This window comes from Herbaspirillum sp. WGmk3 (genome assembly GCF_023952535.1).
GTDB lineage: Bacteria > Pseudomonadota > Gammaproteobacteria > Burkholderiales > Burkholderiaceae_D > Herbaspirillum > Herbaspirillum huttiense.
This window is the reverse complement of the sequence record NZ_JAKYWT010000001.1, coordinates 922,493-980,163: the sequence shown is the minus strand read 5'-3', so window position 1 is coordinate 980,163 and position 57,671 is coordinate 922,493. Positions and strand designations below refer to the sequence as shown.

The following is a 57,671-nucleotide window of genomic DNA, read 5'->3' as shown; positions in this document are numbered from 1 at the left end:
GCCGTGCGCCAGGCAGTGCTGCGGGGTGATGCCGGTGATCAGGCAGGACACCGGGTCGGGCAAGTAGTCCGGCGCCGGCTTGCAATACAGCATGATGGGCTCGCCGATCTCGTTGAGTTCGGCATCGGTGCGCACGGCGGCGAACTGCGAGGGACGGTCGCGGCGCGGTACTGCGCCAAAGGTTTCGTAGTCGTGCCAGAGGAAGGTGTGATTGGACATCGCGGACGGCTTCTAAGGGAATCGCGCGATTATAGAGCCTTGCGCTGCCCTTGCCGTCACGCAAAGGGCAGGCGGCGTGATGAAGCCGTTCTTTTTTGAAGGCCTGCGGCCCGGGGAGGGGCCGTGACCGGCCTGAACTCACTTCGCTGGCGCAGGCGCAGCGGCGGGGGCCAGCGGCACCATGGGGGCCGCGTCGCGCTTGAGGACCTTGCGCATCGCATCCTGCAGCGTGCCGCTGCGCATGGGGGCGTTGCCGCCGGCGTACAGGATGTTGTCGATCACCCAGCCGCGCGCATCGCGGGCCAGCGTGACCTTGTCGGTCCATTTGGCGGGCGACTGCAGCTTGGCGTCACTGAAGATCAGTTCCACGGCGCAACTGGCTTCGCGCTCCTGGGCCTCGCACTGGACCACGCGGAAGGTGGAAGCGCCATTCGGGTTGCCGGTGAAGACATCGCCCTGCACCAGCGGCGGCAGGGGATCGGCATCGGGATCGGCTGCCACTTCGGCGGCAGACTGCGTCGCACGGGCTTCGTCAGCCACCGAGACATCCTTCAACAGATCGAACAGCGGCACCGACAGGAAGCGGCGGAAGGTAATCAGTTCCTTCAGCGTCAGGGCGCCCGAGGGACGGTTCGAGGCATGGGTCTGGTAGAACTCCGTCACCAGTTCCTTGGCCTTGCCCTCTTCATTGGCCGAGCATGCTGCAAGCAACAGGCTGGCGGCGACGACGAGTGTCTTACCGATCCGCTTCAATCCGATTCTCCCTGGTCCAGCCGCGCGTGCGCACTGGCGTGTTGTTTCATGATGCCATTGTCATTTTGATATTTCCTGCCTGCCGGTGCGCAGCGGGACCCGAGGGGCGCAACACGACCAGCCTGACAGAGCGGCATCTTACGCGCTGCGGCTCAGCAGGAAGACCGGGAACACACCGCCAAAAAGCCGCCAATTCCGCAGCGCACCGGCCCCGGCGAGCCGGGCCGGCTCATTCGGCCTGCTGGATGGCGTCGGTGAGGTTGTCGCTGAGGTATTCGCGCTGGGAGGACTGGTCGTTGCCGATGAATTCGATATCGTCGATGCGCCACTGGCGCTCTTCGCGCACCAGCAGGATCTTGTCGTTCCAGGATTCATCCGCGCCATCCTTCTGGTAGCGGAAGCTGACCTGGCAGGAAGCCCGGTCGGCCTCGCTGTCGCAGGATTGCACGGCAAAGGAGGTGGCCCCTTCATACAGCGAGGTGAACAGGTCGCCCTCGATGATGGGGGCGGCCTGCGCACCGGCCACGGTGTGGTAGCGCACGTCGGCGGCTTCGGCGCGGGTCAGCAGGGCGTACAGCGCACGGCTGACCAGTGGCTCGAACTGCTTGAGTTCGTCTGCCGACGGCAGGCCGGGAGCGTGGTTCTTGAGATGGATGCGGTAGAAGTTGCCGATCACCTCGGCCTGCTGCTGTTCGTCACCACTGAAGTTGTTGCAGCCGGACAGGGCCAGCAGCAGGCCCAGCGCACAGGCGGTGGCGCGCAGAGGGCGAGCGGAGGGGGAGGCTAAACGGAGCAGTGTGGTCATTCTGGTGTTCCTGCGCGCGGTGCGGACCGGCGCTGTTGTCATGGCGGCACATCATCGTCGTGAGGCCGGCAGGGGCGGCCGGTTCGGCCAGCCCCCCGGGCCTGCCCTTTAGTCAGGGGAAGGCCGCAAACGTTCCGCTGCGCCAGGTCGGGTAGCGCGGCGGGTCTCCGTTGTTCGGCGGGCGCGGTCAGCGCACATCGGTCTTACGCGGATTCGGTCAGCAGCGCGAAGTGTTCCACCACCGGCGCACCGGCGAAGAAGGGGCCGACGATGCCGCGCCATTCGGTGAAGGCGGGCGATTCACGGAAATCCACGGTATGGTTTTCCAGGGTGGCCCAGTACACCATGAGCAGGTAGCGCTCGGGCGATTCGATGCCTTTCTGGACCTTGTGGCCGAGATAGCCGCGCGCCTTGCTGATGGTCTGCGCCAGGCCGCGCTGGATGGCTTCGTCGAATTCTGCTTGCTTGCCGGGTTGGATGCGGATGTCCGCCAGTTCCAGGATCATGTAGGTCTCCAGTGCATAGTCGAGGGGTGCCCGGCACAAACCGGGCGGCTCGATTATCACATGTTCGTCCGAAGCGGGCGTTCAACGGAATTGAACCCTGCCTGAAAAGCTTTCACTCGACCAGGATGTCGCGCTTCTCCAGTTTCTGCGCCATGTCTTCCAGCGTGATCTCGATGGCGCGCGTACTGATCATGATTTCCCACAGCGACACCAGCAGCGATGCCACCAGCAGCATCAGGCTGATGCCGAAGAACACCTCGGCCCAGCGATTGAAGTCGACGAAGATCAGGTACATCGAGACGGCGCACATGATGAAGCTGGAGACCCCCAGCGCCTGCATGTAGCGGGTCAGCACGATGCGTTTCCTGAGATTGAGGATCTGCCGGATCACCAGCCCGCGTTCATCGTTCTGGCCCTGGTTCTGCAGGTTGCGGATCAGCTGCGCCAGCACCAGGAAGCGGTTGGTATAGGCCAGCAGCAACAGCGAGGTCGCGGGAAACAGCAGGGCAGGGGTGGTGAGGTTGATCATCGACATGGCAAGCAGCAATCGGGGACGTGATTCTAACCTCTCCCGAGGCGCAAGAAACATGCCCGGGAACGGTCGCCGGCGTTTGCGCAAACGGGCGGTCTGTTTTGGGGCGCCAGCCTGGTGCAGTCGCGCTTTTTGCACCGCCGGGCAGCAGCGCGCCGGGCGGCCGAAATCTTTTACGGATTTTTTTTGCGGGGCAGCGCCGCAGCAATTGTTATTTGTGCGGTCGCTCAATACACTAGCCCCCGTTCCACATCCACGTACAAATCAAAACAAATCCACAACGAAAGGGATCTCCATGTCGGGTTCGTATTTCCCCCAATGGCGGCTGCGCCAAAGCACCAACGACGGCCAGGGGGCCGTGATCGCCGCCGATGAGCGGCTGCCTGCGCCGCAGACGCTGGCCATGGGCGTGCAGCACGTGGTGGCCATGTTCGGCTCGACCGTGCTGGCCCCGCTGCTCATGGGCTTCGATCCCAACCTGGCGATCCTGATGTCGGGCGTCGGTACCCTGCTGTTCTTCCTGCTGGTGGGCGGGCGCGTGCCGAGCTACCTGGGGTCGAGCTTTTCCTTCATCGGCCTGGTCATTGCCGTGACCGGTTATGCCGGCTCCGGCCCCAACGCCAACCTCGGCGTGGCACTGGGCGGCATCATCGCCTGTGGTGCCGTGTATGCGGTGATCGGCCTGATCGTCTCCGGCGTGGGCACGCGCTGGATCGAATCCCTGATGCCGCCGGTGGTGACCGGCGCGGTGGTGGCGGTGATCGGCCTGAACCTGGCACCGATCGCGGTCAAGGGCGTCTCCGGCAGCAGCTTCGACAGCTGGATGGCGCTGGCCACCATCTTGTGCGTGGGCTTCGTGGCGGTGTTCACGCGCGGCATGCTGCAGCGCCTGCTGATCCTGATCGGCCTGCTGCTGGCCTATGTGCTCTACGCGGTGCTGACCAATGGCATGGGCCTGGGCAAGCCGATCGACTTTTCCACCGTGGCCAATGCCGCCTGGTTCGGCCTGCCGCACTTCGCGGCTCCCGTGTTCCAGGGCAGCGCCATGGCACTGCTGGCTCCGGTCGCGATCATCCTGGTGGCCGAGAACCTGGGCCACATCAAGGCCGTCTCGGCCATGACCGGCCAGAACCTGGACCGCTACATCGGCCGCGCCTTCATCGGCGATGGCCTGGCCACCATGCTCTCGGGCAGCGTCGGCGGTACCGGCGTGACCACCTACGCCGAGAATATCGGCGTGATGGCCGTCACCAAGATCTACTCCACCCTGGTCTTCGTGGTGGCGGCTGTCATTGCCATCCTGCTGGGCTTTTCGCCCAAGTTCGGCGCGGTCATCCTGACCATTCCGGGCGCGGTGCTGGGCGGCGTGTCGATCGTGGTGTTCGGTCTCATCACCGTGTCGGGTGCCCGCATCTGGGTCGAGAACAAGGTCGATTTCTCCAACAATACCAACCTGATCGTGGCTGCCGTCACGCTGGTGCTGGGCGCAGGCGACTTCACCCTCAAGATGGGCGGCTTCGCCCTGGGGGGCATCGGGACTGCCACCTTCGGTGCCATCATCCTGCATGCCCTGCTGAAACGTCGCGGATGATTTCATCCTGACAAGACACCGATGCAACAGCGGCAAGGCCGGTCCTGGTGACCGGCCTTTTTTGTTCTACCATGATGTGAGGAGAGTGAAGATTTCCGTTGAGCAATCCTCAGTGGCTGTCTATACTCTGTCGCGTTGCAGCGCAGCGTCGCCGCTACGGCCCCGGGGAAGGGCCGGCCGGAGGCGCATTCCGGCCGCTGCCTGTCGCGGGCCTGGCCCGCCTTTCAGGGGAATCACCGCATGAACTCCGCCCTCCGCCTGCCAGCGCTGCTGTGCATCGCCCTGCCTTTGCTGTCGGCCTGTGACGCCGTGGCCGGCAAGAAGGATTACGCCTATTTCCGCAAGAACATCGAGGAGGCCAAATCGGTCTCCGACCAGTGCCAGCTCAACGGCACTTCGGGCATGAACGAGGAACAGATCCGTGTCTGCGGTGCGGCCCGCGAAGCCTGGGGTAACCGCAACTTCAATTACTGAGCCGGCGCGGCTGTGGGCAGCGGCCGTCACGGCGCTGTCACAAATTTGTCAAAAGCGGTGGTTAGAATGCGGGGTCGTTCATTGCCCCTGGCCCATTCCCGACCCGCCCGCCCATGCACAATCCGCCGGACACCCCGCAAGCCCTGCACCTGCTCTATGAGCCGGCCGGATTCATCTGCGCCTTCCGCTTCGAAGACGGCCATGCGCGCCAGATGAACTGGAATGAAGTTGTTGACTATCATCCGAGTGCGCCGGATTTCACCTGGCTGCACGTCAAGACGGCCGATGTGAAGATCCAGCAATGGCTGGCCCATCACAGCGACATTCCCGAGTACATCACTGAATTCTTGTTGAGCAGCGACACCCATCCGGGCCTGCATGCCACCCCCGAGGGGGTCTATGGCACGCTGACCGATATGAAGATGGAGATCGGCGACACCGGCACCGAGAAGGGCGCGCTGCACTTCTACCTGGATCGCACGCGCCTGTTGACGCTGCGTACCCAGCCGCTGATCTCGACCAACATGCTGCGCCAGAAGGTGCTCGACGGCGGCGACTTCGACAATCCCATGGACCTCTTCGCCGAGCTGCTGCGCTGCCTGGCCGATGGCTTCAATGCGCGCCTGGACAAGCTCAACGACAAGGTCGACGACATCGAATTCTCGGTGCTCTCGGACCGCCGTGCCGAAGACCGTGCCGAGCTCTCCGGCATCCGCCGCCAGCTGGCCGAACTGCGCCGCTTCATCGCGCCGGAACGCCGTATCCTGGCCCAGTTCCAGCGGCTGCGCCCGGCCTGGGTGCCACGCGAGGCGCTGGAAGACCTGACCCATGCGCTGGATGAACTCAACGAACTGCATTCCACCGTGGAAGCCGTCTATGAACGTGCCAAGCTGCTGCAGGAAGAGATCGCCTCGCAGATGTCGGAGCAGATGAACCGCAACCTGATGGCACTCTCTGTCCTGACCGCGCTGCTGATGCCGGCCACGTTGGTGTCAGGGATTTTCGGGATGAACGTGGCAGGTCTGCCGGGCCTGCATGACGAGACCTCGTTCTGGATCGTGATGGGATTGATGGGCGGCCTCGGTGTCGCCACCGTGGCCTTCCTGAAGTGGATGAAGATCTTCTGATGCCCTGATCTTCTGAACCGCAGCCGGGCGGCGGCGGTGGCGGCCCGGCGCGAGGCTGCTCAGTCGCGCGTGGCCATGGCCTCTTCGCTCTCGCGAATGAGCTTGTCGATGTCCAGGTTGTCGACCGGTTCCACCTTCAGCGACAGCGGACGCCAAAGGGAATACAGCCACAGGCCGATGCAGCACATGGTCCCCATGAAGAGGGTGATGAAGGCCGACAGGAACAGGCCGATGAAGGGCGAGGCGATCAGGCCGTCATAGCCGATCAGGTGCTTGCCATCCCAGGTGATGGTCTGTGCGCCGAACAGCGAGAGCACGCCCATCAGCGTCGAAAACGGTACCAGCGAAAACGTGGTCCCCACGGCCAGCAGCTTGTAGATGGATGACATCGACAGGCGCTGGATCTTGATCTGCTCGAACATGCGTTCCCCTTGCTCCGCTTGTGGCCTGTGCCATCAAGCTGCGCCATCCCGTTGGCACGGGCGGCTGGCGCACTGCCGCCCGCGTGGCCTTGCGGCCGTATTCCCCTGCCGGACCCCTTCCGGGTCGGGTCTTGTCCTGCCTGCGCTGAGGCTTACTTGCCCCAGCTGTCCTTGAGCGTCACGGCCCGGTTGAAGATCGGCTGGCCCTCGGTCGAATCGACGCGGTCGGCCACGAAGTAGCCGTGGCGTTCGAACTGGTAGATCTCGCCGGGCTTGGCGGTCTTCAGGGTCGGCTCCAGGTAGGCGGTGATGACTTCCTTGGAGTTCGGATTCAAGGCGGCCAGGAAGTCCTTGCCGCCGGCGTCCGGATGCGGGTCCGAGAACAGGCGGTCGTACAGGCGCACTTCAGTGGCAAGTGCGTGCTCGGCGCTGACCCAGTGCAGGTTGCCCTTGACCTTGTAGTTGGAGCTGCCTTCGGTGCCGCTCTTGCTGTCTTCGAAGTAGTTGCAGTGCACGGCGATGACGTTGCCGTGTTCATCCTTGTCGCAGCCGGTGCATTCGACCACGTAGCCGTAGCGCAGGCGCACCTTGTTGCCGGGGAAGAGACGGAAGTAGCCCTTGGTCGGTTCTTCCATGAAGTCTTCGCGCTCGATCCACAGTTCCTTGGTAATCGGGAAGTGGCGGTGCGCGGTGTCATGTTCCGGATGCGCCGGCGGATAGACCGGGGCGCTGCAATCGATGGACACGCCTTCCGGGAAGTTGTCGATGATCAGCTTCAGGGGACGCAGCACGGCCACGGCACGCGGGGCCTTGGGATCGAGGTCTTCACGCAGCGCGCCTTCGAGCACGCTGAAGTCGATCCAGCTGTTGTTCTTGGAAGCGCCGGTGCGGTCGCACATCAGGCGGATCGCTTCGGGCGTGTAGCCACGGCGGCGCAGGCCGACGATGGTGGGCATGCGCGGGTCATCCCAGCCGGAGACGATCTTTTCGTCTACCAACTGGCGCAGCTTGCGCTTGCTGGTGATGATGTAGGTCAGATTGAGGCGGGCAAATTCATATTGATGCGGCAGCGGCTTCTTGAAGAAACCTTCCTCGGCCAGCTGTTCCAGCAGCCAGTCGTAGAACGGGCGCTGGTCTTCGAATTCCAGGGTGCAGATGGAGTGCGAAATGTTTTCCAGCGCATCTTCGATGGGATGCGCAAAGGTGTACATCGGGTACACGCGCCACTTGTCGCCGGTGTTGTGGTGGGTGGCGTGGCGGATGCGGTAGATGGCCGGATCGCGCAGGTTCATGTTGGGGCTGGCCATGTCGATCCTGGCGCGCAGGATCATGGAGCCGTCCGGATGCTTGCCGTCGCGCATTTCCTCGAACAGGCGCAGCGACTCCTCTGCCGGACGGTCGCGCCACGGCGAATCCTTGCCGGGTTCGGTCAGGGTGCCGCGGTTTTCGCGCATTTGTTCGGCGTTCTGCTCGTCCACATAGGCCAGGCCCTTGCGGATCAGGGCCTGGGCACAGGCGTACATGACGTCGAAATAGTTGCTGGCGTAGTACAGGTGCGACTTGCCTTCATGCTCCCAGGAGAAGCCCAGCCACTTGACCGAGTCCAGGATGGTGTCGACGTATTCCTGCTCTTCCTTCTCCGGGTTGGTGTCGTCGAAACGCATGTGGCAGCGGCCGGCGTAGTCGGCGGCCAGACCGAAGTTCAGGCAGATCGACTTGGCGTGCCCGATGTGCAGATAGCCGTTCGGCTCGGGCGGAAAACGGGTGACCACCTGCGGCAGGGCCTCGCCATCCTGGCTGTTGCGTTCGGCATAGGTACCCGAGACCAGGTCGGATTCGATGATGCCGCGCAGGAAATTGGTGGAGGGGGCAGGGGTGTGACCGTTTTTCAGTTCGTTGCTCATGGGATGAATCGGGAGGAATGCCTGTTTATTCAGATGGCAAGCATTTTACCGCAGCTGCCCGGTTCCACGGGCGTTGCGGCCGTTCCTGCGGGAATTTTTGCTCGTTGGCAAGGCGGCTGGAGCCGATATGAAGCTTTTTTACCGGGTCTTGTTACAGAAGATACGCCCATGCATTACCTGTCAGGCATGGCGGCTGGCACTCTGCGAGCGTGGCCTGGCATCCCGCCGGGCGCAGTGAACAAAAACGCCAAAACACAAGGAGTGCATCATGAGCCGTTGGATCAAGCTGATCGTCGCCGCTGCGGTGGCTGCTGCCACGCTGTCGGCCTGCGTGGTGGTGCCGGTGGGCCCGCCGCAGCCGCATTACTACCGTCCTTATTACGGACCCGGTTATTACTATGGCCGCTGATGGCTGACGAGGGATGGCCTACATCTGCCTGAACAGATGGGCGAACAGGCGGCTGACCGCCAGTTTTTCCGGGCGGTCGCGCAGGGTCACGAAGAGCTTGCCGCTCTCTTCCCGCAGCGCCGCCTGGATCTGCCGCACCTGGACCACGGTGCCGCGATGGATCTGCCAGAACTGGCGGCCATCGAGCTGGGGGATCAATTCCCGCAGGCTGGTCCGGATCAGCGCGCTGCCCTCGGCGCTGACCACATTCACATACTTGTCGGTGGCTTCGAAATAGATCACCTCGTCCACCGGAATCAACTTCACCTTGTTGCCGACCGCCGCACGGATGTAGTCCAGCCGGGGCGGCGCGTCTTCCACGGCGGGCGCGGACAGCGCACGCAGCTGCGCCAGCGCGCGTTCCAGATGGCTGTCCTGGTCGCTGGCGGCGCGCTGGGCCAGCAGCCCTTGCAGGCGCGCCACCGTCACCGCCAGCCGGTCCTGGCTGATCGGCTTGAGCAGGTAATCGATGGCTGCCCGCTCGAAGGCTTGCAGGGCGTAGTCGTCATAGGCCGTCACGAAGACGATGAGCGGGAAGGCCCGCCCGGCAGGCCACTCCTCGGCCAGGTCGCCGGCTACCTCCAGCCCGCTGCGGCCGGGCATCTTGATATCCAGGAACAGCACATCCGGCAGCAGGGCCAGCGCCTGCTCCAGCGCTTCATCGCCATTGGCGGCCAGGTGCGGCGCGGGCAGATCCGGCCAGCAGCGCGCCAGGGCTTGGCGCAAAGCATTGGCCAGCAGGGGTTCGTCTTCGGCGATCAGGGCAGTGGGCGCGGCCATGGTGGACTCCGGACAAAGCGGCAGGGGACTCAATGATGATCCAGCAGGCGGGTGTTCTTGCTGCTGCGGTGCGCCGCCTTGAGGGCCTTGAGCGGGATGGTGATCTGCGCCATCGCGCCGGCTGGTACGTTGTGGGTGATGATGAGTTCGGCCAGCGGGCCGTAGAGTGTCACCAGGCGCTCGCGGATGTTGTCCAGCCCGAAGTGCATGCCGATCACCGGTTCCTTCTGGGCGGGCGGCTGGTTCAGGCTCACGCTGGTGGGCAGGCCGACGCCCGTATCGAGCACGCTCAAGACCAGCATGTCATTGTGCACCGCGGCCCGCACGGTGCAGTTGCCGCCGGCCACCTTGGGCTCCAGGCCATGCTTGATGGCGTTTTCCACCAGCGGCTGCAGCAGCATCGGGGCCAGGCGCAGCTTGCCCAGGTGTTCCGGCAGTTGCAGGGTGTAGGAAAGGCGCAGCCCCATGCGCAGCGACATCAGTCCCAGGTAGGCCTTGATGAGGTCGAATTCCTTTTGCAGCGAGGTGCTGTCGGCCCGCGAGGCCGACAAGGTCGTGCGCAGGTAGTGCACCAGCTGGTTCAGCATCAGCTCGGCCTGCAGCGGATCGGTGCTGATCAGCGACTGCAGCGTGGCCAGCGTGTTGAAGAGCATGTGCGGCTCGATCTGGGCCTGCAGCATCTGCAGTTGCGCCTGCACCGCCTGCTTCTCGACCTGGCTGGCGTGGGCTTGCAGGGCGGCCATCTTCTGGCGGTTCCAGAAGAAGACGGTAGCGCCGAAGCACACCAGGAAGGTCAGCACGATCACCGCAATGATGTTGTCGCTCTGCTCGGGGACCATGTTGAGGATGGGCTGGTCCATCAGCAGGCTGGCCAGGATGCGCCCCAGCAGCACCGCCAGCGGGGCCATCACCGCGATGATGGCGAGGAAGCCCAGCTTGTTGGGCTCGCCATCGCCCCAGATCGCCAGCCGCGAGCCGTTGATGAACAGCATGGCCAAGAGGCCGATGCACATCGAGACCTGCAGGTTTTCATAGAACGTGCCGCCGATGCGCATCAGGTAAGTCACGGCCAGCGCGCACAGCAGGTTGATGACCAGCGTGGGCAGCAAGGCCAGCGCCAGCTGGCGCAGCAGGACGATCAGGCGGGGCGGAAGGGCGGTGTCGTGTTGGGTCATGCGTTTCCAGGGATGAAGCAAGCAAGCGGCCCGGCGTACCAGGCCCTCTCTTTAGCGGCGGCGCAGTTCACGGGCGATCAGCGCCTGCTTCCAGCCGGCGGGAAAACGCCCGAATACGCTCAAGGCGTGGAATAGTACCCCGATTCCCCAGCCAAGGAGAGGCCCCAGGCTCCACCAGTGGCGGTGCTGGCCCATCAGGTTCAACAGGATCAGGCCGGTGTTGACCGCCAGGTAAATGCCGAAATGATGGAAAAAGCCGACCTGGCGCGCTACCCGCCGCTCGGCACGGGCCAGCTCCTCGGGCGAGGCAGCGGTGATATGAAGATTCTGGTCAGAAAGGGAGGAGGGGGCAGTGTCGCGCATGATGGCCTCGCAGTGGTGGGGTGAATGATGGCGCAAGCATGCGCCGCCGCGCCGGCTCCGGCGAGCCACTTGCGACGGGCGGCATTCTGGCGGGTGCCAACGGCTTGTGGCGCGGCGTGATCTGCTCTACCTTATGCGCCGATCGCCTTGATCCTTCTGCAAGGCCTACCCTCGGAGAGAACATCATGTGGCCCTATCCCCGCATCCTCGCCCATCGCGGCGGCGGCACCCTGGCACCGGAAAACACCCTGGCCGGCTTTCGCTGCGGCCTGGAACACGGCTATCGCGCCGCCGAATTCGACGTCATGCTCACCCGCGACGAAGTCCCCATCCTGATGCACGACCCGCAGCGCGGCCGCACCCTGCCCGGGGCCGGCAAGATCGCCGAGACCGACTGGGCCGATCTGCGCGACCTGGAAGCCGGTGCCTGGCTGGATGCGCGCTTCGCCGGGGAACGCCTCTGCACGCTGGAGCAGGGGCTGGATTTCTGCCTGGCCGAAGGGATCTGGATGAACGTCGAGATCAAGCCCGCCGCCGCCGAATTCGCGCGCCGTACCGGTGAGCTGACCGCCCAGGCCGTGGCGCGGCGCTTCGCAGGCAAGAGCGGGGCGGCACTGCCGGTCTTGTCCTCGTTCTCCTTCGAGGCGCTGCTGGCGGCCAAGGAAGCGGCGCCCGCCCTGCCGCGTGGTTACCTGGTGGATGTGATTCCCGAGGACTGGCAGGCGTGCTTGGAAAAGCTGCAGGCCGTGGCCCTGCACACCAATCACAAGCACCTCACTCCGGCCCTGGCGGCTGCCGTGAAGACGGCGGGCTATGGCCTCTTCTGCTACACCGTCAACGACATGGCGCGCGCCGAGGAAATCCGCCAGTGGGGCGTGGATGCCTTCTGCACCGATCGCATCGATCTCATCGCGGCCGACGCCTGGTAAGCCACGTCATCCCCACGCTGCCCGCATTGTTCATCTCGCGCAGCGTGGAAATGAATGGCAAATTACGCTCTTACCGGCGGACTGAATCCTCACACGCTAGCTATGATTTGCATGCGGACAACAATAACTGGAGGGCAGTCGACAGTTGTTGTCAACGCGTCGCGAAAATCTTGCGTTAAGGAAGCACAAGGCCGGCGCCCGTGAGCACGCCGGTGGACTTGTGGAAGCACACAACACTGAGAGATAGAGGAAAACGATGAAGATCAACAAACTGCTGGCTGCCGTACTCGTCGCCGCCTTCGCCATGCCGGTCCTGGCCCAGCCCGCACCGGCTCCGGCTGGCGCTCCCGCCGCTGAAGCCCCGGCTGCCAAGCCTGCTCACAAGAAGCACAAGAAGCATGCGAAGAAGGCCAAGAAGCACAAGCACAAGAAGGCCAAGAAGAACAATCCGGTGCCGGCCAACAAGGGCGCCTGATCGTCCGGTCTTCTGGTGGCGGACCGCACAGCGTGGCCCGCACTTGTTTTTACCGGAAGGTTCGGCTGACGCAGTTAAGGTCCGGCGGCGCAGGTTAGCGCGCCATGCCGGGTCAGCCGGGCCTGTAACCCGCGGGGATTTTCCCGGCGGGTTTTTTTTCGCCTGCAGCGCCCTGCTGCCGGCCGGGCTGGCAAGGCGTTGCGGCGGGGCGGGCAAGCCTGCGTATCCGGGCCGGGATCACGTATAATCATCGGTTCGCAATCGTTTTTTGCACCGACTCCCATCCGGGCCGGATCTGCGCGTTAGCGGCGGCATCAGGCCCATTTATCCGTCTTCGAACATGAACTCAGCCGAAATTCGCGACAAGTTTCTGAAATTCTTTGAATCCAAAGAACACACCATCGTCCGTTCCTCCAGCCTGGTGCCGGGCAATGACCCGACCCTGCTGTTCACCAATTCCGGCATGGTTCAGTTCAAGGACGTGTTCCTGGGTACCGACAAGCGCAACTACGTGCGCGCGGCCTCCGTGCAGCGCTGCCTGCGCGCCGGCGGCAAGCACAACGACCTGGAAAACGTCGGCTACACCGCGCGCCATCACACCTTCTTCGAGATGCTGGGCAACTGGTCCTTCGGCGACTACTTCAAGCGTGAATCGCTGAAGTGGGCCTGGGAACTGCTGACCCAGGTCTATGGCCTGCCGGCCGACAAGCTGTGGGCCACCGTCTACCAGACCGACGATGAAGCCTACGACATCTGGACCAAGGAAATCGGCCTGCCGCCGGAGCGCGTGGTGCGCATCGGCGACAACAAGGGTGCACCCTACGCCTCCGACAACTTCTGGCAGATGGCCGAGACCGGCCCTTGCGGTCCTTGCTCGGAAATCTTCTACGACCACGGTCCGGACATCTGGGGCGGCCCCCCGGGCAGCCCCGACGCCGACGGCGACCGCTACATCGAGATCTGGAACAACGTGTTCATGCAGTTTGACCGCCAGCTCGATCCGGCCACCGGCGAATACACCCTGACCCCGCTGCCGGCCCCTTGCGTGGATACCGGCATGGGCCTGGAGCGCCTGGCCGCGATCCTGCAGCACGTGCACAGCAACTACGAGATCGACCTGTTCCAGGCACTGATCAAGGCCGCGGCCCGCGAAACCGGCATCAGCGACCTGTCCAACGCCTCGCTGCGCGTGATCGCCGACCACATTCGTGCGACCTCCTTCCTGATCGTTGACGGCGTCATCCCCGGTAATGAAGGCCGTGGCTACGTCCTGCGCCGCATCATCCGCCGCGCGCTGCGTCATGGCCACAAGCTGGGCCAGACCAAGCCATTCTTCCACAAGCTGGTCAAGGACCTGGTGGTGCAGATGGGCGCAGCCTATCCGGAACTGCCGGAAGCCGCCGAGCGCGTCGAGATGGTCCTGAAGCAGGAAGAAGAACGTTTCGGCGAAACGCTGGAACACGGCATGAAGATCCTGGAAGCCGCGCTGGCTTCCAACAGCAGCAAGCTCGATGGCGAAACCGCCTTCACCCTGTACGACACCTACGGCTTCCCGCTGGACCTGACCGCCGACATCTGCCGCGAACGCAATGTCGAGCTGGATGAAGCCGGCTTCACCGCCGCCATGGAACGCCAGAAGAGCGCCGCCCGCGCCGCCGGCAAGTTCAAGATGGCCGCCGCCATCGAATACACCGGTGACAAGACCCGCTTCGTCGGCTATGAATCCCTGGCGCAGTCGGCCAAGGTGGTGGCCCTGTACGTGGCCGGCAGCCCGGTGCAGAAGATCGAGGCCGGCCAGGATGCCATCGTGGTGCTGGACACCACCCCGTTCTATGCTGAATCCGGTGGCCAGTCCGGCGACGCCGGTGCCCTGGAAGCAGCCAATGGCCTGTTTGCCGTGGCCGATACGCAAAAGATCCAGGCCGAGGTGTTCGGCCATCACGGTCAACTGATCAAGGGCAGCCTGGCCATCGGCGATGCTGTCGAAGCCAAGGTCGATGCCGATCAGCGTGCCCGCACCATGCGCAACCACTCGGCCACCCACCTGATGCACAAGGCCCTGCGCGAAGTGCTGGGTTCACACGTGTCGCAGAAGGGTTCGCTGGTCGATGCCGACAAGACCCGTTTCGACTTCAGCCACAACGCCCCGATGACCGCCGACGAAATCCGCCGCGTGGAAGACATCGTCAACCGCGAAGTGCTGGCCAACGTCGCCACCGGCGCCCAGCTGATGGGTTACGACGATGCGATTGCCGCAGGTGCCATGGCCCTGTTCGGCGAGAAGTACGGCGACCAGGTGCGCGTGCTCTCCATCGGTACCTCCACCGAACTGTGCGGCGGGACCCACGTCACCCGTACCGGTGACATCGGCCTGTTCAAGATCGTCTCCGAAGGCGGTGTCGCGGCCGGTATCCGCCGTGTCGAAGCCGTTACCGGCGAAGGCGCGCTGGCGCTGGTGCAGTCGCTGTCGACCCGCGTGGCCGAAGCCGCTGCCGCCCTGAAGACCCAGCCGGAAGAACTGCTGCCGCGCATCGGCCAGGTCCAGGACCAGGTCAAGGCGCTGGAAAAGGAACTGGCTTCGCTGAAGTCCAAGCTGGCCTCCAGCCAGGGCGACGAGCTGGTCAACCAGGCGGTCGACATCAACGGCATCAAGGTGCTGGCGGCCACGCTGGAAGGCGCTGACGTCGCCACCCTGCGCGAGACCATGGACAAGTTGAAGGACAAGCTCAAGACCGCCGCCATCGTGCTGGGCAGCGTCAAGGATGGCAAGGTCAGCCTGATCGCGGGCGTCACTGCCGATGCCACCTCCAAGGTCAAGGCCGGTGAACTGGTCAACTTCGTCGCCCAGCAGGTGGGCGGCAAGGGTGGCGGCCGTCCGGACATGGCCCAGGCCGGCGGCACCGAGCCGGCAGCCCTGCCGGGCGCGCTGCAAGGCGTGGCGGGCTGGGTCCAGGCCAAGCTGTAATTTCCACAGGCCCTGGTCCGGAGCGCCCATGAGCGAATTCAAGTTTTGCCCGGTCTGCGCAGCATCGCTGGTGCTGCGCGCCGATGAAGGCGAAGCCGGCAAGGTCCGGCTGGCCTGTCCCGAGGGTCACTGGACGCATTGGGACAACCCTCTGCCGGTGCTGGCCGCACTGGTGGAGATCGACGGCAAGATGCTCACTGCGCGCAACGCCGCCTGGGCCGAAGGGCGCTTTGCGCTCATCACCGGTTTCATGGAACGCGACGAGACCCCGGAACAGGGAATCGCCCGCGAACTGAAGGAAGAGACCGACCTGGACGCCGAGCAGATCGAACTGATCGGCGTCTATGAATTCATGCGCAAGAACGAGCTGATCATCGCCTATTACGTCAAGGCGAGCGGCACGATCAAGCTGTCGCCGGAGCTGCTGGAATACCGCCTGAGCGAACCCGCCGACCTGCGCCCCTGGCCGGCGGGTACCGGCCATGCGGTGGCGGACTGGATGCGCCAGCGTGGACTGCCGGTGCAATATGTCGAGTTTGCCGGTTCGTCTACGCCGATTGAAACCCCGCAGGTCCTGAAATAAGCGTGCGGTCAAGACGCAGCGTTCCATCTTGGACCGTGATTTTCTTGCTTTTGCACAAGCCTAGTGCGGCGAAAACAACAGAACTTGTGCAATGCATCAAGTCGGCGCGTTTTGCAGTAAAATCGTTTTCGTCGTGATCCATTTTGAGTCGAAGTAATGGCCATTCAATTTCACCGGGAACTTGATGCGCGCGGTCTGAACTGTCCGCTGCCCATCCTCAAGACCAAGAAAGCCCTGGCCGACATGGCCAGCGGGCAGGTGCTCAGGGTGACCGCCACCGATACCGGTTCGGTGCGCGATTTCCAGGCCTTTGCCAAACAGACCGGCAACGATCTGCTGGAGCAATCGCAGAATGATGAACACGAGTTCATCTTCTTCATGAAGCGCAAATAAGCAGCATCCCTGTCCATCCCGGAAAGATCAGGCTGGCAGCATTGAAAAACCCGCAGCTCGGATGAACTGCGGGTTTTTTGTTGTCTTTCGATTAATGAAGTTGTCGTTACAGCTCCGGATGGAAGCTCTCGGCACGTGCAATCGGCCAGAACTTTTCATAGACCCGATAGCGGTAATTGCCTTCCAGTAAATCGTTGGGCTGCAGATATTTCAGCACGTTGGACATGAGCTGAATCTCGTGGTCGTTGATGCGCCGCACGATGTGATGCGGGCGCAGCGCCGACGTATGCGGCAGCCCGGCCGCCTGTACCAGCTCCTGCAGCGCATGCAGGGTGCTCTGGTGGAAGCGGTAGACGCGCTCGGCCTTGTCCGGTACCACCAGGGCGCGGGCGCGCTGGGCGTTCTGGGTGGCCACGCCCGTGGGACAGCGGTCGGTATGGCAGCTCTGCGACTGGATGCAGCCCAGCGCAAACATGAAGCCGCGCGCCGAATTGCACCAGTCCGCGCCCAGCGCCAGCGTGCGCGCCACGTCGAAGGCGGTGATGATCTTGCCGCTGGCACCGATCCTGACCTTGTCGCGCAGGCCGATGCCGGTAAGCGTGTTGTGCACCATCACCAGGCCTTCCTGCAGCGGCATGCCCACGTGGTCGACGAATTCCAGCGGGGCCGCGCCGGTGCCGCCTTCGGAGCCATCCACCGTGATGAAGTCCGGCACGATGCCGGTCTTGAGCATGGCCTTGGCGATGCTGAAGAATTCCCAGGGATGGCCCACGCACAGCTTGATGCCGACCGGCTTGCCGCCGGAGAGGCCGCGCAGCTTCTCGATGAATTCCAGCAGCCCGACCGGTGTGGAGAAGGACGAGTGCACGGCCGGCGAGATGCAATCCACCCCCATCGGGATGCCGCGCGTAGCGGCGATCTCCGGCGTGATCTTGGCCGCCGGAAGCACGCCGCCGTGGCCGGGCTTGGCGCCTTGCGACAACTTCACCTCGATCATCTTGATCTGTGGCGACTGCGCCTGGGCCGTGAATTTTTCTTCATTGAAGCTGCCGTCCGCGTTGCGGCAGCCGAAGTAACCGGAGGCGATCTGCCACACCAGGTCGCCGCCGAATTCGCGGTGGTATTCCGAGACCGAACCCTCGCCGGTGTCGTGGGCAAAATTGCCTTTTTTCGCCCCCTGGTTGAGTGCGCGGATGGCATTGGCCGAGAGCGAGCCGAAGCTCATGGCCGAGACGTTGAAGACCGACATCGAATACGGCTGTGCCCGCTCGCCACCGACCACCACGCGGAAATCGTGGCTGGCGATCTTGGTCGGGGAGAGCGAATGGCCTATCCATTCATGGCCGGCCTGCTGCATGTCCAGCTCGGTGCCGAAGGGGCGGCTGTCGACATCGGCCTTGGCACGCTGGTAGACGACGCTGCGCTTCTTGCGGGAGAAGGGGCGGCCATCCATTTCATCTTCAAAGAAGTACTGGCGCAGTTCCGGCCGGATGGCCTCGAACATGAAGCGGAAGTGGCCGATCAGCGGATAGTTGCGCAACACGGCGTGCCGCCGCTGCACCAGATCGTGGACGCCGACCACGCTCAAGACCAGGGGAATGAGCGGCCACCCCCAGCCGATACCAAGGGTCGCCGCCAGGACCACCAAGGCCAGGGTCAGCGCGATCACCGCCCAGAACACGAAATACCGATTTGCCCACATAGAAGAGTCCGCTAGTTGTCAGGATGGAACCGGCACCGGCCGAAGGCCATGGTCGGGTTTGCAAGGATTCTACCGCCCGGGCTCAACAGTCGTGCGCGACGAAGTGAAGGGTTTTTCCTGCCGATATGGCGGGACTGGCCGCGATACTGCCCGGCAAGCCCGCTGCTTGCGCAGTGGCATCCTTATTGCTTTGACGTATCTTCCTGCCAGGCAGCGTGGGGAACCGCTGCCCTGTGCATCAATGAACTCCACTATCACAGCGCGCCTGCTTGTCCGAGGCCGGAGACACGATGTCGTTATGAAAACAGTTGCTTCACGAGGCGCATCGGCGGCCTCTTCCTCCTCTTCGCGCCCTGCGGCGCGGGCGCTGTGCCGCCAGGATGCCGCGCAGAGCCAGGCGGTGCTGGCCATGGCGCGCCCGCCGCGCCTGCTGGAGACGCTGCTGGCCAATCTCGACGGCATGGTCTACCGCTGCCGCGATGATGCCCACTGGACGCTGGAATTCGTCAGCGAAGGCTGTCATGCCTTGACCGGCTATGCCCCCGAGGACCTGTTGCTCAACAGCCGCATCTCCTTCCTGCAACTGACCCATCCGGAAGACCGCGCGTTGGTGCGCAGCCATATCGACACCTGCATGCGCGAGCGGCGTCGCATCGACATCGAATACCGCATCGTCCACGCCGATGGCAGCCTGCGCTGGGTGTGGGAGCGTGGCGTCGGGCTGTATAACGCGGCCGGCAAGGTGGAGGCGATGGAAGGCTTCCTGCAGGACGTGACCGAGCGCAAGGAAGCGGCCCAGGCGCTGCAGGAGGCCGAGCGCCGTTATCGCAGCATCTTCGAGAACGCCATCGAAGGCGTGTTCCAGACCACGCCCGATGGCACCTACATCGCGGTCAACCCGGCGCTGGCGCGCATCTACGGCTATCACTCGCCGGAAGACCTGATCGTCGGCCTGCGCGACATCAGCCACCAGCTGTATGTCGAACCGGAGCGCCGTACGGAATTCATGCGCCTGATGGAGCAGCATGGCTCGGTCTCCAATTTTGAGTCTCGCGTGTACCGGCGCGACGGCGACATCATCTGGATCTCCGAGAACGCCCGCGCCGTCTATGACGACAGCGGCGCGCTGGTCTGTTACGAGGGTACCGTGGAGGCCATCACCGAGCGCAAGCTTTATGAAGCCGAAATGCGCCATCAGGCGACCCACGATGCACTGACCGGATTGCCCAATCGCAACATGCTGCATGAGCACCTGCAGCGCGCCATTCAGGTGGCGCGGCAGAAGGGTGGACTGACGGCGGTGGTATTCGTGGATCTTGACCAGTTCAAGTTCATCAATGACAGCCTGGGTCACCAGGTCGGCGACGAATTGCTCAAGACCGTGGCGCAGCGTCTGCAAGCCTGCCTGCGGGATACCGACATGGTGGCGCGCCAGGGGGGCGACGAATTCGTGCTGGTGCTGCAGAACCAGACCGGTGGCGAACTGGGCATCGCCGAGGTGATGCAGCGCATCCTGGCCGCCGTGGCGCGGCCCTGGCAGGCGGGCGACCGCGAGTTTCAGGTCACGGCCAGCATCGGCGTGAGCCGCTATCCGGTCGATGGCAAGGATGTCGAGACCTTGCTGAAACAAGCCGATTCGGCCATGTACCGGGCCAAGGAGCAGGGGCGCAACAACTTCCAGTTCTTCGCACCGTGGATGGACACACAGGTCAGCAACCGCCTGGAGATGCTCATCAACCTGCGCCGCGCGCTGGATCAGGAAGAATTCAAGCTCTATTACCAGCCCAAGCTGAGTTTGAAAGATGGCAGCGTGATCGGTGCCGAGGCGCTGATCCGCTGGCAGTCGCCGGAGCAGGGCATGGTGCCGCCCGACCGCTTCATCCCCTTCGCCGAAGAAGCCGGGCTGATCGTGCCGATCGGAGAATGGGTGCTGCGTACCGCCTGCCACCAGAACAAGCGCTGGCAAGAGGCCGGATTGCCGCCTATCCCGGTGGCGGTGAACCTGTCGCCACGGCAACTGAACCAGAGCCTGCCGGAATTCGTTTCCGGCGTGCTCGAGCAGAGCGGCCTGGCGGCCTCCTGCCTGGAACTGGAAATCACCGAGAACGTGGTCATGAAGGATGCCGAGAAGAGCGTGGCTACCCTGCACGCCCTGAAGCGCCTGGGTCTGCAGATTTCTGTCGATGACTTCGGGACCGGTTATTCCAGCCTCTCGTACCTGCGCCGCTTCCCGGTGGATGCCCTGAAGATCGACAAGTCCTTCGTGCGCGACATTGCGCGCGATGCCGACAGTGCAGCCATCGTCAAAGCCGTCATCTCGCTGGCCCATATCCTGAACTTGCGTGTCATTGCCGAGGGCGTGGAGGATGAGCAGCAACATGCTTTCCTGAAGGAAAATGCTTGTGACGAAGTGCAGGGTTATTTCTTCGGCAAGCCCATGGCGGTAGAGGATTTCACCGCCTGGATGAGCCGGCAGGCGCAAAGCGGTCAGGCATGCAAATAATTGTCCGCAGGCTGCAACAGGCTGCATCCCCGCAAATCTTTGTGCTACACTCCGCGCAGTACTTTTGATGCCTTGCGCCCCGACCGCCGCAGCCTGTGCGGCCAACAAAGGCTCCATGACGCAAGGCCGGTAGTTGAAAAGGTGCAGGTCGGCCGTCCGCAACCCCGCGACATGACGGCTTTGCGAAAGCGCGAGTCCTCCGCGACGCCGATTTGCCCGGGTCTTAGATTCCAGCTCATTCAATCTCCAAACACCGGAAGGCAGCGCCGCCGCATCCAGCACTGCGCAAGACTTGCCGTACCTGGCCCGTTTCAGTTTTCGCTGCAGGCCGGACTGGCTGCAGCCGTAGCGCCGGAGACCAGCTGCAAGCCGAACTTTGTTAACAACAAGACGCACAAGAGTGGTACATGAATATTGCTGAGGCCAAGAAAGTCCTCGAAACTGCATTGCTTTGCACGCATGAGCCCCTGTCGATCAATGATCTGAAGAAGCTGTACGTCGATCCCGAGAGCGAAGAGAGCAGCGACATCAATGCCGAGATGATCCGGCAGATGCTCGATGAACTGCGCACCGAATGGGCCGACAAGGGGGTGGAAGTGGTCAGCCTGTCGACCGGCTGGCGCTTCCAGAGCCGCAAGGAGATGAAGGTCTACCTGGAGCGCCTGAATCCGGAAAAGCCGCCGAAATACACCCGGGCCACGCTGGAAACGCTGGCCATCATCGCCTACCGCCAGCCGGTCACGCGCGGTGACATCGAGGAGATTCGCGGTGTGGCGGTCAATACCCAGACCATTCGTATGCTGGAAGACCGGGGCTGGATCGAATCGATCGGCCATCGCGACGTACCGGGCCGGCCGGCGCTGTTTGCCACGACCCGCAAGTTCCTGGATGACCTGGGCCTGAGTTCGCTGGAAGAATTGCCGCCGCTGCAGCAGGTCAGTGGCGAAGCTGCCGCCCAGGGCGCGCTGCTGGAATTGCAGGCGCTGGAAGGCGGCGTGGCGGCCCTGGCCGAAGCGGAGCAGGAAGAGGGCGTGGGCGAAGATCTGATCGGCGGCGACGCTGAGGAAGCAGGCGAGGCCGCAGCGGCCGAATCTGCCGCCACGGCAGAAGCAACTGACGCAATTGCAACAACTGAAGCCGCCGAGGCAGAGGTGCCGGCACAGGGTAATCCTGCTGACGACCTTGAAACGCCCGTGGCCCGAGAGCTCGCCACAGAGGAGCTCCAGCAGACCGATATCGAAGCAGCCGCCGCCGGGGAAGAGCGTGCTGCAGGCAGTGAAGACGCTTCCCCAGAAGCGCAAGAACCTTTTGAGCAAGACGTTGCCGTAACTGGCACGGACGCCACCGAAGCCGCCGGCGAAGCGGCAGGCGAGCACAACGACACCACCGAGCGGGCCGATCAGCGGGAAGATGACGCGCGTCCGCCACATCCAGATTCGAAGAATGAAGCCAACTAGTTCCAAAGACGAGACCCAGGTCGACCTGGCCGCGGCCGATGCCGCCGCATCCGACAAGCCGGTGAAAAAGCGCACCCGCAAGCCTGCGGCCAGCGCCGCGCCGGCCGAGGCAGTCGCATCCGCGCCGCAAGCGGCTGCTGACGAGGCTGCGCCGAAGAAGCGTGCGCCGCGTGCGAAGAAAGCCGCCGCCGATGAAGCTGCCCCGGCCCCGGCAGCCGCCGTCGCCGAGTCTGCATCCGCTCCCGAAAAGAAGCCGCGCGCCACCAAGCCGCGTGCCAAGAAGGCCGATGCGGCAGACGCCCCGGCCTCCGACGCACCCGCCCAGATGAGCCTGGCCATGGAGCCTGCACCGGCCGCTCCGGCCAAGCCCAAGCGCGCTGCCAAGCCCAAGGCTGCAGCACCCGAGGCGGCTGCGCCTGCACCGGTTGCGCCTGAGCTGCCCAAGGTCATTGTCACCGTTGGTGAAGAAGTGGTTGCGCCGCCGGTGCTGCTGGATGCGCCCGTTGATCCGAATCGCGCCAAGCCCGCCCGCCGTGGCGTGCGCGGTCCGCGTGCCCTGCGCAACAACCGCGCTGCCCAGCGCGCTGCGGCCGGAGGCGGTGATGCTGCTGCCCCTGCACATGGCAAGCACGAGGGCGATGCCGCTCCTGTTGCCGCCGTTGAGCGCCAGCCGCGCGGCCAGTTCGGCAAGAACAATGGCCAGCCCGGGCAGCAAGGCAAAAAGAATTTCGAGAAGAACGGCAAGAAGCCCAAGGCCCCGCAACTGGGTCTGCGCTCGGCCGAACCGGTCGATGACATCTTCTCCTACGTGACCTCCGAAGCGTACGACCGCGACGAAGGCGCCAAGGCCGGTGGCCGCCAGCCGCACCAGATGCGCGGCAAGAACGGTCGCCGCGACCTGACCGCCGAGGACGATGCCCCCAAGCTACACAAGGTGCTGGCTGACGCCGGCCTGGGTTCGCGCCGCGACATGGAAGAGCTGATCGTCGCTGGCCGCGTTTCGGTCAACGGCGAGCCGGCCCACATCGGTCAGCGCATCCTGCCTACCGATGCCGTGCGCATCAACGGCAAGCTGATCCAGCGCAAGGTGAGCAAGCGCCCGCCGCGCGTGCTGGTCTATCACAAGCCTTCGGGCGAGATCGTCAGCCATGCCGACCCGGAAGGCCGCAGCTCGGTGTTCGACCGCCTGCCGACCATGAAGGCCGGCAAGTGGCTGGCCGTGGGCCGCCTGGACTTCAATACCGAAGGTCTGCTGCTGTTCACCACCTCCGGTGACCTGGCCAACCGCCTGATGCACCCGCGCTACAACATCGAGCGTGAATACGCCGTGCGTACCCTGGGCGAGCTGGAAGAAGGCATGCGCCAGAAGCTGCTGTCGGGCGTGGAGCTTGATGACGGTCCGGCCCAGTTCTCGCGCATTGCCGATGGCGGTGGCGAAGGTGTGAACAAGTGGTATCGCGTGACCATCGGCGAAGGCCGCAACCGTGAAGTGCGCCGCATGTTTGAAGCGGTCGGCCTGACCGTGTCGCGCCTGATCCGTACCCGCTACGGTGCCATGACCCTGCCGCAGACCTTGAAGCGTGGCCGCTGGGAAGAGCTGGAAGAAAACGCCGTGCGCAACCTGATGGCCGCCTGTGGTCTGGAAAAGCAGGCCGGGGAAGCCAAGTCCGGCAACGGCGGCAACGCCGGCCAGGCCAGCCGTGGCCAGGGCAATGGTCCGCGCGGCAACGGCATGCAGAACAAGGGGCCGCAGAAGGGGCGCCAAGGTGGCAACTTCGGCCAGGGCGGCAACGGGGGGAATGGCGGCAACGGCGGCAACTACGGTAATGGTGGTGGCTATGGCGGTGGCAACAAGGGTGGCCAGCCCAAGAGCCGCCAGCCGGATCCGCTGCAGACCGCACTGGGCTTCCCGGATGCCGGCAACCAGCGGCGCGGCAATCGCCCGCAACGCGGTGGCAACACCGCTGCGAACTACATGCTGGGCGGCCTGCCGGGCATGAATCGCCGTCGCGGCGGTCGCTGAGGCTTTTCCTTGCTCGTCGGCAATGCTGCTGGCGAGCAAGGTGTCCCTCGCAAGGCCAGCGGCGCGTGAAATGCACCAATGACGTTTTTTATGAACGTTTTTGTCGCTGCGATCACAATTGACATCATTCCGGATTTGCTGTGAATAGCTGAATCGGTTATAATGTGTTAGTTAAACGCAACCTGCCGCGAATCGCATATGTGATAAATCATTGATAGATCCGCCTGCGCCATGATGGATGGAAGGTCGGTGGTTCGCGTGATGTGTGATCTCGCGTTGCGTGGGATAACAAAAGATGGGCAGATGCCCATTTTTTTTTTGCTGATCAATTTTAGATGTCCGTCTACCCTCGCTGGCCAGGCGGCATCCTGATGGAGAAATAGTCTTGCAATTGCTGGAACTGATCGAATCCACCCTCGCGGGCCTGGGCTACGAACTGGTTGAGTTCGAGAAGGCGCCGCGCGGTCTGGTGCGCGTCTTCATCGATTTCCCGTTCGACCCTGAAGCAGAAGAAGCGCGTTCGATCACTGTCGAGGATTGCGAGAAGGCGACGCATCAGTTGCTGCACGTCTTCACCGTGGAAAACGTGCTGTATGAACGCCTGGAAGTCTCCTCGCCCGGGCTGGACCGCCCCCTGAAGAAGTTCACTGACTTCGTGCGTTTCGTGGATTGCGAAGCCGTCGTCAAGTTGCGCGTGCCGCTGCCCGGCACGTCCAACCGCAAGACCTATGAAGGCGTGCTGCGCGAGCCGGAAGGCGAGGAACTGGTATTGGAATTTGAAGCAAACGATGGGTCGGCTGCCGTGTTGAATTTCACGCTGGCCGATGTGGATAAGGCACACCTGGTGCCGCAGGTCGATTTTAGGAGTCGCAAAGGATGAGTCGCGAAATTTTGTTGTTGGTCGATGCGCTGGCGCGCGAAAAGAACGTCGATAAGGAAGTCGTCTTCGGCGCACTGGAGCATGCGCTTGCGCAGGCTACCAAGAAGCGCTATGAAGGCGAGGTCGACATTCGCGTCTCGATCGATCGCGAAAGCGGCGAGTTCGAATCCTTCCGCCGCTGGCACGTGGTGCCCGACGAAGCGGGTCTGCAATTGCCTGACCAGGAAGTGCTGCTGTTCGAAGCCAAGGATCAATTCCCCGATATCGAAGTCGACGAATACATCGAAGATCCGATCGAGTCCGTCGAATTCGGCCGCCGTTTCGCGCAAGACACCAAGCAGGTCGTCCTGCAGCGCATCCGCGACGCCGAGCGCGAACAGATCCTGGCTGACTTCCTGGCCCGTGGCGATGCTCTGGTGACCGGCACCATCAAGCGCATGGAGCGCGGTGATGCCATCATCGAATCCGGCAAGATCGAAGCCCGCCTGCCGCGCGACCAGATGATCCCCAAGGAAAACCTGCGTATCGGCGACCGCGTGCGTGCCTACATCCTGCGCGTGGACCGCGGTGCCCGTGGCCCGCAGGTGATCCTGTCGCGTACCGCGCCGGAATTCATCATGAAGCTGTTCGAGCTGGAAGTGCCGGAAATCGAACAAGGCTCGCTGGAAATCAAGTCGGCTGCCCGTGACCCGGGCGTGCGCGCCAAGATCGCGGTCTACACCGCCGACAAGCGCATCGACCCCATCGGTACCTGCGTGGGCATGCGCGGTTCGCGCGTGCAGGCCGTGACCGGCGAATTGGGCGGCGAGCGCGTGGACATCGTGCTGTGGTCGGAAGACCCGGCGCAGTTCGTCATCGGCGCGCTGGCCCCGGCCAATGTGACCTCCATCGTGGTCGATGAAGAAAAACACGCCATGGATGTGGTGGTGGATGAAGAAAATCTCGCCATCGCTATCGGCCGCGGCGGCCAGAACGTGCGTCTGGCAGCCGAGCTGACCCGCTGGCAGATCAATATCATGACGGCCGAGGAATCGGCCGACAAGTCGGCGGCCGAGACCGCGCTGATCCGTACGCTGTTCATGGAAAAGCTCGATGTTGACCAGGAAGTGGCCGACATCCTGGTCGAGGAAGGTTTCTCGACCCTGGAAGAAATCGCCTACGTGCCGATCACCGAGATGCTGGAGATCGAATCGTTCGACGAAGAGACCGTCAATGAGCTGCGCAACCGCGCCCGCGACGCCCTGGTGACCGAAGCGATCGCCTCCGAAGAAGGCCTGGAAGGCATGGAAGAGGAGCTGATCAACTTCGAAGGCCTGGACCGTGTGCTGGCCGGCAAGCTGGGCCTGGCAGGCGTGAAAACGCTGCCGGCCTTCGCCGGCCTGGCTTATGACGAATTCGGCGCGATCCTGGCCCTGCCTTCCGAGCGCGCGCGCCAACTGATTGAAAATGCATTTGAAGATGTGACCGACGATGAAATGAAGCTCATCGATTCCAAATACGATGAGCGCGCCAAGGCCCTGCAGGCCAAGGCATGGAGCGCAGTCGAAGGCCGCTGAGAAGCGGAGCGTCTCCACATCATCTGCCGAGCCACATAGAAAAGAGGACTGAATGGCGAGTAACAACGTTGCCCAATTTGCCACCGAGCTTAAGATGCCCGCTGACCTGCTGCTGACCCAGCTGCGTTCGGCCGGTGTCGAGAAGAGCTCTGCATCCGACTCCCTGTCGAAGGAAGACAAGGACCGCCTGCTTGAACACCTGCGCCGTTCGCGCGGAGCCGCGCCGGAAGGCGAGAAGAAGAAGATCACGCTGACCCGCAAGGAAACCACCGAGATCAAGCAGGCCGATGCAACCGGCAAATCGCGCACGATCCAGGTGGAAGTGCGCAAGAAGCGCACCTTCATCAAGCGTGACGAGCCCGGTGCCGACGAGTCCGCAGCGCGTGCTGCGGCCCCTCAGCGCGACCCGGCCATCGAAGCGCAGGAACGTGAGCAGGAAGAGGCTCGCCGTCAGGCTGAACTGAAGGCCCAGCAAGAACGTCTGGCCCAGCTGGAGGCCGAACGCGCCGCCCAGGCCAAGGCTGCCGAGCTGGAACAGCAACGTGCCCGCGAAGAAGCCGAAGCCGAAGCCAAGCGCCAGGCTGCTGAAGCCGCCGCTGCGGCGGCCGAAGCCGAGAAGGCCAAGGCTGCTGCTGCGGCCAGCGCGAAGGCGCCCGCTGCGGCTGCCGCACCGGTCCCCGCCGTGGATCCGGCTGCGGAAGAAAAGAAGCGCGCTGCTGCTGAAGAAGCGAAGAAAAAGGCAGAAGCTGCCGCCAAGGAAGCCGCTGACCGTGCCGCCGCCGCTGACCGTGCGCGCAAGGCCGTGGAAGACGAAGTGGCCCAGATCAAGGCCATGATGAATGCGCCGCGTCGCGTCATCAAGGCACCGGAACCTGCACCGGCCCCGGCCAAGACTTCGGAAGGCACGCTGCACAAGCCGGCCACCGCGGCCAAGCCGGGTGAAAAGAAGGATGACAAGAAGCCCGCCGTGGCGGCAGACAAGAAGTCGATCAAGTCGGCCAATGTCTCCTCCACTTGGCAGGATGATGCCAAGAAGCGTGGTGCCGGCGGCATGAAGTCGCGTGGCGCCACCGGTGGTGGCGGCCGTGACGGCTGGCGTGCCGGCCCCAAGGGCCGTCGTCACTCGCATGGCGATGACCAGCGTGAAAGCAACTTCCAGGTGCCCACCGAAGCGGTGGTGCACGATGTCTACGTGCCCGAAACCATCACCGTGGCCGAAGTGGCCCACAAGATGGCGGTCAAGGCCTCCGAAGTCATCAAGCACCTGATGAAGCTGGGCCAGATGGTCACCATCAACCAGGTGCTGGACCAGGAAACCGCGATGATCGTGGTGGAAGAAATGGGCCACCGCGCCCACGCCGCCAAGCTGGACGATCCGGAAGCGCTGCTGGTCGAAGGCGAAGAACACGCCGACGCCGAAGCCACCCCGCGCGCACCGGTGGTCACCGTCATGGGTCACGTCGACCACGGCAAGACCTCGCTGCTGGATTACATCCGCCGCACCAAGGTGGCCTCGGGTGAAGCCGGTGGGATTACCCAGCACATCGGTGCCTACCACGTGGAAACCCCGCGCGGCATGATTACCTTCCTGGATACCCCGGGCCACGAGGCGTTCACCGCCATGCGTGCCCGTGGTGCCAAGGCCACCGACATCGTGATTCTGGTGGTGGCTGCCGACGACGGCGTCATGCCCCAGACCAAGGAAGCGATTGCCCACGCCAAGGCCGGCGGTGTACCGCTGGTGGTGGCCATCAACAAGATCGACAAGCCGGGTGCCAATCCCGACCGCGTCAAGCAGGAACTGATCGCCGAAGAAGTGGTGCCGGAAGAATACGGTGGCGATGCCCCGTTCATCCCCGTCTCCGCCAAGACCGGCGAAGGCATCGACTCGCTGCTGGAAAACGTCCTGCTGCAAGCCGAAGTGCTGGAACTGAAGGCGCCGGTGGATGTGCCGGCTCGTGGTCTGGTGATTGAAGCCAAGCTGGACAAGGGCCGCGGCCCGGTCGCCACGATCCTGGTGCAGTCCGGTACCCTGAAGCGCGGCGACGTCGTGCTGGCCGGTTCGGCCTATGGCCGTGTGCGTGCGATGCTGGACGAAAACGGCAAGAACATCGCCGAGGCAGGCCCGTCCCTGCCGGTGGAAATCCAGGGCCTGACCGAAGTGCCCTCCGCCGGTGAAGAAGTGGTGGTCATGACCGACGAGCGCAAGGCGCGCGAAATCGGCCTGTTCCGCCAGGGCAAGTTCCGCGACGTGAAGCTGGCCAAGCAACAGGCCGCCAAGCTGGAAAACATGTTCGACCAGATGACCGAAGGCGAGGTCAAGAACCTGCCGATGATCATCAAGACCGACGTGCAAGGTTCCCAGGAAGCCCTGGTGCAGTCGCTGCAGAAACTGTCGACCGCCGAAGTGCGCGTCCAGGTGGTGCACGCTGCAGTGGGTGGCATCAGCGAAAACGACGTCAACCTGGCCGTCGCTTCGAAGGCTGTCATCATCGGCTTCAACACCCGTGCCGATGCCTCGGCGCGCAAGCTGGCCGAAGCCGCTGGCGTGGACATCCGTTACTACAACATCATCTATGATGCGGTGGACGAGGTGAAGGCCGCGATGTCGGGCATGCTGTCCCCGGAAAAGCGCGAACAGGCGCTGGGCCTGGTGGAAATCCGCCAGGTGTTCGTGGTCAGCAAGGTCGGCTCGATCGCCGGCTGCTACGTGCTCGAAGGCCTGGTCAAGCGTGGCTCGCAAGTACGCCTGCTGCGCAACAACGTGGTGGTGTGGACCGGCGAACTGGACTCGCTCAAGCGCTTCAAGGACGACGTCAAGGAAGTCAAGTCGGGCTTCGAGTGCGGTCTCTCGCTCAAGGGCTACAACGACATCGAAGTGGGCGATCAGCTCGAAATCTTCGAAGTCCAGGAAGTCGCCCGTACCCTGTAATGCAATACGCCGGCGTATCGTTCGCGATGCGCCGGCTTCACTGGCAAGATCCGTCGCAGCAACGCGGGAATCCTCCCGCCACGCCCTCGGCGGATTGTTTTTTTAAAGCATGGCAAAACACAGCAAATCCATTCCCGGACGCGGCTTGCGCGTCGCCGACCAGATCCAGCGGGACCTGTCGGAGTTGATCGCCTTCGAGCTGAAGGATCCGCGGGTGGGCATGATCACCATTACCGAAGTGCAGGTCACCCCGGACTACGCGCACGCCAAGGTCTTCTTCACCACGCTGGTGGACAACCCGGACGCGATCAAGAACACCCTGGCCGGCCTGCGCAAGGCGGGCGGTTATCTGCGCACCCAGCTGGGCCGCAGGCTGACCATCCACACCCTGCCGGAACTGCATTTCGTGCACGACAACTCGACCGCACGCGGCATTGAAATGTCGCGCCTGATCGACGAAGCCAACGCCACCCGCGCCAAGGATTCGGACGACGAGGCTTGATGACGGGCGGTTCTTTTCCCGTTGCATTGCAGTTTTCTTCACACTTTTCACGCCGGTCTGCGTTTCCCTTCAGCGGGGCGTGGGCCGGTCTTGCATTTCATGGCCGACGATACGATGGCGGACATTGGTTCCGCTTCCCCTGAACCGCAGCAGCCGCGCGCCAAGCGCGGCCAGCAGGCCCGCACGCCGCGCCCCCCGCGCGTGCCGGTGCATGGCGTGCTGTTGCTGGACAAGCCGGTCGGCTTGTCCTCCAACGACGCCCTGATCCGCGCCAAGCGCATGCTCAATGCGCCCAAGGCGGGTCACACCGGTACCCTGGACCCGTTTGCCACTGGCCTGTTGCCGCTGTGCTTCGGCGAAGCCACCAAGTTCTCGCAGGACTTGCTGGAAGCCGACAAGACTTACGAGGCCCTGGTCCACCTGGGTGTGCGCACCGATACCGGCGACACCGAAGGCCAGGTCATCAGCGAGCGCGCCGTTGAGGTCAGCTTGTCGCAGATCGAAGCGGCGCTGGCGCAGTTCCGTGGCCCCATCAGCCAAGTGCCGCCCATGCACTCGGCCTTGAAGCGCGACGGCAAGCCCTTGTACGAATATGCGCGCGCCGGCATCACGCTGGAGCGCGAAGCCCGCAACGTCACCATCCACGCCCTGGACCTGCTGGACTACCAGGCGCCCATGCTGCGCATCCGCGTCACCTGCAGCAAAGGGACATATATCCGCGTGCTGGGTGAAGATATTGGCGAAGTACTGGGCTGCGGGGCGCACCTCAATGCCCTGAGACGCACTGGAGTCGGCGCTCTCACGCTCGATGGCGCAGTCACGCTGGAGACCTTCGATGCCGCCGCTGAGCTGGAGGCCCGCAAGGCCTTGCTGCTGCCGGTGGACGGCCTCTTGCGCAGCTTCCCGGCTGTGGAGCTCAACGATGAGCTGGCGCGCCGCTTCCTGCACGGCCAGCGCTTGCCGCTGGGCAAGGAAGGCGTGGCGGTGCCGGAGCAGAGCGGCCGCGTCCGCGTCTATCGCAGTTCGGACGCCGCCTTGCTGGGCACCGGACTGTTGCAGGAATACGCCATCCTGGCCCCCGAAAGGCTGGTGTCCACCGCCTGAGGACAGATAGCGTCAAACGGCTCGCAGCCGAGCCTTGCGGGGTAGCCCGCAAGGCTCGGCAAGCCGTTGATAACACAGGTTTTTCCAAAGTTCATGCGTCGCAACATGCTATAATGCGCGCCTCCCGAGATTCGGCATTCCCAACCACATTCACCATGTCAAACAATATCCGCGCAATTCGCAACATCGCCATCATCGCCCACGTTGACCACGGCAAGACCACCCTGGTGGACCAGCTGCTGCGTCAGTCCGGCACCTTCCGCGACAACCAGCAAGTGGACAACCGCGTGATGGACTCCAACGACATCGAAAAGGAACGCGGCATCACCATCCTGTCGAAGAACTGCGCGGTGGAATACAAAGGCACCCACATCAACATCGTCGACACCCCGGGCCACGCCGACTTCGGCGGTGAGGTCGAGCGCGTGCTGTCGATGGTGGACTCGGTGCTGCTGCTGGTGGATGCGCAGGAAGGCCCGATGCCGCAGACCCGCTTCGTGACCCGCAAGGCACTGGCCCTGGGCCTGAAGCCCATCGTCGTCCTGAACAAGATCGACCGTCCGGGCGCACGCGCCGAGTGGGCCATCAACGCCACCTTCGAACTGTTCGACAAGCTGGGCGCCACCGAAGAGCAGCTGGACTTCCCCGTGATCTACGCCTCGGGCCTGAACGGCTACGCCAGCCTGGATCCGGAAACGCGCGAAGGCAACATGGAGCCGCTGTTCGACGCCATCCTGAAGTACGTCCCGGCCCGCAAGGATGACCCGGACGCACCGCTGCAACTGCAGATCACCTCGCTGGAGTACTCCTCCTACGTCGGCAAGATCGGCGTCGGCCGTATCCTGGCTGGCCGCGTCAAGGGCGGTCAGGACGTGGTGTGGATGAATGGTCCGGAAGACAAGCCGACCAAGGCCCGCATCAACCAGGTGCTGACCTTCAAGGGCCTGGAGCGCGTGCTGGTCGATGAAGCCCTGGCTGGCGACATCGTGCTGATCAACGGTATCGAAGAAATCGGCATCGGCTCCACCATCTGTGCGCCGGATGCCCCCAACGGCCTGCCGATGCTGAAGGTGGATGAACCGACCCTGACCATGAACTTCATGGTCAACACCTCGCCGCTGGCTGGCCGCGAAGGCAAGTTCGTCACCACCCGCCAGATCCGCGACCGCCTGGAAAAGGAACTGAAGTCCAACATGGCCCTGCGCGTGGTGCAGGCCGAGAACGACGACTCGACCTACGAAGTGTCGGGCCGTGGCGAATTGCACCTGACCATCCTGATCGAAAACATGCGCCGTGAAGGCTTCGAGCTGGCCGTCTCGCGTCCGCGCGTGGTGTTCCGCATGGTTGACGGCGTGCGCGAAGAGCCGTACGAAAACCTCACCGTCGATGTCGAAGAAACCCACCAGGGCGGCGTCATGGAAGAACTGGGCCGCCGCCGTGGCGACCTGCAGAACATGGAACCGGACGGCAAGGGCCGTGTGCGCCTGGAATACCACATCCCGGCGCGTGGCCTGATCGGCTTCCAGGGTGAATTCATGACCCTGACCCGCGGCACCGGCCTGATGAGCCACGTCTTCGACGACTACAAGCCGGTCGACACGACCAAGGGTGAACTGGCCGGCCGTCGCAACGGCGTGCTGATCTCCCAGGACGACGGCGCTGCCGTGGCCTACGCACTGTGGAAGCTGCAGGATCGCGGCCGCATGTTCGTCAGCCACAACGACCCGGTGTATGAAGGCATGATCATCGGTATCCACTCGCGTGACAACGACCTGGTCGTCAACCCGATCAAGGGCAAGCAGCTGACCAACGTGCGCGCTTCCGGTACCGACGAAGCAGTGCGCCTGGTGCCGCCGATCGAACTGTCGCTGGAATACGCGGTGGAATTCATCGAAGACGACGAACTGGTCGAAGTGACCCCGAAGAGCATCCGCCTGCGCAAGCGTCACCTGAAGGAACACGAGCGCAAGAAGGCGTCGCGCGAAGAATCCATTTGATTCGTTAGCAGGGAAGGGCAGTCCGTGAATGGACTGCCAGTTGTGGAGAGCGGGAAATGGCAGGCTGGGCTGGTAGTGATATCTGGTTGGTGAATAACTGATATCAGCATAAAAAAGCAGACAGCCATGATGCACTGCCATATAGTTACACCTGTCTCCTCCAATTTCCTCCTAAAGAATTGGATTCAAGCCCGCAACTTCGGTTGTGGGCTTTTTTTTTGCCGTTCGGCGCGAAGGCTTGCTGCTGTGGGTGTCAGGCTTGCCGGGCGGGGGGAAATGAAGCTGTTTGCTTCCGTTCACCGGTGTGTGAGATGAACGTTTGTCCAAGATCGTTTGCGATGCGCTGTTTTTGTGCATTGCGAAATGACGGCTGCCGGATTGTGGTGCAGAATCGTGTCCGTTGTACGAAAAATCCTATCTCGAAGAGGATAGAGGGGACACCAGCCCGCAATGCGCAAGCCTTGCGGGCTTTCTATTTGCCGCTGCGGCTGATCCGGGGCGCCAGGAGGGGGATGTGAACCTTCCTTCGTCTCCGGCGCCGCATAGCCACCTGCCATCCGCTTTCCGGTGCGCATCCCAGAACCTTGAATGAAGCATTTCGTCAGTTTATGAAGAAAGCCCTGCCTCCGCGTACGCTGTCGGTCGCTCCGATGATGGACTGGACCGACCGCCACTGCCGCGTCTTCCATCGCCAGATCACCCGCCACACCTGGCTGTATACCGAGATGGTCACCACCGGTGCGCTGCTGCATGGGGATGTGCCGCGCCATCTGGATTTCGACGAGCAGGAACATCCGGTCGCCCTGCAGCTGGGCGGCAGCGAGCCGTCCGACCTGGCGCACAGCGCCAAACTGGGCGAGCAATGGGGCTATGACGAGATCAACCTGAACTGCGGCTGCCCGTCCGAGCGCGTCCAGAAGGGGGCTTTCGGCGCCTGCCTGATGGGCGAGCCCACGCTGGTGGCCGATTGCGTCAAAGCCATGAAGGATGCGGTCTCCATCGACGTGACCGTGAAGCACCGCATCGGCATCGATGACGTGCAATCCTATGACTTCGTGCGCGATTTCGTCGGCCAGATCGCCGAGGCCGGCTGCAAGACCTTCATCGTGCATGTCCGCAATGCCATCCTGAAGGGCCTGAGTCCCAAGGAAAATCGCGAAATCCCGCCGCTGAAGTATCACTACGCCTATCAGCTGAAGCAGGATTTCCCGGAGCTGGAAATCCTCATCAACGGCGGTATCAAGACCCTGCCCGAGATCGATGAGCATTTGAAGCATGTGGACGGCGTCATGCTGGGCCGCGAGGCGTATCACAACCCCTATCTGATGGCGACCTTCGATGCCCGCTACTACGGTGATCTGGACGGCGGCCGCCAGCCCAGCCGGGCCGAGGTGATCGAGGCCATGTTGCCCTACATCAAGCGCCAGCTGGAATTGCACGGTGACAATGGCCGCGGCCTGCGTTTGAACAGCATCACCCGTCATATGCTGGGCCTGCTGACCGGCATGCCAGGTGCGCGCGCTTTCCGCCAAACCTTGTCGGATTCCAAGCGCCTGGCCCTGGGCGACCCGGCTCTGTTGCTGGAAGCGCTGCAACGCACGCAGGCGGCCCAGGCGGCGCAAATCGCCTGAATGGCCTGAATAGCCGGATTGGCGTAATTGGCCAGCGGAAGAGGCCCGCAATCCTTTAAAATAGCGGGTTCCAATTGGGAAAAGAGCGCGAACATGCCACTTGCTACAACCGAAGAAATCGTCGCCGAACTCCGTGCCGGCCGCATGGTGATTCTGGTCGATGAAGAAGACCGCGAAAACGAAGGAGACCTGGTGCTGGCCACCGACTTCGTCACGCCCGAAGCCATCAATTTCATGGTCACGCATGCGCGTGGCCTGGTCTGCCTGACGCTGACCGAAGAACACGTGGACCAGCTCGACCTGCCGCTGATGGCCACTCGCAACGGCACGCCCTACGGTACCAATTTCACCGTCTCCATCGAGGCCGCAGAAGGCGTGACTACCGGCATCTCCGCCGCCGACCGCGCGCGCACCATCCAGGTAGCCGCCTCCAAGGGCGCCAAGCCGTCGGATCTGGTGCAGCCGGGCCACATCTTCCCGCTGCGCGCACAAAAGGGCGGGGTGCTGATGCGCGCCGGCCACACCGAAGCCGGTTGCGACCTCACTGCCATGGCCGGCCTGACGCCTGCTTCCGTGATCTGCGAGATTCTGAAGGATGACGGCACCATGGCGCGCCTGCCGGACCTGCTGGAGTTCGCCGAAAAACACAATCTGAAGATCGGTACCATCGCCGACCTGATCCATTACCGCAGCCGCAACGAAAGCATCATCGAGCGCGTGGCCGAGCGCGAGATGCAGACTGCCCACGGCAGCTTCAAGGCCATCGCCTACCGCGACACCCCCTCGGGTGGTGCGCACCTGGCGCTGGTGCGTGGCGACATCCAGCCCGGCCGCGAAACCCTGGTGCGCGTGCACCAGCCGGTCTCCATCCTGGACCTGCTCGAAGCCGGCGTGACCACTCACTCGTGGAACCTGGCCGCCGCCATGAAGGCGGTGCAGGAAGCCGAGTCCGGCGTGATCGTGCTGCTCAACTGTGAAGAATCGGCGCAGCAGATGTTCGACCAGTTCGGCGCACTCAACAAGGTCGGCACGCCCGAGGCCGCCAAGCCCAGCCGCGCCGACCGCATGGACCTGCGCACCTATGGTATCGGCGCGCAGATCCTGAGGGATCTCGGCGTGTGCAAGATGAAGCTGCTGGCCAGCCCGCGCAAGATGCCGTCGATGACCGGCTTCCAGCTGGAAGTGACTGGTTACCAGGCGCGCGAAGGCGCGTGAGCGTCCAGCCCCAGATATCAAGAATTACGCAAGTCAACCTATCAAGAAGGAACAGCCATGACCATCGGAACCTATGAACCAGACTTCAATGGCGAGAGCTTGCGCATCGGTATCGTCCAGGCGCGCTTCAACGAAGACGTCTGCCACGGCCTGCTGGCCGCCTGCCTGGCTGAGCTGAAGCACCTCGGCGTGGCCGACGAGGACATCCTGCACGTGACCGTGCCGGGTGCCCTGGAAATCCCGCTGGCGCTGCAGAAGATGGCCGAGACCGAACAGTTCGATGCCCTGATCGCCCTGGGTGCCGTCATCCGTGGCGAGACCTATCACTTCGAGCTGGTCTCCAACGAATCCGGTGCCGGCATCACCCGCATCGGCCTGGATTTCGGCCTGCCCATCGCCAACGCCGTGCTGACCACCGAGAACGACGAGCAAGCCGAAGTCCGCATGGCCGAGAAGGGCGCTGACGCGGCCCGCGTGGCGGTGGAGATGGCCAACCTGTCCATCGTGCTGGAAGAACTCGGCCAGGCCACCGAAGAAGAATAATTCACGGGCAGTGGCGGGATGCACATCCCGCTGCCGCCCCCGCCGGCCCGCGCCGGCACTCGCATTCATTTGTTTCAGTTATCCAAGGCTCAGGCCGCATTCATCATGTCGAACAAAACTCCACACGCCAATTCGAACAAGAACCGCACCCCGCGTCACCGCGCGCGCGAGTTCGCGTTGCAGGGCTTGTACCAGTGGCTGCTCAACCACGAGGACGCGGGTGCCATCGAAGCCCACATCCGCGAAGCCCACGGTTTCGACAAGGCCGACGCCGAACACTTCGATACTCTGCTCACCGGTGCGATCCGTGACGCCGAAAAGCTGCGTGCAGCGCTGGAGCCACTGATCGACCGTCCCATCAAGGAGCTGTCGCCGGTGGAACATGCCGCGCTGCTGATCGGTGCTTACGAGCTGCAGAACCACATCGAGATCCCCTACAAGGTGGTCATCAACGAAGCCGTTGAACTGACCAAGTCCTTCGGCGGCATCGATGGCCACAAGTACGTCAACGGCGTGCTGGACCGTTTCGCGGCTCAGGCTCGCGCCACCGAAGTGGAAGCGGCCGGTCGCCGCTGACCGGCTCCGTGCCGGCGCTTTGCTCGTTTTTTGGACGGCATCGCAGAGGCGGTCGCCGTCTTGTCTTTTTTGCCCATGTTGTCTGGAATTAGCGCATGAACCTGAACCAGCTTGCTTCACGTTTGCAGCACATCGCTCCCTTCCATGTGATGGAATTGTCCAAGAAGGCCGATATCCTGGCCCAGCAGGGACGTGACCTGATCCACATGGGCATCGGCGAGCCCGATTTCACCGCGCCGCCCGCCGTGGTCGAGGCCGCTACCCGCGCCATGGCCGAAGGCAAGATGCAGTACACCTCGGCCACCGGCCTGCCGGCCCTGCGTACGGCCATCTCGCAGCACTATCGCAGCGTCTACGGCCTGGAGATCGCGCCGGAACGCATCGTCATCACCGCCGGGGCCTCGGCCGCGCTGTTGCTGGCCTGTGCCGCGCTGGTGGAGCGCGACAGCGAAGTCCTGATGCCCGACCCCAGCTATCCCTGCAACCGCCATTTCGTGGCGGCCTTCGAGGGACGCGCCAAGCTCATCGCCAGCGGGCCGGAACATCGCTTCCAGCTGTCGGCGCAGATGGTGCGCGAGCACTGGGGTGACAAGACGCGCGGCGTGCTGCTGGCTTCGCCTTCCAATCCCACCGGCACGTCCATCGAACCTGATGAGTTGCGCGCAATCCTGGGCGAAGTACGCCAGCGCGGCGGCTTTACCATCGTCGATGAGATCTACCAGGGCTTGTCCTATGAAGGTGCGCCGTTCTCGGCGCTGTCGCTGGGCGAGGACGTGGTGGTCATCAACAGCTTCTCCAAGTATTTCAACATGACCGGCTGGCGCCTGGGTTGGCTGGTGCTGCCGCCGGCCCTGGTGCCGCAGGTCGAGAAGCTGGCGCAGAACCTGCTGATCTGTGCATCCTCGATTGCCCAGCATGCCGCCGTGGCCTGCTTTACGCCCGAGACCCTGGCCATCTACGAAGAACGCAAGGCCGAGTTCAAGCGCCGTCGCGACTACATCGTGCCGGCGCTGGAAAGCCTGGGCTTCACGGTACCGGTCGTTCCCGACGGTGCCTTCTATGTTTATGCTGATTGCAGCGCGCTGTCCGACGATGCCGACCAGCTCAGCCTGGACATGCTCAACGAGGCCGGTGTGGTGCTGGTGCCGGGGCTGGATTTCGGGCCCTTCACGGCGCGCCGCTACATCCGCCTGTCCTATGCGACCTCGATGGAAAAGCTGCAGGAAGCCGTGGCCCGTCTGCGTGTGTTCTTCGACGGGCGTCGCAAGGCGGCCTGAAGCACGGAACGAGAAGACGCAAAAAAAAGGAGCCCGAGGGCTCCTTTTTTCATGCGTTCTGAATACCGGTAATATTCACATCGCAACACGCCAAACTGCACAAACAATATTACAGGGCAGCGAGTTGTTCTTCCGTCTTGGGCTTGGCCGCCGAGGCTACGTTGTTGGCCGTTGGCTTCGGCTGATCGGCGCTGGCCGACACACCCGAGGCCGGCGGCAGCTTGACGGTGGCCGTGGTGTAGATGGAGACGTTCTTGCCCATCGCCACTTGCTTCAGGTTCTGGTATTCGGACAGCACCTTGATGCCATAGCCGCCATCATTGGCCATGTCAGCCGCACCCACGTAGCTCTTCAGGCCGGCTTCCACCGAACCGCCACGGGTGACATATTCCTTCAGGATCTGCGAACCGACACGGATGTTGGCCACCGGATTGAGGGCCGCCTTGATGCCGCCCAGTTCCTGGAATTTGTCGTGGTGCACCTTGGACATCACCTGCATCAGGCCCTGCGCACCCATCGGGCTTTCGGCGAAGGGATTGAAGCGCGATTCGATGGCGATCACCGACAGGATCAGCAGCGGATCGAGCTTGATGTCGCGCGCCGTCAGGTAAGCCGCCGACACCAGCATGTCAGCAGCATCGCTTGCTACGCGATAGCGCTTGGCCAGCCAGTTGGTCACCAGCTTCTGCTGGCGCGGATTGCCGATCAACTGGCGTTCCTCAGGCGACAGGGCCTGGGCGGGTGCGGGTGCCGTAGCCTGCTGCACCGAGCTGGCAGCCGCTGCGCCCGCCAGGGCGCTCACGGTAGCCACCGGTGCGGTGGGTGCCATCAGGTCAGCCAGGGCCGGAGCGGCGGGAGCTTCGGCTTCCGCGACCTCTTCAGCAGCATCCGAGAAGGGCGACATGCTGATCAGCTTGTCGGCCAGGTCGGGGTTGAAGAACATCAGGCCCAGTACGAACAGCGCGGCGATACCCAGTATCGTCAGCAGACGATGGGCGATGCCGAAAAATTGAGCAATGCGCGGGTTCCCGGAGAGATTCCGGAAATCCACGCGGCGAACCATCTGCGAGGTGCCCGCTAAAGGCGCCTCGGAAGCTTGGTTGGACATTGAACCTCCTGCGTTATTGCGGCAAAAACAGGGCGCGCCTGGCCAAGAAGTGAAGACCAAACGGCTGAACTGTCGTCGCTGCAATCTATTACGTTACCGTCGCAAGGCGTTACGGCAAGGCCATCCGCGAGGCCTGCTGGCCCTGCCGTCGGATGGCATGTTTCGGGGGGTAGGGCTGACGCCCTGGACACACTTCTTGAGTTGCTGGGACCCCGGATCCCTGGATACCTTGCTTGGCTCGACTGTTTTCGATCAAGCCTCTACGAGCCCACGGCTCACCTCTTCGGTTTAGAGTGGGCGCATTGTAGAAGCCACTTTATATCGAGTCAATACTATGAAAATAGTTCTTTATAACTTTTGTGTATCATATTGCGCGTGGCCTTCCTTCAAAAATCAATAGAATCAAGCGTTTGCCGGGGTTACTTGAGCCGGCTGTGATGCAAAAAGAAATTTGTTAAAAAGTATGAAATACACTGATTTACGCGATTTTATTTCTCAGTTGCAACAAAAAGGTGAGCTCAAGCGTGTCTCGCACCCGGTGTCGTCGCATCTGGAGATGACCGAAATCGCCGACCGCACCCTCCGTGCGGAAGGTCCGGCGCTCCTTTTTGAGCAGGTCGACAAGAAAAATATCCCGGTGTTAGCGAATCTTTTCGGTACACCGCATCGTGTGGCCCTGGGAATGGGGGCCGACAGCATCAGCGAACTGCGCCGCATCGGCCATCTGCTGGCGCGCCTGAAGGAGCCGGAGCCACCCAAGGGCATCAAGGATGTGCTGGATCTGGGCGGGCTGGTGAAGTCGCTGTGGGACATGGCCCCCAAGGAGCGCGGCTCGGCCCCCTGCCAGGATGTGGTGTGGGAAGGCAGCGATGTGGATTTGTCGCGCCTGCCGATCCAGCACTGCTGGCCGGGCGACATCGCGCCGCTCATCACCTGGGGCCTGGTCATCACCAAGGGCCCGAACAAGAAGCGCCAGAACCTGGGCATCTATCGCCAGCAGGTGCTGGGACCGAACAAGGTCATCATGCGCTGGCTGGCCCATCGCGGCGGTGCGCTGGACTTCCGTGAGCACTGCATTGCCAACCCCGGCAAGCCTTATCCGATCGCCGTGGCCTTGGGTGCCGATCCCGCCACTATATTAGGTGCAGTCACGCCGGTGCCGGACAGCCTCTCCGAATACCAGTTCGCCGGCCTGCTGCGCGGCAGCCGCACCGAGCTGGTCAAGGCCATGGGCAGCGATTTGCGCGTGCCGGCCTCGGCGGAGATCGTGCTGGAAGGGCATATCTATCCGGATGAAAAACACGCGTCGGGATTCGAGCATGCGCTTGAAGGTCCGTATGGCGATCACACCGGTTACTACAATGAGCAGGACTGGTTCCCGGTCTTCACCATCGACCGCATCACCATGCGGCGCGATGCCATCTATCACTCCACCTATACCGGCAAACCGCCCGATGAGCCGGCCGTGCTGGGTGTGGCGTTGAATGAAGTTTTCGTTCCGCTGCTGCAGAAGCAGTTCGCCGAAATCACCGATTTCTACTTGCCGCCGGAGGGATGCAGCTATCGCATGGCGGTGGTGCAGATGAAGAAATCTTACGCAGGCCACGCCAAGCGGGTCATGTTCGGAGTGTGGAGCTTCCTGCGCCAGTTCATGTACACCAAGTTCATCGTGGTGGTCGATGAGGATGTCGACATCCGCGACTGGAAGGAAGTGATCTGGGCCATCACCACCCGCGTGGACCCGGTGCGCGATACCGTCATGGTGGACAACACCCCCATCGATTACCTGGACTTCGCCTCGCCCATCAGCGGCCTGGGCAGCAAGATGGGCATCGATGCCACCAACAAGTGGCCGGGTGAAACCAGCCGGGAATGGGGTACACCCATCGTGATGAGCGACGATGTGAAGAAACGTGTCGATGCCATCTGGCAGGACCTGGGTATCTGAGCGGGCAGGGTGCACACGCCGTTGGATGCGCCAATCGCCGAAGTGAAGCTTCAGGCAAAAAGCCGCGTAAATTGTTTAATCAATTTGCGCGGCTTTTCGCTTTCTGATGCACTGCAATGATTTCTCTGGCAGCAAGTGTGTGATCTGGGATACAATGCACCCCGGCGGGCCCCTGCGCATTGTGGCATGGTCAACCTGGTCAGGTCGGGAACGAAGCAGCCACAGCCATTTCCCGCAAGTGCCGCAGACAAGGCTCGCCTCTTATCTCTCTTCTGTTTCTTCTTCTGTTGTTCCGGCAGATATTCCCTCTCGTTTTATCTCTTCCGATGTCGTCCCTGCCGTATCGTCATTGCGCGATGCCATGAAAAAAGGCTGACGCGAACTTGCCGCATCAGCCTCCCGCAAAACCTCCCGGCCTCGCCTTTGATTACTCGTGCGGATCCAGCCGGTCAGCCAGGATCGCCGACACACCCGTGAAGGCCGGATATTCCGCCGTGATGACATAGGTCGGAATGGCCTTGGTCAGCACCGACATGCGGCCCTTGTTCTCGAAGCGTGCGCGGAAGGGCGAGCGGGCGAAGTACTCGCCCAGGTGCGGTACCACGCCGCCACCAATATAGATGCCGCCAAGCGCACCCAGCGTCAGCGCCAGGTCGGCCGCGACGGTACCGAGCATGCTGCAGAACAGGTCCAGCGTTTCCATGCACACTGCATCGCCTTGTTTGAGTGCGCCGTCCACGATCTCGGCGGCCTTCAGTTCGGCGGCGGGATGGCCATCGATGGCCAGCAGGGCGCGATGGATGAATTCGAGGCCGGGCCCCGAGACCAGGCGTTCAGCCGAGACATGTTCATGGAATTGCCAGGCGTAGGCCAGCACGGCCGCTTCACGCGCATTGGCCGGAGCGAAGGCAACGTGGCCACCTTCGCTGGCCAGCGGCAGCCAGTGGCCATCGCCGCGCACCAGCCCGCCCACGCCCAATCCCGTGCCGGCACCAACCAGGCCGACCGGCTGGCCCGCCCTGGGTGTGCCGCCACCGATCTGCTGCAATTCATCGGCGCGCAATTGCGGCACGGCCATCGACAGCGCCGTGAAGTCATTGACCACCAGCAGCAGGTCAAAGCCCAGCAACTGGCGTGCCGCTTCAATGGAGAAGGCCCAGTCGTGGTTGGTCATCTTGATCTGGTCGCCTTGCACCGGATTGGCGATGGCCACCACCGCGTGTTTCACGGCGGGTTGGCCAGCCAGCTGGAGGTAGGCCTGCACGGCATCGGTGAATTGCGGATAGTCGGCACCGCGCAGGACCTGCACTTGCTCTATATGGCCCGGTGAAGTTTCCAGCGCGAAACGGGCATTGGTGCCGCCGATGTCGGCCAGCAGGCGCGGACCGCCGGCGTGGGGCGGCTTGCTCGAAGAGGGAGTGGGGGCGTGCATCGTCTTGTCCTTGTTTTCTTCATACCAACAGGCGGCAGGGCGCGTGGCCGTGCCGCCTGTCGAATTGCAATGGAGTTCGGGCGGATCCTGGTGCGGATGCGTTACAGGGTATGAGGCGAAGCGGCGCGCCAGGTTCCGGCGGATGAGCTGCTCATCCGCATCGGCGCGCATGGTAACAGCATCAGGCCAACTGTTGTAGCAGCGCGTTGCGCACTTCGGCGACGACCTCGCTCCAGTCGCCGGTCTGCTTCTGGCGGAACAGGTGCATGCCCGGATACCAGGGCGTATCGCTGCGTTCCAGCTGCCAGCGCCAGCAGGTGTTGGCGCGATTGAGCAGCCACACCGGCTTGCCCAGGGCACCGGCCAGATGGCAGACCGAGGTGTCGACGCTGATGAGCAGGTCGAGATTGGCGATCAGCCCGGAGGTGTCGGCAAAGTCCTGCAATTCCGCAGAACAATCACGCACATGGCTGGCCAGCGGATGGTTGCGCAGCTGGGCCACCGCGGTCTCGCCAACCTGGACGGAATAGAATTCCAGTTGTGCATGCTCCTGCGCCAGTTCCACCACGGGAGCCAGCGCCTCGAAGGGCAGGGAGCGCTCGCCGTCGATGCGTACTGCATCCGGATGTGTCTGGGCCGAGCTGCCGGCCCAGACCAGGCCGACGCGCAGGGCGCGGTTGCGCGGCAGGCGCTGCAGCCAGGCCGCCCAGGCGTCGGCGTCGGGCAGCAGATAGGGGGCGCGCGGAATGTCGGCTTCGCTGAAGGACTTGCAGGCCAGCGGCAGGCTCATCAGCGGGCAGTGATAGTCGAAACCGGGACGCATGAACTGGTCGCTGCTGATGACCTGGGCCGCGCCCGGCACCTTGGCCAGCAGGCGGACCAGCGCCGGTGGTACTTCCAGGATCACGCGTGCCCCGAGAGCGGCCACCTGGGGCAGGTAGCGCACGAATTGCAGGGTGTCGCCAAAGCCTTGTTCGGCGTGGATCAGGATGGTCTTGTCCCGCAGGGATTGCTGTCCCAGCCAGAGCGGCTGCAGGAATTGGCGGACCTGCGTGCGCATCTGTTCGGTCGCCCAGCGCGACTCGTAGGCGGGCCAGCCATTGGCGAAGTCGCCCTGGCGCAGTTTCAGCAGGGCATCGTTCCAGGCGGCTGAGCTGGCATCGGGCTTGAGCTCGCGAGCGCGGCGGTAGCACTCGGTCGCTTCGCTGAAACGATACAGCTGTTCCAGCGTCGAGCCGCGGTTGAACCACAGGTCCGGCGAGCTGTCGTCCAGCGCCATGGCGCGGTCGTAGGCTTCCAGTGCTTCCATCGGGCGTTGCATCTTGAACAGCACGAAGCCGCGGTTGGACTGGGCCTCGAAGAAGTCCGGCTGCACCTCCAGCGCGTGGTCGTAGGCGCGCAGGGCCTCGTCGAACTGGTAGCTGTCCTTGCAGGTATTGCCCAGGTTGAACCAGGCTTCGATGAAATCGGGGCGCAGGGCGACGGCGCGCTCATAGCTGGCGCGTGCATCGCGATAGCCGTAGAACTCGTGCTGGAGGTTGCCCAGCTGGAACCAGGCATCGGGGTTGTCCGGCGTCAGCGCGGCCGCACGCTCGATGTCGGCCAGGGCTTCGCGGCTGCGTTTGAGGCGGCGCAGGGCAGTGCCGCGTGCCAGCAGCGCGTCGGCGAAGTCCGGCGTCTGCGCCAGGATCTCGTCGTAGCGCTGTACGGCTTCGGCATCGCGGCCCAGGTGGACCAGCGCACCGGCATGGTCGAAATAGGTGTCGCGGTGATCGGGATTGAGTTCGATGGCATGCGCCAGCTGGGCTTCGGCCGCCTCCCAGTCCTCCTGATGGAGCTTGAGCATGCCGTAGAGGTAATTGGCCTCAAAATGATCAGGAAGCTTGACCAGGACCTTCTTGTAGAGCTCTTCGGCGGGGGCCAGATCGCCCTTTTGATGCAGGGCCAGGGCTTTTTGCAGCAGGATGAGGGAGGCGTTTGCTTGCTGGTGCATGATCTTGTTCTGGACAGAGAAAGGGGCCGGCGCAATACCAGCCAGTTGACCTGCAAGTGTCCCCAAATCCGCGCAGTTTTATTCAGCAGATTACAGCCCGAAATCTCACCTATATCTCTCGCTGGGGGCCGCAAGCGGAGTCGCGGCTTTTCTTTTACACTAGCCGGACATCAGACAACTGATGCGCAAGCCAAGCCGGCATTGACCGGTTCCTCATCCACCGCATGCAGTTGCATGCACGTCGCCACCACGGAGTCTTCCCGATGAGTTTCGCCATTCCCGCCCCCGCCCAGGCCACCGTCCCGGTGGTCGGCGGTGCGCCGTTCCCGGTTCGCCGCATCTATTGCGTGGGCCGCAACTATGCCGCCCACGCCCGCGAAATGGGCCATGATCCCGACCGCGAGCCGCCGTTCTTCTTCATGAAGCCGGCCGACGCCGTGGTACCCACCGATTCCGTGGTGCCGTACCCGGCCGCGACCGCTGACTATCATCACGAAATCGAACTGGTGGTGGCACTTTCCGGCGGTGGCCGCGATATTCCGGTGGAAAAGGCGCTGGAACTGGTCTACGGCTACGCCGTCGGGCTTGACATGACCCGCCGTGACCTGCAGGCGCAGGCCAAGAAGCTGGGCCGTCCCTGGGACATGGCCAAGGGCTTCGACCAGTCCGCCCCCTGCGCGCCCATCGTGCCCGTGGCCCAGTCCGGACATCCCGACAAGGGGGCCGTCTGGCTCAAGGTCAATGGCGAAGTACGCCAGCAGGGCGACCTGTCGGACCTGATCTGGAACGTGGCCGAAACCATTTCCTATCTGTCCGGCCTGGTGGAGCTGTTCCCCGGCGACCTGATCTATACCGGGACCCCCGAAGGCGTGGGCGCGGTGGTCAAGGGTGACCAGTTGCAAGGCCATGTGAACGGCTTGCCGGACATCAACATCACCATCGGCTGAAGCGCTCGCAGGCCGGGTGCAGCCGGTTTATGGCGGTCCCGGCCCGGCTCCCGCAGCCAGCTTCCTGCACCGGTCCCGGACCGGGCGCAGGGGGCCGAAACCAAACTGTCATGAAGCCGGCGGCGATGCGGCGTATAATACGGAGTTCCGCAAGGAATGCCGGGCATTGCAAGTCGTCCGTCCGGCCAGCATCGTTGTTAGCGTTTGCATCATCCGAAGCGCCCGGCCGAGCAGGTTTGGCCGGTTCGCCCGTAACACATCAACACAGAAAGCAATCAGAACCCGTGCGCATGCACCCCATGCACCGGAGCCGCCTGGCGGCTGCCGCGGCGCTGTCGCACCGTTCGCAATAAACCATGTCCGACACCACGTCCGCGTCCGCAGCACCGGCTGCCCCTGCCGTCCGTTTTGAAGATTTCGGCCTTTCGCCCGATATCCTGCGAGCCTTGTCCGAACAAGGCTACGTCCATCCGACCCCGATCCAGGCCCAGGCCATTCCTGTGGTGCTGCAAGGCCGTGACGTGATGGGCGCCGCCCAGACCGGCACCGGCAAGACCGCCGGTTTCTCGCTGCCGATCATCCAGCGCCTGCTGGCCCATGCCAGCCACAGTGCCTCGCCCGCCCGCCACCCGGTGCGCGCCCTGATCCTGACCCCGACCCGCGAGCTGGCCGACCAGGTTGCCGACAATGTGAAGGCGTATTCACGCTTTACCCCGCTGCGCTCCACCGTCGTCTTCGGCGGCGTGGACATGGCACCGCAAACGGCCACCCTGCGTGCTGGCGTTGAAATCGTCATCGCCACCCCGGGCCGCCTGCTGGACCACGTGCAGCAAAAGACGGTGAACCTGTCACAGACCCAGATCCTGGTCATGGACGAAGCCGACCGCATGCTCGACATGGGCTTCCTGCCAGACCTGCAGCGCATCATCAACCTGCTGCCCAAGCAGCGCCAGAACCTGCTGTTCTCGGCCACCTTCTCACCCGAGATCAAGAAGCTGGCCGCCAGCTTCCAGAACAACCCGGTGACCATCGAGGTCGCGCGCAGCAATGCCACGGCAGAAAACGTCAGCCAGACCATCTACAAGGTGGAGGAAGCTGCCAAGGCGGATGCGGTCAGCTTCATCATTCGCCAGCGCGAACTGAAGCAAGTGATCGTCTTCTCCAATACCAAGATCGGCGCGTCGCGCCTGGCGCGCACTTTGCTGGCCGAAGGTGTGAAGGCTTCTGCCATCCACGGCGACAAGACCCAGTCCGAGCGCATGGCCGCCCTGGAGGCCTTCAAGCAAGGCCAGATCGAAGTGCTGGTGGCCACCGACGTGGCCGCACGCGGGCTGGACATCGCCGAACTGCCCTGCGTCATCAATTACGACCTGCCCTACAACGCCGAAGACTACGTGCACCGCATCGGCCGTACCGGCCGTGCGGGTGCCTCGGGCGACGCCATCTCGCTGTTCTGCGACAAGGATGAGCGCCTGCTGGTCGATATCGAAAAGCTGATCAAGAAGAAATTCGAGCGTGCAGAGCTGACTGGCTTTGCGCCGCGCATGCGCGCTGACCGGGGTGAACGCGGTGAACGTTCGGAACGTGGCGAGCGCAGCGACCGGGGCGAACGCGCCGAGCGTGGCGAACGCAGTGACCGTGGCGAGCGCAGCCGCAGCAGCCGCGACGGCGCAGCCCCGTCGGGACGCCGCGAGAAGGTTGATCCCTGGTTCCTCAAGCCCTATGAGCCCAGCGCCACCGAGACCGTCTCCACCAAGCCGGAACTGCCCAAGAACAACCGTCCCAAGCCCAAGGTCGCCGCCTTGCTGGGCGGCATGCCCAAGCGCTGATCCGGCAAGCGCTGATCCGTTTTCTCAGCGCGGACCGAAACGCGCTCGCCAGCCGGTGAGCGCCAATGTCCAGAATCCTTCCCTGTCGCGGGCCGCGCCCGTGTCCAGTCCAAGAAAGGCCGCCGCCTGCTGCAAGGCTTGCAGCGGCTGGCCCAGGTCCAGTGCCTGGGCGCCGTTCTGCTTGGAAAACTTTTCCCCCGACGCATTCATCAACAGCGGCACGTGCAGGTAGCGCGGCGTCGCATAGCCCAGCAGGCCCTGCAGGTAGATCTGCCGCGCCGTCGAGTCCAGCAGGTCGGCCCCGCGCACGATGTCGGTGACGCCCTGTTCTGCATCATCCACCACCACCGCCAGCTGATAGGCCCAGAAGCCATCGGCCCGCTGCAGCACGAAATCCCCGGCTTCCGAGGCCAGGTGCTGGGCCTGCGGCCCCAGCCAGCGGTCCGTGAATTGCACCAGTTCGCCCGGCTGGCCGGTATCGGGCACGCGCAGCCGCAGCGTGCGCGGTGTCTTGCCGGGGGCCAGCCCGTGGCGGCAGGTGCCCGGATAAAGCGCAGCACCGTCACTGGCCGTGCCCACCCTCGAATCGGCGATTTCCCTGCGGCTGCAGCCGCAGGGATAGGCCAGTGCGCCCAGATGCTCGCGTGCAAGCTGGTAGCGTGCCTTGCGCTGGCTCTGCACCAGAATCGGTCCGTCAGAGTGCATATCCAGTGCCGCCAGGGTGGCGATGATGTCGTCTGCTGCGCCGGGCACGGTGCGGGTCTCGTCGATGTCTTCGATACGCAGCAGCCAGCGGCCGTTGTGCACGCGTGCATCCAGGTAACTGGCCAGTGCCGCCACCAGCGAACCCGCATGCAGCGGACCGGAAGGTGAGGGCGCGAAGCGTCCTGTATAAGCTTCGCCGCTCATGCCGGATCCCGCATGGATATCGGTCCGATCAGCGATTGCCGCACGTGCGGCTGTGCCAGGTGCTGAATGAACCACTTCAGCGACTTGCCCTGCTCGGCCTTGGGCCAGGCCACCATGAAGTTGTCATTGGGTTTGGCTGCCAAGGTCTGTTTTTCTACCAGTGCGCCGGTGCCGAGATAGGGCTCGGCCCAGATGCGCGGCAGATGGCCGCAACCGAGGCCTGCCAGCTGGGCTTGCAACTTGTCGGCCACGGTGGCCACCGTCAGCGTTTCCTGGCCGGACAGCAGGCCCATGGTCAGTGTGGGGAGGGACTGGCTGTTGTCGCCCACGGCAATGGCGCGGTGGCTGCGCACCAGCTCTGCCGACAGCGGTTCGGTGGCCGAGGCCAGCGGGTGCGTCGGCGCCACTGCAAACACCCAGTCCACCGCCCCCAGCTCCTGCATCTGGAAGCGCCCGCTGGTGCGCACCACTTCCGGCCCGTCCAGGGTCACCCCGATGACCAGGTTGGCGCGGCCCTCGATGAGCTTTTCCCAGGCCCCGGTCAGTACACCGGGAGTGAAGCGCAGGCGGGTGCCGGACTCTTCACGGTCAAAGGCTTCGATCACCGGCAGCATCTTGTCGAAAGGAATCAGGCTGTTGAGCACGATGTGCAGTTCCGTTTCGCGCCCGGTGGCGGTGCGCTTGACGCGCTGCTCCAGGTCGCTGGCAGCCAGCAGCAGATGACGGCCTTCCTGCAACAATTGCAGGCCCGCCGGTGTCAACTGGGCCCGGTGACCGCGGCGGTCGAAGAGCAGCACATCCAGGTCATCCTCCAGCTTGCGCACGCTGTAGGTCAGGGCCGAGGGCACCCGGTCCAGGGCCACGGCGGCCGCGGCAAAACTGCCCTTGCGGTCGATCATGTCAAGGATCAGCAGGGATTCCAGGGTCAGGTTCACGTCTTGCTCCGCTTGTTTAAATTTTTTGAACGAACACTACGGATTTTAGACCTTATCTGCATAAAAGTTAGCCACTATAGTGACGCCATCGACAAACATTTTGACCAAATCAATTCCGGTTTGGTCCCACTCAAGAAAGAGGTGTTGACATGATGGAACTTCGCAAAGCGAACGATCGTGGCCACGCCAACCACGGTTGGCTGGATTCGTATCACAGCTTTTCCTTCGCGGACTACTATGATCCCAAGCACATGGGCTTCGGTCCGCTGCGGGTGATCAACGAAGACCGCGTGGCCGCAGGCCAGGGCTTTGGTACCCATGGCCACCGTGACATGGAGATCATTTCCTATGTGCTCGAAGGTGAACTTGCGCACAAGGACAGCATGGGCAATGGCAGCGTGATCCGTCCCGGTGATGTGCAGCGCATGAGTGCCGGCACGGGCGTGCGCCACTCGGAGTACAACCACTCCCAGGATGGCACGACGCACTTCCTGCAGATCTGGATCATGCCGGACCGCGCCGGCGCCGAGCCGGGCTATCAGGAAGCGCACTTTTCAGCCGCCGACAAGGACGGCAAGCTGCGCCTCGTGGCTTCGCGTGATGGCCGTGAAGGTTCGGTCAGCATGAACCAGGATGCCCAGCTCTACGCCGGTCTGTTCGACGGCGCACAAGCGGCCGAGTACACCTTGCCGCAGGGCCGCCTGGGCTATGTGCACGTGGCCCGTGGCAAGATCAGCGTCAATGGCCAGGCCCTGCAGGCGGGCGATGCCGTCAAGCTCAGTGCGGTCGACCGCATCGAGATCAGCGGTGGCGAGAAGGCTGAAGTCCTGTTGTTCGACCTGCCGCGCTGATCTTGAGCGCGCCGTACTCAGTAATGCAGTAGGCAGTTTGCAGTAGCAACCCGCCGGTACCGATCACACCGGCGGTTTTCCCCGCGTCACTTCACTCTCTAGAGAAGGAATTTCGTCATGACCAAAGTTGCCATCGTTTACCACTCCGGCTACGGCCATACCAAGAAGCAGGCCGAAGCCGTGCAGGCTGGCGCGGCCGGCGTTGCCGGTGCCGATGTCGAGCTGATCGCCATCAGCGCTGAAGGCACCATTACCGATGAACAATGGGCCAGCCTGGACGCGGCCGACGCCATCATCTTCGGTTCGCCGACCTACATGGGTACCGTGTCCTGGCAGTTCAAGAAGTTCGCCGACGCCTCCTCCAAGCCCTGGTTCAGCCAGAAATGGAAGGACAAGGTCGGTGCCGCCTTCACCAACTCGGCCACCATGAACGGCGACAAGCTCTCGACCCTGCACTACCTGTTCACGCTGGGCATGCAGCACAGCATGATCTGGGTCGGTACCGGCCTGATGCCTGCCAACAGCAAGGCTGCCCAGCGCAATGACATCAACTTCGTCGGTTCCTTCTCGGGCCTGATGGCGCAAAGCCCGTCGGACTCCTCGCCGGAAGAAGGCCCGCTGCCGGGTGACCTGGAAACCGCCAAGCTGTTCGGTGCGCGCGTGGTTGAAACGGCTGCCAAGTTCAAGAAATAATCTTCATCTCATCGACGCAAGTCGTGAAGATGTAAAAAAGCCGACCTCGCAAGGGGTCGGCTTTTTCGTTGCCAGAGCGCGCTGCAATCAGGCTGCTGCAGAGCTGGCTTCCTGCGCCGCCCGCTGTTTGGGCGCGCAATGCGGACAGGACTTGCCCGGCACATAATCCGGCGACAGCTGTTCACGCGGGGTGACCACGGCGCGGCAGGCGAAGCATTGGGCGGTCTGGGTTTCCTTCAACTCCGGGCTCAGCGCGGTGCGATAGTCGAAGACGAAACAGTCGCCGTTGTAATGGGCACCGCCGACATCCTCGAAATACTTCAGGATGCCGCCTTCGAGCTGGTAGACATGGTCATAGCCGATGTTCTGCATATGAATCGCGGCCTTTTCGCAACGAATGCCGCCGGTGCAGAAGGTGACGACCGTCTTGCCCTCGAAATCGGCCTTGTGCTCCTCGATCACCTGCGGGAATTCCGTGAACTTGCTGATGCGGTAGTCCACCGTGTTGTCAAACGTACCCACATCCACCTCGAAGCCATTGCGGGTATCCACCATCACCACCGGACGGCCTTCGTCGTCATGGCCCTGGTCCAGCCAGCGCTTGAGTTCCTTCGGCTCCACGAAAGGCGCACGGCCCAGCTCCGGCTTGATCAGCGGATGCTTCATGGTGATGATCTCGGCCTTCAGTTTCACCAGCATGCGGGTGAAGGGTTGCTTCTCGGAAAAGCTCTCCTTGACCGTGAGATCGGCAAAGCGCGCATCGGCGCGCAGCCAGGCCAGGAAGGCGTCGATTTCATGGCGCAGGCCGGCCAGGAAGAGGTTGATGCCTTCCGGGCTCAGGATCACGGTGCCACGAAGATTGTTCTTCTGGCAAATTTCGAGGAAGGCCGGACGCTTTTCAGCGGTGTCATCGAAGCTGATGAACTTGTAGGCGGCGATGTTGACGTAGGGGGTCTGCGGGGACTGCATGATGGCGTACTCAACTGTAAGTCTTTGAATCGTCAGCATTATAACCGTGCACCCCGGCTCGCCGCAGTTATTTGGCCGGAGCCTGCGGCTTCTCTGATGCAGATCAAGGCACGCCGGGAGGATCTGGCAGAAAGGGCAGGTGTAAAGTCTTCATATTTCTCACAAATCGGGAGCAATCGGAATCGGTCAGGGGCACAAGCTCCGGTAAAATGGCTACCCTATGACTACCCCGCAATTTGTACACCTCCGTATGCACTCGGAGTACTCCATCGTGGACGGCCTGGTGCGTATCGACGACATCGTCAAGGCCGCCGCCAAGGATGGACAGGCCGCCCTGGCGGTGACCGACCTCGCCAACCTGTTCTGCATGGTGCGTTTCTACAAGGAAGCGCGCGGCAAGGGCGTCAAGCCCATCGCCGGCTGCGACCTCTGGATCACCAACGACGCCGACCGCGAAAAACCCTTCCGCCTGCTGGTTTTGATCAAAAGCCGTCATGGCTACCTGCAGCTATGTGAAGTCTTGTCCCAAGCCTGGCTCACCAACCAGTACAAGGGCCGTGCTGAAGTCCGCATGGAATGGCTGGATGCACTGCGCCACCAGGAAGGCGGCAATGGCTTGATCGCCCTGTCGGGTGCGGCCATGGGCGACATCGGCCAGGCCATCGACAATGGCAACCTGGCCCAGGCCGAAGCCTGCGCGCGCCGCTGGTCCGAGATCTTCCCCGGTGCGTTCTATCTGGAACTGCAACGCGCCGGCCAGGCCAACATGGAACTGCAGGTGCGCCAGAGCGTGGCCCTGGGCGCCAAGCTGGGCTTGCCGTGCGTGGCTACGCATCCGATCCAGTTCCAGAGCCCGGAAGAATTCATCGCGCACGAAGCCCGCACCTGCATCGCCGAAGGCGAGATCATGGCCAATGCGCGCCGCGTGCGCCGCTTCAACGAGCAGCAATACTTCAAGTCGCAGGCCGAGATGGCTGAGCTGTTCGCCGACCTGCCCGGCGCGATTGCCAATACCGTGGAAATCGCCAAACGCTGCAACCTGGTGCTGCAGCTGGGCAAGCCGCAACTGCCGGATTTCCCTACGCCGGACGGCATGACCATCGACGACTTCCTGGTGGCCCAGACCAAGGCCGGGCTGGAAGTCCGCCTGAAGGAACTGTTCCCCAACGAAGCCGAACGCGAGAAGCAGCGCCCGCGCTATGAAGCGCGCCTGGAGTTCGAGAACAACACCATCATCAAGATGAAGTTCCCGGGCTACTTCCTGATCGTGGCGGACTTCATCCAGTGGGCCAAGAACAATGGCGTGCCGGTCGGCCCCGGCCGGGGTTCCGGTGCCGGCTCGCTGGTGGCGTACTGCCTGTTGATTACCGATCTGGACCCGCTGCGCTACAACCTGCTGTTCGAACGTTTCCTGAACCCCGAACGCGTCTCGATGCCCGACTTCGACATCGACTTCTGCCAGGAAGGCCGCGACCGCGTCATCCAGTATGTGAAGGATCGTTACGGCAAGGAGGCGGTCTCGCAGATCGCCACCTTCGGTACCATGGCCGCCAAGGGCGCGGTGCGCGACGTGGGCCGCGTACTCGACCTGGGTTACAACTTCTGTGACGGCATCTCCAAGCTGATTCCCTTCAAGCCGGGCAAGCTGGTCACGCTGGCCGACGCCATCGAGGAAGAGCCTCTCCTGAAGGAGCGGCTGGAGAACGAGGAAGAGGTCAAGCAGCTGATGGGCCTGGCCCAGCAGGTCGAAGGCATCGCCCGCAACATCGGCATGCACGCCGGTGGCGTGCTGATCGCACCCGGCAAGCTGACCGATTTCTGCCCGCTCTACACCCAGGGTGGCGATTCCGGCGTGGTCTCGCAATACGACAAGGACGACGTGGAAGCCGTCGGCCTGGTGAAGTTCGACTTTCTGGGCCTGACCACGCTGACCATCCTCGACCGGGCAGTGCGCTACATCCGCATGCTCGATCCGGCCATGGCCGATTTCGACCTGGCCAAGCTGCCGCTGGACGACCGGCCCTCCTACGAACTGCTGACCAAGGCCAAGACGGTCGCCGTGTTCCAGCTGGAAAGCCGCGGCATGCAAGGCATGTTGAAGGATGCGCGTCCTGACCGCTTCGAGGACATCATCGCCCTGGTGGCGCTGTACCGTCCCGGCCCGATGGACCTGATCCCCGACTTCTGCAAGCGCAAGCACGGCGAAGCCTTCGACTATCCTGACCCGCGTACCGAGGGCATCCTCTCCGAGACCTACGGCATCATGGTCTATCAGGAGCAGGTGATGCAGATGGCGCAGGTGATCGGCGGCTACTCGCTGGGCGGCGCCGACTTGCTGCGCCGGGCGATGGGCAAGAAGAAGGCCGAGGAAATGGCCAAGCACCGTGAACTGTTCCGCGAAGGCGCGGCCAAGAACGGGCTGGACCAGGCCAAGGCCGATGAAATCTTCGACTTGATGGAAAAGTTCGCCGGCTACGGCTTCAACAAGTCGCACGCCGCCGCCTATGCGCTGCTGTCCTATTACACTGCCTACCTGAAGGCGCATCACCCCGCCGCGTTCATGGCCGCCAACTTGTCGCTGGCCATGGAAGACACGGACAAGGTCAAGATCCTGATCGAAGACTCGATCGACATCTGCAAGCTGGCCATCCTGCCGCCGGACATCAACAAGTCCGATTACCGCTTCATGCCGGTGGGCGAGCCGGGCAAGAAGGCCACCCAGATCCGCTATGGCCTGGGCGCCGTCAAGGGGGCCGGGCATAACGCCATCGAAGCCATCCTGGAGGCGCGCCAGAGCGGCCCCTTCAAGGACCTGTTCGACTTCGCCAAGCGGGTGGACAAGAAGCAAATCAACCGCCGCACCATCGATTCGCTGATCCGCGCCGGTGCCTTCGACTGCTTCAAGGTCGATCGTGCCATCCTGCAGGCCTCGGTCAACCTGGCCTGGGAAAGTGCCGAGCAGGCCGAGAAATCGGCCAACCAGGTCAGCCTCTTCGGTGGCGACGACAGCGACCTGGAAGCGCCGCTGGAATACGTGCAGGTGCCCGCCTGGAGCGACAAGCAGCGCCTGACGGAAGAAAAGGGCGCCTTGGGCTTCTATCTCTCCGGCCACCTGTTCTCGGCTTACGAAAAGGAAGTGCGCCGCTTCGTGCGCACCAAGATCGCCAGCCTCGAACCCTCGTGGGAACCGCGCAGCCTGGCCGGCATCATCACCGGCGTGCGGGTGCAGATGACCCAGCGCGGCAAGCTGGTGATCTGCACGCTGGACGATGGCACGGGCGTGATCGAGGCAACGATCTACAACGAATTGTTCGAGCCCTTCAAGCACCTCATCAAGGAAGATGAATTGCTGGTGGTCTCGGGCAAGGTGTCGGAAGACCGTTTCAACGGCGGCCTGCGGGTGGCTGCCGACAAGGTCATGGACCTGGGCGCGGCGCGTATCCAGTACGGGGTACGCATGGTGGTGTCGATCAACAAGGCGGTTGACCCCAGCCACCTGCGTGACACGCTGGCCGCGCATCGCCAGGAGCAGGGCCTGCCCTTCGTGATGAAATACCGCCAGTCCGATGCCGCCTGCGAAGTGGTGCTGGGCGATGCCTGGCGCGTCAATCCCAGCGACAGCCTGCAGTCGACGCTGGTGGCCTCGTTTGGCAAGGAAGCGGTGGTGGTCGAGTATTGAACCTGAACCAAAGCCGGCCGCAGGGGGCAGTCCCTTCCGCTGGCGATGCAGGCCCTGCGCGCAGGGCCGCAAGGCGGAACTGCCGGCTGTCTGGGGGGATAGCCGGTGATCCGCTTGATGTGCAGGCGGGCTTCAGCGCGTGAGCCGTTTCATGCAGTCTCGCGATGCAGTCCGCAGGCCGATGCAAGAAAAATCGATCTTGGATAACTCATAATTACACTTGTATGAAATTCGGTCTCAGCTTGTTCGATGCATTTGTCACACTGTTGCTGTTGCTGGTCTTTCCTGCCCTGTTGATGATGACGCGGGGTGGCAACGCCGGTTTTTATCTGTTGCTGGTCTGTGCGCTGGTTCACGTATTCCTGGTCCGCCGCCATCGTGTCCCGTTCAAGGAACTGATGAGGCGCTACTGGTACGTGCATCTCGGCATGGCTGCGCTGTTCATCGCCACCGTGATCGGCGCCGGTTTCAATGGCTTCAATTCGCCCAAGGTCTTCGATGAACCTTCGCGGCTGGCGGTGTTTCCGCTGATGCTGTGGATGTTGCTCTCCCTCTCGCCGCGCCAGGTGAAGGTGGCGCAGGCGGGCTATGTACTGGGGGCCATTGTGGGGGCTGTCCTGATCTTCGTGGCAACCAAGGGGGGCGAGAACCGCAACAACATCCACGGTGCGCCCATCATCGTCTTTTCCAATATCGTGCTGCTGCTGGGCATGCTATCAGTGGCTACGTCAACGTCATCGCAGTCCGAATCATGGCCCTGGCGCGTGCTGCGGATCGTGGCGGCACTGGCGGGCATGTATGCCTCCTATCTGTCGCAGGCGCGCGGCAGCTGGATCGCCATTCCTTTCCTCGGACTGTTTGCCAGCTACTTGTGGCAGCCCAACAAGCGCTACGTGACGACGGTGGTGGCGGCAGTGCTGCTGACCGGTGCCCTGGTGCTGGCCTGGTCCAGCCCCATGGTGAAATCCAGATTCCTGCAGGTTGAAACGGAGACCGCGAGTTTTCGCAGCGGAACCGATCTGGATACCTCGCTGGGCACCCGTTTCCAGCTGTGGCACGGTTCGATGGTGCTGTTCACGGAGCACCCGCTGCTGGGCGTGGGTCCCGGCAAATTCACCGCCGGCCTGAGGGAATTGAAGGAGCGCAAGATCATCACCCCGGCCGCCGCGAGCGGCTTCTATCATTCGCACAATGACGTGCTGTTCAACATGTCCACCATGGGCCTGCTCGGGCTGCTGGCGATCCTGATGACCTATCTGGCACCGGCCGTGCTGTTCTGGCGCTACCTCCGGCATGAGGATGCCTGCTTGCGCCGTTATGCCGGCGGGGGCGTGATGCTGATCATGGGCTACGTCATCTTCGGGCTCACCGATTGCTTCTTCTGGGGCCTGAGCTATACCTTCTACTGCATCGCATTGGCGACATTGGCTGCGCCTCTGATACAGTCCACGCTGCAGCAGCGTGCCGCCACCCGCCAGGGTAGCGCTCGCGATGCCGCTGATTCCCGTCCATCCGGTGCTTTGGCCAACACATGAATACCTCCAATACGCCTGCCGTCCACTGCTTCGTCATCAATCTCGCCACCGACATGGCGCGGCGCGAGACCATCTCGGCCCAGCTGGATCGCTTGCAGATCCCGCATACCATCTTCCCGGCGGTCGATGGCCGCCTGTTGTCGGAGGAAGAGTTGAGCGTGCGCTATGACCGCGCCCGGGCCATCGAGGAATCGCACGACCTGACCCGGGGCGAGATCGGATGTGCGCTCAGTCATCATGGCGTGTATTGCGAGATGGTGCGCCAGGGCATCAGCCACGCGCTGGTGCTGGAAGATGACGCCCGTCTCAATGACCAGGTACCCGGCCTGCTGCCGCGGCTGGCGCAGATGTATCCGGCCGAGGTATCACAGGTGGTGATGCTGAACTACGTGGAAAAGTATTCGCGCAATCGCATGATCCAGCTCGATGACAGCCACAAGCTGGTCAGCACCTATGGCGGCAACAAGAATGCGCATGGTTACTTCCTCACGCTGGGGGCGG

General features: G+C 63.1%; 48 protein-coding genes and 1 other RNA gene (2 of these 49 running past the window's edge). 32 read left to right on the top strand and 17 right to left on the bottom strand.

What is annotated here, in order from left to right; all coding sequences use genetic code 11:
* From sbcB to MKD49_RS04280, 5 genes are all read right to left on the bottom strand, one after another.
* Positions 1-219, bottom strand: the 5' end (the start) of a protein-coding gene (gene sbcB / locus MKD49_RS04300) for an exodeoxyribonuclease I (RefSeq protein WP_252695558.1). Its footprint begins 1,218 nt before the window's first position; only the first 219 of its 1,437 coding nucleotides appear in the window; the start codon lies at positions 217-219; its stop codon lies off the left edge, out of view.
* Positions 220-357: 138 nt separating this feature from the next.
* Positions 358-972: a hypothetical protein gene (locus tag MKD49_RS04295; protein ID WP_252695557.1), complete on the bottom strand. Its 615-nt coding sequence runs from the start codon at positions 970-972 to the stop codon at positions 358-360.
* A gap of 229 nt (positions 973-1,201) precedes the next feature.
* A complete protein-coding gene (locus tag MKD49_RS04290) occupies positions 1,202-1,777 on the bottom strand; it encodes a DUF3828 domain-containing protein (protein ID WP_034335713.1) in 576 nt (191 codons plus the stop codon).
* Positions 1,778-1,980: 203 nt separating this feature from the next.
* Positions 1,981-2,283 (bottom strand): antibiotic biosynthesis monooxygenase, encoded by a 303-nt coding sequence (locus tag MKD49_RS04285; protein WP_034335716.1) that lies wholly within the window; start codon positions 2,281-2,283, stop codon positions 1,981-1,983.
* A 112-nt stretch (positions 2,284-2,395) separates the two neighbouring features.
* A complete protein-coding gene (locus tag MKD49_RS04280; RefSeq protein WP_204726023.1) occupies positions 2,396-2,812 on the bottom strand; it encodes a DUF2721 domain-containing protein in 417 nt (138 codons plus the stop codon).
* 298 nt (positions 2,813-3,110) lie between these two features.
* Between MKD49_RS04280 and MKD49_RS04275 the strand changes: the two genes are divergently transcribed.
* The 3 genes from MKD49_RS04275 (at position 3,111) to MKD49_RS04265 (ending at position 6,007) form a co-directional block, all read left to right on the top strand.
* A complete protein-coding gene (locus MKD49_RS04275; RefSeq protein ID WP_088756304.1) occupies positions 3,111-4,406 on the top strand; it encodes a solute carrier family 23 protein in 1,296 nt (431 codons plus the stop codon).
* Between the two features lie 240 nt (positions 4,407-4,646).
* Positions 4,647-4,880, top strand: a complete 234-nt coding sequence (locus MKD49_RS04270) for a hypothetical protein (protein ID WP_034334477.1) — start codon at positions 4,647-4,649, stop codon at positions 4,878-4,880.
* A 113-nt stretch (positions 4,881-4,993) separates the two neighbouring features.
* Positions 4,994-6,007, top strand: a complete 1,014-nt coding sequence (locus tag MKD49_RS04265; protein ID WP_121043372.1) for a transporter — start codon at positions 4,994-4,996, stop codon at positions 6,005-6,007.
* Positions 6,008-6,066: 59 nt separating this feature from the next.
* On the opposite strand, the gene MKD49_RS04260 is transcribed toward MKD49_RS04265, so the two are convergent.
* Together MKD49_RS04260 and MKD49_RS04255 are read right to left on the bottom strand one after the other, a co-directional pair.
* Positions 6,067-6,429 carry a hypothetical protein gene (locus MKD49_RS04260; RefSeq protein WP_039784286.1) on the bottom strand — a complete coding sequence of 121 codons (363 nt, stop codon included), beginning with the start codon at positions 6,427-6,429 and terminating at the stop codon, positions 6,067-6,069.
* Between the two features lie 152 nt (positions 6,430-6,581).
* Positions 6,582-8,333, bottom strand: a complete 1,752-nt coding sequence (locus MKD49_RS04255; protein WP_209567455.1) for a glutamine--tRNA ligase/YqeY domain fusion protein — start codon at positions 8,331-8,333, stop codon at positions 6,582-6,584.
* Between the two features lie 268 nt (positions 8,334-8,601).
* On the opposite strand from MKD49_RS04255, the gene MKD49_RS04250 reads away from it, so the two are divergent.
* Positions 8,602-8,742 (top strand): hypothetical protein, encoded by a 141-nt coding sequence (locus MKD49_RS04250; protein WP_008331432.1) that lies wholly within the window; start codon positions 8,602-8,604, stop codon positions 8,740-8,742.
* A gap of 18 nt (positions 8,743-8,760) precedes the next feature.
* On the opposite strand, the gene MKD49_RS04245 is transcribed toward MKD49_RS04250, so the two are convergent.
* The 3 genes from MKD49_RS04245 to MKD49_RS04235 are packed head-to-tail and all read right to left on the bottom strand — an operon-like array spanning position 8,761 to position 11,099.
* Entirely contained in the window at positions 8,761-9,561 is an 801-nt protein-coding gene (locus MKD49_RS04245) for a LytTR family DNA-binding domain-containing protein (RefSeq protein WP_252695556.1), read from the bottom strand.
* 29 nt (positions 9,562-9,590) lie between these two features.
* On the bottom strand, positions 9,591-10,736 hold the full coding sequence (locus MKD49_RS04240; protein WP_252695555.1) for a sensor histidine kinase: 1,146 nt from the start codon (positions 10,734-10,736) through the stop codon (positions 9,591-9,593).
* Positions 10,737-10,787: 51 nt separating this feature from the next.
* Positions 10,788-11,099: a 2TM domain-containing protein gene (locus MKD49_RS04235; protein ID WP_252695554.1), complete on the bottom strand. Its 312-nt coding sequence runs from the start codon at positions 11,097-11,099 to the stop codon at positions 10,788-10,790.
* Positions 11,100-11,284: 185 nt separating this feature from the next.
* On the opposite strand from MKD49_RS04235, the gene ugpQ reads away from it, so the two are divergent.
* The 5 genes from ugpQ (at position 11,285) to MKD49_RS04210 (ending at position 16,444) form a co-directional block, all read left to right on the top strand.
* Complete coding sequence (ugpQ, locus tag MKD49_RS04230; protein WP_252695553.1) at positions 11,285-12,028, top strand: glycerophosphodiester phosphodiesterase; 744 nt, start codon at positions 11,285-11,287, stop codon at positions 12,026-12,028.
* A gap of 256 nt (positions 12,029-12,284) precedes the next feature.
* Positions 12,285-12,503 carry a hypothetical protein gene (locus MKD49_RS04225; RefSeq protein WP_039784299.1) on the top strand — a complete coding sequence of 73 codons (219 nt, stop codon included), beginning with the start codon at positions 12,285-12,287 and terminating at the stop codon, positions 12,501-12,503.
* 340 nt (positions 12,504-12,843) lie between these two features.
* Entirely contained in the window at positions 12,844-15,468 is a 2,625-nt protein-coding gene (gene alaS / locus MKD49_RS04220) for an alanine--tRNA ligase (protein ID WP_252695552.1), read from the top strand.
* A 28-nt stretch (positions 15,469-15,496) separates the two neighbouring features.
* Complete coding sequence (locus tag MKD49_RS04215) at positions 15,497-16,051, top strand: NUDIX domain-containing protein (RefSeq protein WP_121043351.1); 555 nt, start codon at positions 15,497-15,499, stop codon at positions 16,049-16,051.
* Between the two features lie 156 nt (positions 16,052-16,207).
* Entirely contained in the window at positions 16,208-16,444 is a 237-nt protein-coding gene (locus MKD49_RS04210) for a sulfurtransferase TusA family protein (protein ID WP_013235553.1), read from the top strand.
* Between the two features lie 106 nt (positions 16,445-16,550).
* Here the strand turns inward: MKD49_RS04210 and MKD49_RS04205 are convergent, their stop codons facing one another.
* Positions 16,551-18,146, bottom strand: a complete 1,596-nt coding sequence (locus MKD49_RS04205) for an FMN-binding glutamate synthase family protein (RefSeq protein ID WP_252695551.1) — start codon at positions 18,144-18,146, stop codon at positions 16,551-16,553.
* 409 nt (positions 18,147-18,555) lie between these two features.
* On the opposite strand from MKD49_RS04205, the gene MKD49_RS04200 reads away from it, so the two are divergent.
* The 14 genes from MKD49_RS04200 to MKD49_RS04135 all read left to right on the top strand — a co-directional run bounded on the left by MKD49_RS04200 (position 18,556) and on the right by MKD49_RS04135 (position 38,342).
* Positions 18,556-20,649 carry a bifunctional diguanylate cyclase/phosphodiesterase gene (locus MKD49_RS04200; protein WP_199900304.1) on the top strand — a complete coding sequence of 698 codons (2,094 nt, stop codon included), beginning with the start codon at positions 18,556-18,558 and terminating at the stop codon, positions 20,647-20,649.
* Between the two features lie 407 nt (positions 20,650-21,056).
* The gene (scpB, locus tag MKD49_RS04195) at positions 21,057-22,106 is read left to right on the top strand and encodes an SMC-Scp complex subunit ScpB (protein WP_121043345.1); all 1,050 of its coding nucleotides are present in this window, start codon (positions 21,057-21,059) and stop codon (positions 22,104-22,106) included.
* On the top strand, positions 22,093-24,129 hold the full coding sequence (gene rluB, locus MKD49_RS04190) for a 23S rRNA pseudouridine(2605) synthase RluB (protein ID WP_252695550.1): 2,037 nt from the start codon (positions 22,093-22,095) through the stop codon (positions 24,127-24,129). The genes scpB and rluB overlap by 14 nt, the downstream gene beginning before the upstream one ends.
* Before the next feature lie 385 nt (positions 24,130-24,514).
* A complete protein-coding gene (gene rimP / locus MKD49_RS04185; protein WP_034334451.1) occupies positions 24,515-25,009 on the top strand; it encodes a ribosome maturation factor RimP in 495 nt (164 codons plus the stop codon).
* Positions 25,006-26,565 (top strand): transcription termination factor NusA, encoded by a 1,560-nt coding sequence (nusA, locus tag MKD49_RS04180; RefSeq protein WP_088756291.1) that lies wholly within the window; start codon positions 25,006-25,008, stop codon positions 26,563-26,565. The genes rimP and nusA overlap by 4 nt, the downstream gene beginning before the upstream one ends.
* A gap of 52 nt (positions 26,566-26,617) precedes the next feature.
* Complete coding sequence (gene infB, locus MKD49_RS04175) at positions 26,618-29,497, top strand: translation initiation factor IF-2 (RefSeq protein WP_252695549.1); 2,880 nt, start codon at positions 26,618-26,620, stop codon at positions 29,495-29,497.
* A gap of 109 nt (positions 29,498-29,606) precedes the next feature.
* Complete coding sequence (gene rbfA, locus MKD49_RS04170) at positions 29,607-29,999, top strand: 30S ribosome-binding factor RbfA (RefSeq protein WP_006464329.1); 393 nt, start codon at positions 29,607-29,609, stop codon at positions 29,997-29,999.
* Positions 30,000-30,098: 99 nt separating this feature from the next.
* Positions 30,099-31,103, top strand: coding sequence for a tRNA pseudouridine(55) synthase TruB (gene truB, locus MKD49_RS04165; RefSeq protein ID WP_252695548.1), 1,005 nt, complete (start codon positions 30,099-30,101; stop codon positions 31,101-31,103).
* Positions 31,104-31,258: 155 nt separating this feature from the next.
* Positions 31,259-33,100, top strand: a complete 1,842-nt coding sequence (gene typA, locus MKD49_RS04160) for a translational GTPase TypA (protein ID WP_008331395.1) — start codon at positions 31,259-31,261, stop codon at positions 33,098-33,100.
* Positions 33,101-33,750: 650 nt separating this feature from the next.
* On the top strand, positions 33,751-34,731 hold the full coding sequence (dusA, locus tag MKD49_RS04155) for a tRNA dihydrouridine(20/20a) synthase DusA (RefSeq protein ID WP_252695763.1): 981 nt from the start codon (positions 33,751-33,753) through the stop codon (positions 34,729-34,731).
* A gap of 93 nt (positions 34,732-34,824) precedes the next feature.
* On the top strand, positions 34,825-35,946 hold the full coding sequence (gene ribBA / locus MKD49_RS04150; RefSeq protein WP_121043295.1) for a bifunctional 3,4-dihydroxy-2-butanone-4-phosphate synthase/GTP cyclohydrolase II: 1,122 nt from the start codon (positions 34,825-34,827) through the stop codon (positions 35,944-35,946).
* A 57-nt stretch (positions 35,947-36,003) separates the two neighbouring features.
* Positions 36,004-36,489, top strand: coding sequence for a 6,7-dimethyl-8-ribityllumazine synthase (gene ribH, locus MKD49_RS04145; RefSeq protein ID WP_006465461.1), 486 nt, complete (start codon positions 36,004-36,006; stop codon positions 36,487-36,489).
* A 105-nt stretch (positions 36,490-36,594) separates the two neighbouring features.
* Positions 36,595-37,065 (top strand): transcription antitermination factor NusB, encoded by a 471-nt coding sequence (nusB, locus tag MKD49_RS04140; protein ID WP_034337125.1) that lies wholly within the window; start codon positions 36,595-36,597, stop codon positions 37,063-37,065.
* 95 nt (positions 37,066-37,160) lie between these two features.
* Complete coding sequence (locus MKD49_RS04135; RefSeq protein WP_034337122.1) at positions 37,161-38,342, top strand: pyridoxal phosphate-dependent aminotransferase; 1,182 nt, start codon at positions 37,161-37,163, stop codon at positions 38,340-38,342.
* A 109-nt stretch (positions 38,343-38,451) separates the two neighbouring features.
* On the opposite strand, the gene MKD49_RS04130 is transcribed toward MKD49_RS04135, so the two are convergent.
* A complete protein-coding gene (locus tag MKD49_RS04130) occupies positions 38,452-39,450 on the bottom strand; it encodes a transglycosylase SLT domain-containing protein (protein ID WP_252695547.1) in 999 nt (332 codons plus the stop codon).
* Positions 39,451-39,913: 463 nt separating this feature from the next.
* Between MKD49_RS04130 and ubiD the strand changes: the two genes are divergently transcribed.
* Complete coding sequence (gene ubiD / locus MKD49_RS04125) at positions 39,914-41,398, top strand: 4-hydroxy-3-polyprenylbenzoate decarboxylase (protein WP_121043290.1); 1,485 nt, start codon at positions 39,914-39,916, stop codon at positions 41,396-41,398.
* A gap of 163 nt (positions 41,399-41,561) precedes the next feature.
* Positions 41,562-41,660, top strand: an RNA gene (gene ffs, locus MKD49_RS04120) — signal recognition particle sRNA small type.
* A 165-nt stretch (positions 41,661-41,825) separates the two neighbouring features.
* Here the strand turns inward: ffs and MKD49_RS04115 are convergent.
* Positions 41,826-42,830, bottom strand: a complete 1,005-nt coding sequence (locus tag MKD49_RS04115; RefSeq protein WP_252695546.1) for a glucokinase — start codon at positions 42,828-42,830, stop codon at positions 41,826-41,828.
* Positions 42,831-43,011: 181 nt separating this feature from the next.
* Positions 43,012-44,823: a tetratricopeptide repeat protein gene (locus MKD49_RS04110; protein ID WP_252695545.1), complete on the bottom strand. Its 1,812-nt coding sequence runs from the start codon at positions 44,821-44,823 to the stop codon at positions 43,012-43,014.
* A gap of 263 nt (positions 44,824-45,086) precedes the next feature.
* On the opposite strand from MKD49_RS04110, the gene MKD49_RS04105 reads away from it, so the two are divergent.
* Positions 45,087-45,770, top strand: a complete 684-nt coding sequence (locus MKD49_RS04105; RefSeq protein ID WP_252695544.1) for a fumarylacetoacetate hydrolase family protein — start codon at positions 45,087-45,089, stop codon at positions 45,768-45,770.
* A 356-nt stretch (positions 45,771-46,126) separates the two neighbouring features.
* Positions 46,127-47,599: a DEAD/DEAH box helicase gene (locus tag MKD49_RS04100; RefSeq protein ID WP_134136717.1), complete on the top strand. Its 1,473-nt coding sequence runs from the start codon at positions 46,127-46,129 to the stop codon at positions 47,597-47,599.
* Positions 47,600-47,623: 24 nt separating this feature from the next.
* Here the strand turns inward: MKD49_RS04100 and gluQRS are convergent, their stop codons facing one another.
* Both gluQRS and MKD49_RS04090 read right to left on the bottom strand, forming a co-directional pair.
* Positions 47,624-48,508: a tRNA glutamyl-Q(34) synthetase GluQRS gene (gluQRS, locus tag MKD49_RS04095; protein WP_252695543.1), complete on the bottom strand. Its 885-nt coding sequence runs from the start codon at positions 48,506-48,508 to the stop codon at positions 47,624-47,626.
* Entirely contained in the window at positions 48,505-49,443 is a 939-nt protein-coding gene (locus MKD49_RS04090) for a LysR substrate-binding domain-containing protein (protein ID WP_252695542.1), read from the bottom strand. The genes gluQRS and MKD49_RS04090 overlap by 4 nt, the downstream gene beginning before the upstream one ends.
* A 149-nt stretch (positions 49,444-49,592) precedes the next feature.
* Between MKD49_RS04090 and MKD49_RS04085 the strand changes: the two genes are divergently transcribed.
* Together MKD49_RS04085 and MKD49_RS04080 are read left to right on the top strand one after the other, a co-directional pair.
* On the top strand, positions 49,593-50,294 hold the full coding sequence (locus tag MKD49_RS04085) for a pirin family protein (RefSeq protein ID WP_134223117.1): 702 nt from the start codon (positions 49,593-49,595) through the stop codon (positions 50,292-50,294).
* Between the two features lie 117 nt (positions 50,295-50,411).
* On the top strand, positions 50,412-50,987 hold the full coding sequence (locus MKD49_RS04080; RefSeq protein WP_039784374.1) for a flavodoxin family protein: 576 nt from the start codon (positions 50,412-50,414) through the stop codon (positions 50,985-50,987).
* Positions 50,988-51,074: 87 nt separating this feature from the next.
* On the opposite strand, the gene MKD49_RS04075 is transcribed toward MKD49_RS04080, so the two are convergent.
* Positions 51,075-51,956: a sulfurtransferase gene (locus tag MKD49_RS04075; protein ID WP_252695541.1), complete on the bottom strand. Its 882-nt coding sequence runs from the start codon at positions 51,954-51,956 to the stop codon at positions 51,075-51,077.
* Between the two features lie 220 nt (positions 51,957-52,176).
* Here MKD49_RS04075 and dnaE point away from each other — a divergent pair, with 220 nt between their 5' ends.
* The 3 genes from dnaE to MKD49_RS04060 form a co-directional block, all read left to right on the top strand.
* Positions 52,177-55,635, top strand: coding sequence for a DNA polymerase III subunit alpha (gene dnaE, locus MKD49_RS04070; protein WP_252695540.1), 3,459 nt, complete (start codon positions 52,177-52,179; stop codon positions 55,633-55,635).
* Positions 55,636-55,859: 224 nt separating this feature from the next.
* Complete coding sequence (locus MKD49_RS04065) at positions 55,860-57,170, top strand: O-antigen ligase (protein ID WP_158601270.1); 1,311 nt, start codon at positions 55,860-55,862, stop codon at positions 57,168-57,170.
* On the top strand, positions 57,167-57,671 hold the 5' portion of the coding sequence (locus tag MKD49_RS04060) for a glycosyltransferase family 25 protein (RefSeq protein WP_252695539.1). The gene runs 287 nt beyond the window's last position; 505 of the gene's 792 nt are visible here — the first part of the coding sequence; the start codon lies at positions 57,167-57,169; its stop codon lies off the right edge, out of view. The genes MKD49_RS04065 and MKD49_RS04060 overlap by 4 nt, the downstream gene beginning before the upstream one ends.

Excerpts from the sequence above, each read along its gene's own strand:
- ribH (WP_006465461.1), top strand. The coding sequence starts at position 36,004 with ATGACCATCGGAACCTATGAACCAGACTTCAATGGCGAGAGCTTGCGC.
- truB (WP_252695548.1), top strand. The coding sequence starts at position 30,099 with ATGGCCGACGATACGATGGCGGACATTGGTTCCGCTTCCCCTGAACCG.
- dnaE (WP_252695540.1), top strand. The coding sequence starts at position 52,177 with ATGACTACCCCGCAATTTGTACACCTCCGTATGCACTCGGAGTACTCC.
- typA (WP_008331395.1), top strand. The coding sequence starts at position 31,259 with ATGTCAAACAATATCCGCGCAATTCGCAACATCGCCATCATCGCCCAC.
- nusA (WP_088756291.1), top strand. The coding sequence starts at position 25,006 with ATGAGTCGCGAAATTTTGTTGTTGGTCGATGCGCTGGCGCGCGAAAAG.
- ribBA (WP_121043295.1), top strand. The coding sequence starts at position 34,825 with ATGCCACTTGCTACAACCGAAGAAATCGTCGCCGAACTCCGTGCCGGC.
- MKD49_RS04235 (WP_252695554.1), bottom strand. The coding sequence starts at position 11,099 with ATGCGCGACACTGCCCCCTCCTCCCTTTCTGACCAGAATCTTCATATC.
- MKD49_RS04275 (WP_088756304.1), top strand. The coding sequence starts at position 3,111 with ATGTCGGGTTCGTATTTCCCCCAATGGCGGCTGCGCCAAAGCACCAAC.
- gluQRS (WP_252695543.1), bottom strand. The coding sequence starts at position 48,508 with ATGAGCGGCGAAGCTTATACAGGACGCTTCGCGCCCTCACCTTCCGGT.
- MKD49_RS04065 (WP_158601270.1), top strand. The coding sequence starts at position 55,860 with ATGAAATTCGGTCTCAGCTTGTTCGATGCATTTGTCACACTGTTGCTG.
- MKD49_RS04080 (WP_039784374.1), top strand. The coding sequence starts at position 50,412 with ATGACCAAAGTTGCCATCGTTTACCACTCCGGCTACGGCCATACCAAG.
- rbfA (WP_006464329.1), top strand. The coding sequence starts at position 29,607 with ATGGCAAAACACAGCAAATCCATTCCCGGACGCGGCTTGCGCGTCGCC.
- MKD49_RS04105 (WP_252695544.1), top strand. The coding sequence starts at position 45,087 with ATGAGTTTCGCCATTCCCGCCCCCGCCCAGGCCACCGTCCCGGTGGTC.
- MKD49_RS04240 (WP_252695555.1), bottom strand. The coding sequence starts at position 10,736 with ATGACCCAACACGACACCGCCCTTCCGCCCCGCCTGATCGTCCTGCTG.
- MKD49_RS04100 (WP_134136717.1), top strand. The coding sequence starts at position 46,127 with ATGTCCGACACCACGTCCGCGTCCGCAGCACCGGCTGCCCCTGCCGTC.
- MKD49_RS04225 (WP_039784299.1), top strand. The coding sequence starts at position 12,285 with ATGAAGATCAACAAACTGCTGGCTGCCGTACTCGTCGCCGCCTTCGCC.
- MKD49_RS04285 (WP_034335716.1), bottom strand. The coding sequence starts at position 2,283 with ATGATCCTGGAACTGGCGGACATCCGCATCCAACCCGGCAAGCAAGCA.
- MKD49_RS04115 (WP_252695546.1), bottom strand. The coding sequence starts at position 42,830 with ATGCACGCCCCCACTCCCTCTTCGAGCAAGCCGCCCCACGCCGGCGGT.
- ubiD (WP_121043290.1), top strand. The coding sequence starts at position 39,914 with ATGAAATACACTGATTTACGCGATTTTATTTCTCAGTTGCAACAAAAA.
- MKD49_RS04110 (WP_252695545.1), bottom strand. The coding sequence starts at position 44,823 with ATGCACCAGCAAGCAAACGCCTCCCTCATCCTGCTGCAAAAAGCCCTG.
- MKD49_RS04245 (WP_252695556.1), bottom strand. The coding sequence starts at position 9,561 with ATGGCCGCGCCCACTGCCCTGATCGCCGAAGACGAACCCCTGCTGGCC.
- MKD49_RS04250 (WP_008331432.1), top strand. The coding sequence starts at position 8,602 with ATGAGCCGTTGGATCAAGCTGATCGTCGCCGCTGCGGTGGCTGCTGCC.
- MKD49_RS04130 (WP_252695547.1), bottom strand. The coding sequence starts at position 39,450 with ATGTCCAACCAAGCTTCCGAGGCGCCTTTAGCGGGCACCTCGCAGATG.
- dusA (WP_252695763.1), top strand. The coding sequence starts at position 33,751 with ATGATGGACTGGACCGACCGCCACTGCCGCGTCTTCCATCGCCAGATC.
- MKD49_RS04280 (WP_204726023.1), bottom strand. The coding sequence starts at position 2,812 with ATGATCAACCTCACCACCCCTGCCCTGCTGTTTCCCGCGACCTCGCTG.
- MKD49_RS04085 (WP_134223117.1), top strand. The coding sequence starts at position 49,593 with ATGATGGAACTTCGCAAAGCGAACGATCGTGGCCACGCCAACCACGGT.
- ugpQ (WP_252695553.1), top strand. The coding sequence starts at position 11,285 with ATGTGGCCCTATCCCCGCATCCTCGCCCATCGCGGCGGCGGCACCCTG.
- nusB (WP_034337125.1), top strand. The coding sequence starts at position 36,595 with ATGTCGAACAAAACTCCACACGCCAATTCGAACAAGAACCGCACCCCG.
- scpB (WP_121043345.1), top strand. The coding sequence starts at position 21,057 with ATGAATATTGCTGAGGCCAAGAAAGTCCTCGAAACTGCATTGCTTTGC.
- MKD49_RS04290 (WP_034335713.1), bottom strand. The coding sequence starts at position 1,777 with ATGACCACACTGCTCCGTTTAGCCTCCCCCTCCGCTCGCCCTCTGCGC.
- MKD49_RS04135 (WP_034337122.1), top strand. The coding sequence starts at position 37,161 with ATGAACCTGAACCAGCTTGCTTCACGTTTGCAGCACATCGCTCCCTTC.
- MKD49_RS04255 (WP_209567455.1), bottom strand. The coding sequence starts at position 8,333 with ATGAGCAACGAACTGAAAAACGGTCACACCCCTGCCCCCTCCACCAAT.
- MKD49_RS04270 (WP_034334477.1), top strand. The coding sequence starts at position 4,647 with ATGAACTCCGCCCTCCGCCTGCCAGCGCTGCTGTGCATCGCCCTGCCT.
- MKD49_RS04200 (WP_199900304.1), top strand. The coding sequence starts at position 18,556 with ATGGCGCGCCCGCCGCGCCTGCTGGAGACGCTGCTGGCCAATCTCGAC.
- MKD49_RS04260 (WP_039784286.1), bottom strand. The coding sequence starts at position 6,429 with ATGTTCGAGCAGATCAAGATCCAGCGCCTGTCGATGTCATCCATCTAC.
- MKD49_RS04075 (WP_252695541.1), bottom strand. The coding sequence starts at position 51,956 with ATGCAGTCCCCGCAGACCCCCTACGTCAACATCGCCGCCTACAAGTTC.
- MKD49_RS04210 (WP_013235553.1), top strand. The coding sequence starts at position 16,208 with ATGGCCATTCAATTTCACCGGGAACTTGATGCGCGCGGTCTGAACTGT.
- rluB (WP_252695550.1), top strand. The coding sequence starts at position 22,093 with ATGAAGCCAACTAGTTCCAAAGACGAGACCCAGGTCGACCTGGCCGCG.
- MKD49_RS04215 (WP_121043351.1), top strand. The coding sequence starts at position 15,497 with ATGAGCGAATTCAAGTTTTGCCCGGTCTGCGCAGCATCGCTGGTGCTG.
- MKD49_RS04265 (WP_121043372.1), top strand. The coding sequence starts at position 4,994 with ATGCACAATCCGCCGGACACCCCGCAAGCCCTGCACCTGCTCTATGAG.
- infB (WP_252695549.1), top strand. The coding sequence starts at position 26,618 with ATGGCGAGTAACAACGTTGCCCAATTTGCCACCGAGCTTAAGATGCCC.
- alaS (WP_252695552.1), top strand. The coding sequence starts at position 12,844 with ATGAACTCAGCCGAAATTCGCGACAAGTTTCTGAAATTCTTTGAATCC.
- MKD49_RS04205 (WP_252695551.1), bottom strand. The coding sequence starts at position 18,146 with ATGTGGGCAAATCGGTATTTCGTGTTCTGGGCGGTGATCGCGCTGACC.